56 protein-coding genes and 1 pseudogene (1 of these 57 cut by a window edge) are annotated in these 56374 nt (G+C 62.9%); 16 read left to right on the top strand and 41 right to left on the bottom strand.

Annotated elements, in window-relative coordinates:
• Positions 1 to 159 precede the first annotated feature (159 nt).
• The 4 genes from hemW to rph form a co-directional block, all read right to left on the bottom strand.
• The gene (hemW, locus tag QTL95_RS09495) at positions 160 to 1362 is read right to left on the bottom strand and encodes a radical SAM family heme chaperone HemW (protein ID WP_289719736.1); all 1203 of its coding nucleotides are present in this window, start codon (positions 1360 to 1362) and stop codon (positions 160 to 162) included.
• Between the two features lie 8 nt (positions 1363 to 1370).
• Positions 1371 to 2015 carry an RdgB/HAM1 family non-canonical purine NTP pyrophosphatase gene (gene rdgB, locus QTL95_RS09500; protein ID WP_289719737.1) on the bottom strand — a complete coding sequence of 215 codons (645 nt, stop codon included), beginning with the start codon at positions 2013 to 2015 and terminating at the stop codon, positions 1371 to 1373.
• 10 nt (positions 2016 to 2025) lie between these two features.
• On the bottom strand, positions 2026 to 2430 hold the full coding sequence (locus tag QTL95_RS09505) for a VOC family protein (RefSeq protein ID WP_289719738.1): 405 nt from the start codon (positions 2428 to 2430) through the stop codon (positions 2026 to 2028).
• A gap of 176 nt (positions 2431 to 2606) precedes the next feature.
• Positions 2607 to 3323: a ribonuclease PH gene (rph, locus tag QTL95_RS09510; RefSeq protein WP_289719739.1), complete on the bottom strand. Its 717-nt coding sequence runs from the start codon at positions 3321 to 3323 to the stop codon at positions 2607 to 2609.
• 177 nt (positions 3324 to 3500) lie between these two features.
• Between rph and hrcA the strand changes: the two genes are divergently transcribed.
• Positions 3501 to 4583, top strand: a complete 1083-nt coding sequence (gene hrcA, locus QTL95_RS09515) for a heat-inducible transcriptional repressor HrcA (protein ID WP_289719740.1) — start codon at positions 3501 to 3503, stop codon at positions 4581 to 4583.
• A 91-nt stretch (positions 4584 to 4674) separates the two neighbouring features.
• The gene (grpE, locus tag QTL95_RS09520) at positions 4675 to 5307 is read left to right on the top strand and encodes a nucleotide exchange factor GrpE (protein ID WP_289719741.1); all 633 of its coding nucleotides are present in this window, start codon (positions 4675 to 4677) and stop codon (positions 5305 to 5307) included.
• Between the two features lie 113 nt (positions 5308 to 5420).
• Here grpE and QTL95_RS09525 read toward each other — a convergent pair whose 3' ends face one another.
• The 3 genes from QTL95_RS09525 to QTL95_RS09535 form a co-directional block, all read right to left on the bottom strand.
• Complete coding sequence (locus QTL95_RS09525) at positions 5421 to 6128, bottom strand: hypothetical protein (RefSeq protein ID WP_289719743.1); 708 nt, start codon at positions 6126 to 6128, stop codon at positions 5421 to 5423.
• Positions 6125 to 6361 carry a hypothetical protein gene (locus tag QTL95_RS09530; RefSeq protein WP_289719744.1) on the bottom strand — a complete coding sequence of 79 codons (237 nt, stop codon included), beginning with the start codon at positions 6359 to 6361 and terminating at the stop codon, positions 6125 to 6127. Before QTL95_RS09530 ends, QTL95_RS09525 begins: the two co-directional genes overlap by 4 nt.
• A 74-nt stretch (positions 6362 to 6435) precedes the next feature.
• Positions 6436 to 7380 carry a nucleoside hydrolase gene (locus tag QTL95_RS09535; protein ID WP_289719745.1) on the bottom strand — a complete coding sequence of 315 codons (945 nt, stop codon included), beginning with the start codon at positions 7378 to 7380 and terminating at the stop codon, positions 6436 to 6438.
• A 249-nt stretch (positions 7381 to 7629) separates the two neighbouring features.
• Between QTL95_RS09535 and QTL95_RS09540 the strand changes: the two genes are divergently transcribed.
• Complete coding sequence (locus QTL95_RS09540) at positions 7630 to 8061, top strand: Hsp20 family protein (RefSeq protein ID WP_037187971.1); 432 nt, start codon at positions 7630 to 7632, stop codon at positions 8059 to 8061.
• Between the two features lie 49 nt (positions 8062 to 8110).
• Entirely contained in the window at positions 8111 to 8368 is a 258-nt protein-coding gene (locus tag QTL95_RS09545) for a DUF1150 family protein (RefSeq protein WP_037187970.1), read from the top strand.
• Between the two features lie 95 nt (positions 8369 to 8463).
• Here the strand turns inward: QTL95_RS09545 and QTL95_RS09550 are convergent, their stop codons facing one another.
• The 18 genes from QTL95_RS09550 to QTL95_RS09635 form a co-directional block, all read right to left on the bottom strand.
• Positions 8464 to 8901, bottom strand: a complete 438-nt coding sequence (locus QTL95_RS09550; protein WP_289719746.1) for an NUDIX domain-containing protein — start codon at positions 8899 to 8901, stop codon at positions 8464 to 8466.
• Between the two features lie 21 nt (positions 8902 to 8922).
• The gene (gene trmB / locus QTL95_RS09555; protein WP_289719747.1) at positions 8923 to 9624 is read right to left on the bottom strand and encodes a tRNA (guanine(46)-N(7))-methyltransferase TrmB; all 702 of its coding nucleotides are present in this window, start codon (positions 9622 to 9624) and stop codon (positions 8923 to 8925) included.
• Between the two features lie 9 nt (positions 9625 to 9633).
• On the bottom strand, positions 9634 to 10872 hold the full coding sequence (gene metK / locus QTL95_RS09560) for a methionine adenosyltransferase (RefSeq protein WP_289719748.1): 1239 nt from the start codon (positions 10870 to 10872) through the stop codon (positions 9634 to 9636).
• 188 nt (positions 10873 to 11060) lie between these two features.
• Entirely contained in the window at positions 11061 to 11480 is a 420-nt protein-coding gene (locus QTL95_RS09565) for a helix-turn-helix domain-containing protein (RefSeq protein ID WP_289719749.1), read from the bottom strand.
• Positions 11481 to 11630: 150 nt separating this feature from the next.
• The gene (gene lnt, locus QTL95_RS09570; protein ID WP_289719750.1) at positions 11631 to 13235 is read right to left on the bottom strand and encodes an apolipoprotein N-acyltransferase; all 1605 of its coding nucleotides are present in this window, start codon (positions 13233 to 13235) and stop codon (positions 11631 to 11633) included.
• An 87-nt stretch (positions 13236 to 13322) separates the two neighbouring features.
• On the bottom strand, positions 13323 to 14474 hold the full coding sequence (locus QTL95_RS09575) for a hemolysin family protein (RefSeq protein WP_289719751.1): 1152 nt from the start codon (positions 14472 to 14474) through the stop codon (positions 13323 to 13325).
• The gene (gene ybeY / locus QTL95_RS09580; RefSeq protein ID WP_289719752.1) at positions 14471 to 14986 is read right to left on the bottom strand and encodes an rRNA maturation RNase YbeY; all 516 of its coding nucleotides are present in this window, start codon (positions 14984 to 14986) and stop codon (positions 14471 to 14473) included. Before ybeY ends, QTL95_RS09575 begins: the two co-directional genes overlap by 4 nt.
• Entirely contained in the window at positions 14986 to 16038 is a 1053-nt protein-coding gene (locus QTL95_RS09585; protein ID WP_289719753.1) for a PhoH family protein, read from the bottom strand. The genes ybeY and QTL95_RS09585 overlap by 1 nt, the downstream gene beginning before the upstream one ends.
• 18 nt (positions 16039 to 16056) lie before the next feature.
• Complete coding sequence (gene miaB, locus QTL95_RS09590) at positions 16057 to 17466, bottom strand: tRNA (N6-isopentenyl adenosine(37)-C2)-methylthiotransferase MiaB (RefSeq protein WP_289719754.1); 1410 nt, start codon at positions 17464 to 17466, stop codon at positions 16057 to 16059.
• A 284-nt stretch (positions 17467 to 17750) separates the two neighbouring features.
• Complete coding sequence (locus QTL95_RS09595) at positions 17751 to 18551, bottom strand: lysophospholipid acyltransferase family protein (protein WP_289719755.1); 801 nt, start codon at positions 18549 to 18551, stop codon at positions 17751 to 17753.
• A 30-nt stretch (positions 18552 to 18581) separates the two neighbouring features.
• Positions 18582 to 19010, bottom strand: a complete 429-nt coding sequence (locus QTL95_RS09600) for a Fur family transcriptional regulator (protein WP_289719756.1) — start codon at positions 19008 to 19010, stop codon at positions 18582 to 18584.
• A gap of 36 nt (positions 19011 to 19046) precedes the next feature.
• Entirely contained in the window at positions 19047 to 19547 is a 501-nt protein-coding gene (locus tag QTL95_RS09605; protein ID WP_442981278.1) for a GNAT family N-acetyltransferase, read from the bottom strand.
• Positions 19544 to 20203, bottom strand: a complete 660-nt coding sequence (gene tsaB / locus QTL95_RS09610) for a tRNA (adenosine(37)-N6)-threonylcarbamoyltransferase complex dimerization subunit type 1 TsaB (RefSeq protein ID WP_289719758.1) — start codon at positions 20201 to 20203, stop codon at positions 19544 to 19546. Before tsaB ends, QTL95_RS09605 begins: the two co-directional genes overlap by 4 nt.
• Positions 20204 to 20311: 108 nt before the next feature.
• On the bottom strand, positions 20312 to 20878 hold the full coding sequence (locus tag QTL95_RS09615; protein WP_289719759.1) for a NifU family protein: 567 nt from the start codon (positions 20876 to 20878) through the stop codon (positions 20312 to 20314).
• A gap of 111 nt (positions 20879 to 20989) precedes the next feature.
• On the bottom strand, positions 20990 to 21481 hold the full coding sequence (locus QTL95_RS09620) for a universal stress protein (protein ID WP_037187931.1): 492 nt from the start codon (positions 21479 to 21481) through the stop codon (positions 20990 to 20992).
• 80 nt (positions 21482 to 21561) lie between these two features.
• A complete protein-coding gene (locus tag QTL95_RS09625) occupies positions 21562 to 21987 on the bottom strand; it encodes a cupin domain-containing protein (protein WP_289719760.1) in 426 nt (141 codons plus the stop codon).
• Positions 21988 to 22081: 94 nt separating this feature from the next.
• On the bottom strand, positions 22082 to 23146 hold the full coding sequence (trpS, locus tag QTL95_RS09630; protein ID WP_289719761.1) for a tryptophan--tRNA ligase: 1065 nt from the start codon (positions 23144 to 23146) through the stop codon (positions 22082 to 22084).
• A 190-nt stretch (positions 23147 to 23336) separates the two neighbouring features.
• Positions 23337 to 23741 (bottom strand): VOC family protein, encoded by a 405-nt coding sequence (locus QTL95_RS09635; RefSeq protein WP_289719762.1) that lies wholly within the window; start codon positions 23739 to 23741, stop codon positions 23337 to 23339.
• Positions 23742 to 24654: 913 nt separating this feature from the next.
• Between QTL95_RS09635 and QTL95_RS09640 the strand changes: the two genes are divergently transcribed.
• Positions 24655 to 25080, top strand: a complete 426-nt coding sequence (locus tag QTL95_RS09640) for a YcbK family protein (RefSeq protein WP_289719763.1) — start codon at positions 24655 to 24657, stop codon at positions 25078 to 25080.
• Between the two features lie 15 nt (positions 25081 to 25095).
• Here QTL95_RS09640 and murJ read toward each other — a convergent pair whose 3' ends face one another.
• From murJ to mutS, 4 genes are all read right to left on the bottom strand, one after another.
• Positions 25096 to 26700 carry a murein biosynthesis integral membrane protein MurJ gene (gene murJ / locus QTL95_RS09645; protein WP_289719764.1) on the bottom strand — a complete coding sequence of 535 codons (1605 nt, stop codon included), beginning with the start codon at positions 26698 to 26700 and terminating at the stop codon, positions 25096 to 25098.
• 33 nt (positions 26701 to 26733) lie between these two features.
• Positions 26734 to 29631: a [protein-PII] uridylyltransferase gene (locus QTL95_RS09650; RefSeq protein ID WP_289719765.1), complete on the bottom strand. Its 2898-nt coding sequence runs from the start codon at positions 29629 to 29631 to the stop codon at positions 26734 to 26736.
• A gap of 108 nt (positions 29632 to 29739) precedes the next feature.
• Positions 29740 to 30015: a hypothetical protein gene (locus QTL95_RS09655; RefSeq protein WP_289719766.1), complete on the bottom strand. Its 276-nt coding sequence runs from the start codon at positions 30013 to 30015 to the stop codon at positions 29740 to 29742.
• Between the two features lie 9 nt (positions 30016 to 30024).
• A complete protein-coding gene (gene mutS, locus QTL95_RS09660; RefSeq protein ID WP_442981289.1) occupies positions 30025 to 32739 on the bottom strand; it encodes a DNA mismatch repair protein MutS in 2715 nt (904 codons plus the stop codon).
• A 303-nt stretch (positions 32740 to 33042) separates the two neighbouring features.
• Here mutS and QTL95_RS09665 point away from each other — a divergent pair, with 303 nt between their 5' ends.
• On the top strand, positions 33043 to 35328 hold the full coding sequence (locus tag QTL95_RS09665; protein WP_289719768.1) for an NADP-dependent malic enzyme: 2286 nt from the start codon (positions 33043 to 33045) through the stop codon (positions 35326 to 35328).
• A 103-nt stretch (positions 35329 to 35431) separates the two neighbouring features.
• Positions 35432 to 35561: pseudogene (locus QTL95_RS28730) on the top strand (endonuclease domain-containing protein); the annotation flags it as partial.
• A 38-nt stretch (positions 35562 to 35599) separates the two neighbouring features.
• Here QTL95_RS28730 and QTL95_RS09670 read toward each other — a convergent pair.
• From QTL95_RS09670 to QTL95_RS09690, 5 genes are all read right to left on the bottom strand, one after another.
• Positions 35600 to 36475, bottom strand: coding sequence for a GNAT family N-acetyltransferase (locus QTL95_RS09670; RefSeq protein WP_289719769.1), 876 nt, complete (start codon positions 36473 to 36475; stop codon positions 35600 to 35602).
• Positions 36476 to 36585: 110 nt separating this feature from the next.
• Entirely contained in the window at positions 36586 to 38835 is a 2250-nt protein-coding gene (locus tag QTL95_RS09675; protein WP_289719770.1) for a hybrid sensor histidine kinase/response regulator, read from the bottom strand.
• 55 nt (positions 38836 to 38890) lie between these two features.
• Entirely contained in the window at positions 38891 to 39394 is a 504-nt protein-coding gene (gene lspA / locus QTL95_RS09680) for a signal peptidase II (RefSeq protein WP_289719771.1), read from the bottom strand.
• Positions 39391 to 40251, bottom strand: coding sequence for a TrmH family RNA methyltransferase (locus tag QTL95_RS09685; protein WP_289719772.1), 861 nt, complete (start codon positions 40249 to 40251; stop codon positions 39391 to 39393). Before QTL95_RS09685 ends, lspA begins: the two co-directional genes overlap by 4 nt.
• The gene (locus QTL95_RS09690) at positions 40248 to 41354 is read right to left on the bottom strand and encodes a class I SAM-dependent methyltransferase (RefSeq protein WP_289719773.1); all 1107 of its coding nucleotides are present in this window, start codon (positions 41352 to 41354) and stop codon (positions 40248 to 40250) included. The genes QTL95_RS09685 and QTL95_RS09690 overlap by 4 nt, the downstream gene beginning before the upstream one ends.
• A 116-nt stretch (positions 41355 to 41470) precedes the next feature.
• Between QTL95_RS09690 and QTL95_RS09695 the strand changes: the two genes are divergently transcribed.
• Together QTL95_RS09695 and QTL95_RS09700 are read left to right on the top strand one after the other, a co-directional pair.
• Positions 41471 to 41923 carry an SRPBCC family protein gene (locus QTL95_RS09695; protein ID WP_289719774.1) on the top strand — a complete coding sequence of 151 codons (453 nt, stop codon included), beginning with the start codon at positions 41471 to 41473 and terminating at the stop codon, positions 41921 to 41923.
• A gap of 41 nt (positions 41924 to 41964) precedes the next feature.
• Positions 41965 to 42408: a GNAT family N-acetyltransferase gene (locus tag QTL95_RS09700; protein WP_289720344.1), complete on the top strand. Its 444-nt coding sequence runs from the start codon at positions 41965 to 41967 to the stop codon at positions 42406 to 42408.
• Positions 42409 to 42440: 32 nt separating this feature from the next.
• Here QTL95_RS09700 and QTL95_RS09705 read toward each other — a convergent pair whose 3' ends face one another.
• The 4 genes from QTL95_RS09705 to sppA form a co-directional block, all read right to left on the bottom strand.
• Entirely contained in the window at positions 42441 to 43652 is a 1212-nt protein-coding gene (locus QTL95_RS09705) for an MFS transporter (protein WP_289719775.1), read from the bottom strand.
• 187 nt (positions 43653 to 43839) lie between these two features.
• Positions 43840 to 44172 (bottom strand): LapA family protein, encoded by a 333-nt coding sequence (locus QTL95_RS09710; RefSeq protein ID WP_289719776.1) that lies wholly within the window; start codon positions 44170 to 44172, stop codon positions 43840 to 43842.
• 110 nt (positions 44173 to 44282) lie between these two features.
• The gene (locus QTL95_RS09715) at positions 44283 to 44582 is read right to left on the bottom strand and encodes an integration host factor subunit beta (protein WP_018898213.1); all 300 of its coding nucleotides are present in this window, start codon (positions 44580 to 44582) and stop codon (positions 44283 to 44285) included.
• A 29-nt stretch (positions 44583 to 44611) separates the two neighbouring features.
• The gene (gene sppA, locus QTL95_RS09720) at positions 44612 to 45562 is read right to left on the bottom strand and encodes a signal peptide peptidase SppA (RefSeq protein WP_289719777.1); all 951 of its coding nucleotides are present in this window, start codon (positions 45560 to 45562) and stop codon (positions 44612 to 44614) included.
• A gap of 210 nt (positions 45563 to 45772) precedes the next feature.
• Here sppA and lptC point away from each other — a divergent pair, with 210 nt between their 5' ends.
• The 6 genes from lptC to ptsN all read left to right on the top strand — a co-directional run bounded on the left by lptC (position 45773) and on the right by ptsN (position 50972).
• Positions 45773 to 46438 (top strand): LPS export ABC transporter periplasmic protein LptC, encoded by a 666-nt coding sequence (lptC, locus tag QTL95_RS09725; protein WP_289719778.1) that lies wholly within the window; start codon positions 45773 to 45775, stop codon positions 46436 to 46438.
• A gap of 13 nt (positions 46439 to 46451) precedes the next feature.
• Positions 46452 to 47072 (top strand): LptA/OstA family protein, encoded by a 621-nt coding sequence (locus QTL95_RS09730; RefSeq protein WP_289719779.1) that lies wholly within the window; start codon positions 46452 to 46454, stop codon positions 47070 to 47072.
• 15 nt (positions 47073 to 47087) lie between these two features.
• Positions 47088 to 47897 (top strand): LPS export ABC transporter ATP-binding protein, encoded by an 810-nt coding sequence (lptB, locus tag QTL95_RS09735; RefSeq protein WP_442981279.1) that lies wholly within the window; start codon positions 47088 to 47090, stop codon positions 47895 to 47897.
• A gap of 156 nt (positions 47898 to 48053) precedes the next feature.
• Entirely contained in the window at positions 48054 to 49616 is a 1563-nt protein-coding gene (gene rpoN / locus QTL95_RS09740) for an RNA polymerase factor sigma-54 (protein WP_289719780.1), read from the top strand.
• A gap of 253 nt (positions 49617 to 49869) precedes the next feature.
• Complete coding sequence (gene hpf / locus QTL95_RS09745) at positions 49870 to 50445, top strand: ribosome hibernation-promoting factor, HPF/YfiA family (protein WP_037187855.1); 576 nt, start codon at positions 49870 to 49872, stop codon at positions 50443 to 50445.
• A gap of 62 nt (positions 50446 to 50507) precedes the next feature.
• Positions 50508 to 50972, top strand: a complete 465-nt coding sequence (gene ptsN / locus QTL95_RS09750; RefSeq protein WP_289719781.1) for a PTS IIA-like nitrogen regulatory protein PtsN — start codon at positions 50508 to 50510, stop codon at positions 50970 to 50972.
• 72 nt (positions 50973 to 51044) lie between these two features.
• Here the strand turns inward: ptsN and QTL95_RS09755 are convergent, their stop codons facing one another.
• The 3 genes from QTL95_RS09755 to QTL95_RS09765 form a co-directional block, all read right to left on the bottom strand.
• On the bottom strand, positions 51045 to 53390 hold the full coding sequence (locus QTL95_RS09755; protein ID WP_289719782.1) for a methyl-accepting chemotaxis protein: 2346 nt from the start codon (positions 53388 to 53390) through the stop codon (positions 51045 to 51047).
• 215 nt (positions 53391 to 53605) lie between these two features.
• Positions 53606 to 54505, bottom strand: coding sequence for a ribokinase (locus QTL95_RS09760; protein ID WP_289719783.1), 900 nt, complete (start codon positions 54503 to 54505; stop codon positions 53606 to 53608).
• Positions 54506 to 54556: 51 nt separating this feature from the next.
• A complete protein-coding gene (locus tag QTL95_RS09765) occupies positions 54557 to 55753 on the bottom strand; it encodes a DNA recombination protein RmuC (protein ID WP_289719784.1) in 1197 nt (398 codons plus the stop codon).
• A 184-nt stretch (positions 55754 to 55937) separates the two neighbouring features.
• Between QTL95_RS09765 and QTL95_RS09770 the strand changes: the two genes are divergently transcribed.
• A protein-coding gene (locus QTL95_RS09770) for a globin-coupled sensor protein (RefSeq protein WP_289719785.1) crosses the window boundary here: on the top strand, positions 55938 to 56374 show its beginning. Its footprint extends 1060 nt past the window's final position; the window shows 437 of its 1497 coding nt (coding positions 1-437); it begins with the start codon at positions 55938 to 55940; its stop codon lies off the right edge, out of view.

Raw genomic sequence — 56374 nt, forward strand, 5'->3', positions numbered from 1 at the left:
AAACGGCTAAGAAGGTGACGATCCGACAACCAGCTGCCGGGCGGGCGGCTACCCGCCCGGCAGAAACAATTATCTCATATTTTGATCATCCAAGAAGGTGCCGGCAGGCGGATGAGGGGGCCACTTGCGTAAGCCTCTCCAGAAGCCCCACACCCCAATTCAACAAGCCAAATCAGCCACCACCGAATCCAAGATCAGCATCCCCGACGGCGTGCAGCGCAGGCGCGAGTTGCCGATGCGTTCGATAAACCCGTGTTCCAGTAAAAATTCTTCGCGCTTCGGGTCCGGATCGCGGCCGGAGAGTTGCTGCCAGCGGGCGAGGTCGACGCCCTCGGTGAGGCGCAGCCCCATCAAGAGCAGTTCGTCGGCCTGTTCGTCATAACCGAGCTGTTCCTGTTCGAGCACGCCGTGGCCGTCGCGCTCCACCAGCTCGAGCCAGGCTTCCGGCTTGCGCTCGGTGGCGGTGGCGAGCTTGGTCGGGCCGCGGGTCAGCCGGCCGTGCGCGCCGGGGCCGATGCCGGCATAGTCGCCGTAGCGCCAGTAGGTGAGGTTGTGGCGGCTTTCCGCGCCCGGGCGGGCGTGGTTGGAGACCTCGTAGGCGGGCATGCCCTCGGCCGCGGTGATCTCCTGCGTCGCCTCGTAGAGCGCCGCCGACTGGTCGTCGTCGGGCACGACGAGCTTGCCCATCTTGTGCAGCCCGAAGAAGGGCGTGCCCTCCTCGATCGTCAGCTGGTAGAGCGACAGGTGGTCGACGGCGTAGGAGATCGCCTCCTTGAGCTCGCGCTCCCATTCTTCCACCGTCTGCTTGGGACGGGCGTAGATCAGGTCGAACGACATGCGCGGAAAGATGTCGCGCGCCAGCTTGATCGCCTTCAGCGCATCCTCGACGTCATGCAGTCGCCCGAGGAACTTGAGGTCACGATCGTTCAGCGCCTGCACGCCAAGCGACACGCGGTTGACACCGGCGGCGCGGTAGCCGCGAAAACGCTCGGCCTCGACGCTGGAGGGGTTGGCCTCCATGGTGATCTCGATGCCATCGGGCATGTGCCACTCTTTGGCGATGCCGTCGAGAATGGCCGAGACCGTCGATGGGTTCATCAGCGACGGCGTGCCGCCGCCGAGAAATACGCTGGTCACCGTCTTCGGGCCGCTCAGCCGCCGCATCGCCGCCATCTCCTTCAGGAAGGCGGCGGTGAAGCGCTCCTGGTCCACAGGCTGATGGCGCACATGGCTGTTGAAGTCGCAATAGGGGCACTTGGCGGCACAGAACGGCCAATGCACGTAGACGCCGAAACCGGGCTCGCCGGTATCGGGCAAAAGAGATGCATAGCGCGTCAGGTTGGGCTGTTCCAAAGTGTCCACGATCGCTCTTAGGCGTCCAGGCAGGTTTCGACGAAGATCTTGAAGGCGCGGGCGCGGTGCGAAAGGGCTTGCGCGTCGCCGGGCTTCCAGCCGTGCTTTTCCTCCGCGCTCATCTCGCCGAATGTAGTCTCATAGCCCTCGGGCTGGAAGACCGGATCATAGCCGAATCCGGCAGTGCCGCGCGGCGGCCAGGCGACAGTGCCCTCGACCTCTCCCCGGAAGAGCTCCGTATGTCCATCCGGCCATGCCAGGCACAGAACGCTGACGAAGCGCGCCGTGCGCTGTTCCGGCTTTACCGCCCCAACCTTCTCCAACGCCGTCTCGACCTTCTGCATCGCCATCGCGAAGTCGCGCGTGCCGTCGGCCGTTTCTGCCCAGTTGGCCGTGTACACACCCGGATCGCCACCAAGCGCATCGATCACGAGGCCGCTGTCGTCGGAGAGCGACGGCAGGCCGGAAGCTTCCGCCGAGGCCAGCGCCTTGATCGTCGCGTTTTCCTCGAAGGTTGTGCCGGTCTCATCAGGCTCGGCGAAATTCAGCTCGGCGGCCGATTTCGCCGAAAAGCCAAATGGACCGATGAGGTCGGCGATCTCGCGGATCTTGCCGGCATTGTGGCTGGCGACGACGATGGTCTTGGTATCGAGCTTGCGCATGGTCTGTCTTTCAAAGATTCCAGAGTTTGGCTTCGGCGCATTCGAGGCTGTTGCCATCAGGATCGCGGAAATAGATCGATCGCGCCCCGTTCGGCCAGCAAAAATCGCTTTCGATGGAAACACCCGCCTTGTTGAGCTTTTCCGCGATCAAGTCAATCGCTTCCGCACTCACGCGGAAACAGGCGTGCCCCGCGCCGCTCGTACCATGCGGCGGAACCGGCAGGGCGTCGGAGGCGGGCGGCTTGATGGTTTCGCGGCGGTTGAAGATCAGAAGGATGCCGGGGCCGCAGCGAAAGAAGACGTGTCGGTTGTCATGGCGCAAGACCTTCTCGAGGCCGAGAATATCGCCATAGAAGCGTTCGGCGGCATCGAGATCGTCGACATAAAGCGCGGTTTCAAGAATGCCGTCGATCATGGTGTCATTCTCCGGGGGGCTTTGCGTACTTGGCCAAGACCCTCTCTGGCCTGCCGGCCATCTCCCCCACAAGGGGGGAGAACCGCTGGGCGCGCCCGCTTGCCTCAATTGGGCGTCGAGGGCTAGGCCGGGTTAAGCCCTCCCCTCTGTGGGGAGGGGTCGTTATTCAGATCCCCTCAGGCAATCGCCGCCTTCTGCATCTCCACCAACTCGGCAATGCCGTTCTTCGCAAGCGCCATCAGCGCGCCGAACTCTTCTTCGCTGAACGGCGCACCTTCCGCCGTACCCTGCACTTCGACGATCCCGCCGGAGCCGGTCATGACGAAGTTCGCATCCGTCTCGGCGGAGCTATCCTCGAGATAGTCGAGATCGATGACCGGCTGGCTGGCGAAGACCCCGCAGGAGATCGCAGCAACATGGTCCTTGAGCACACGCTCGACCTTGATCATGTTGCGGCTTTCCATCCACTTCAGGCAGTCGTAAAGGGCGATCCATGCGCCGGTGATGGATGCCGTGCGGGTGCCGCCGTCGGCCTGGATCACGTCGCAGTCGAGCGTGATCTGACGTTCGCCGAGTTCCTTGAGGTCGACCACGGCGCGCAGCGACCGGCCGATCAGGCGCTGGATTTCCTGGGTGCGGCCACCCTGCTTGCCGGCAGCGGCTTCGCGCTTCATGCGGTCGCCGGTAGCGCGCGGCAGCATGCCGTATTCCGCGGTGACCCAGCCCTTGCCGGTGTTGCGCAGCCACGGCGGCGTCTTCTCTTCCAGGCTCGCGGTGCAAAGCACATGCGTGTCGCCGAACTTGACGAGACAGGAGCCCTCGGCGTGCTTGGAGAAGTTGCGCTCGAAGGTGACCTTGCGCATCTGGTCGGTTTTTCTGCCTGAGGGCCGCATGCTATTCTCCTGAACCAAAGCCCGAAAAGGCGCATGCGCCTCCGGGGGACTGTCAACCGTGCTTATCTTGTTGACCGCTTCTACGATTGGCGGCCGCCATTTGCAATTTCCCTTTTGTCACGGCAGGGAGATTGACTATATTTTATGGTGTTGTCCTCAGTAGGGTTTGCAGGTTTCATGGAGTTCAGATCGACGTCGGTTTCGGATGCCGTGGCTGTGCTGGACGAGCGTTCCAAGGAAATCTTTCGCCGCATCGTCGAAGGCTATCTGGAAACCGGCGAGCCACTCGGCTCGCGTAATCTGTCGCGCATCCTTCCCATGTCGCTGTCGCCCGCCTCCGTGCGCAACGTCATGAGCGATCTGGAGGAGCTCGGCCTCATCTATTCCCCGCATGTCAGCGCCGGCCGCCTGCCCACGCAGTTCGGTCTTCGCTTCTTCGTCGATGCCTTCATGCAGGTCGGCGATCTCTCGGCGGAAGATCGCGCCAGCATCGATCGCCAGGTGCGCGCCGAAACCCATGGGCACCCCATGGAAACGATGATGAACGAGGCGAGCCGCATGCTGTCGGGCATGTCGCGCGGCGCCGGCCTCGTCATCACCTCGAAAAGCGATCCTGTTCTCAAGCACGTCGAGTTCATCCGCCTGGAGCCGACCAAGGCGCTGGCGGTTCTGGTCGGCGATCACGACCAGGTGGAAAACCGCATCATCGAGCTACCGGCCGGCGTCACCTCCTCGCAGCTCACCGAGGCCGCCAATTTCCTCAATGCCTACATGACCGGCCAGACCCTGCCGGAACTGCGCAATCAGCTCGGCAAGCTCAAGGACGATGTCCGCCACGAACTCGACGAGCTCTCCCGCGATCTGGTCGAACGCGGCATCGCGGTCTGGTCCGGCAGCGCCGACGAGGGCAAGCCGACGCAGCTCATCATCCGCGGCCGCTCCAATCTTCTCGAAGGCCTTGCCGGCGCCGACGATATCGATCGCCTGCGCATGCTGTTCGACGATCTGGAGAAGAAGGACAGCCTGATCGAGCTGCTGAACCTCGCCGAAACCGGGCCGGGCGTGCGCATCTTCATCGGCTCGGAAAACAAGCTCTTCTCGCTCTCCGGCTCCTCGCTCATCGTGGCACCCTATCGCGATGGCGACGACCGCATCGTCGGCGCCGTCGGCGTCATCGGGCCGACCCGGCTCAATTACTCGCGCATCGTCCCGATGGTTGATTACACCGCGCAGCTGATCTCGCGCCTCTCCAAGCGCTGAGACGCCCTTCTTCGTCACGCAGACTTGATTTTTGGCGCCCGAAGCTCGATATCGGGCACATCCTAAGAGACACCAATGACCGGAGAACGTCATGACCGACGAAACGACGAAGAACGGACCTGATGCAGCTGCTGCCGAAGCCGCTGCGGATGCTGCCGCCGGCGTCGACACTGAAGCAACGGCCGAGGCTGTATCCGAGCCCGATCCGTTGGAGCTTTTGAAGGCGGAGAATGCCGAGCTGCGCGACCGCTACCTGCGGCTTGCCGCCGACATGGACAATCTTCGCCGCCGCACCGAGCGCGAAGTCAAGGACGCCAAGTCCTATGCCGTGGCAGGCTTCGCCCGTGACATGCTGGCCGTATCCGACAACCTGCGCCGCGCGCTCGATGCCGTTCCCGAGGAAGTCCGCGCGACCGCCGATGCCGGCCTTTCCACGCTGGTCGAAGGCGTAGAGATGACCGAGCGCTCCATGCTGTCGACGCTGGAGCGTCACGGCGTGCGCAAGCTCGAGCCGGTCGGCCAGAAGTTCGATCCGAACTTCCATCAGGCGATGTTCGAAGTGCCGAACCCCGACGTGCCCAACAACACGGTCGTGCAGGTCGTGCAGGCCGGCTACTCCATCGGCGAACGCGTCCTGCGCCCGGCCATGGTCGGCGTCGCCAAGGGCGGCCCGAAGATCGTCGAAGCCGAAACCAACTCGATCTTCGACCAGAAGGACGCCTGATCCCAAGCGTCGTCTGTCGATCGCCTGATTAATCCGGCAACCGGGCGTCAATGTCCGGTTGCTTTTGTATTGAAGGCACCTGTCACGGGACAATTGCGCCGTGTCTCAGCGTGTCAGCGGCGTGATTTGGGATCGATTTCGGTATCGTTCGCCGGATCGCTGCCGTCGCGTTGGAGATCGCGGTCGCGAATATCCTGCATTTGCTGCCTGTAATCGGACTGTTCGCCAACCTCCCGGAATGGTCGGTCGATCAGACTTTTCGCCAGCTGTGGGCGTCCGCTCTGCCGAATGCTCTCACGAAGATCTTCGGCACTCGCAATCATTCCCAGTCCCTCCAGCGCGACAAAAAAGGCGCGGGTGCTGAGAACGTGGGTGTTTGGCGGAATCTTGGCATGCGGCGGACGACCGTTTAGGTAATCCTTGTCGTCCGAGATGATCAGGCCGATGTGCCGCCCCGGTTCCAGGAGCATGTCGCGGAAAAGCGCATCGATGTTGTCCATCGTCCAGCTTGTCGCCCATTCTCCGAAGTTCTTCGTTGCGCCCTCTATGCCTTGAGCCTCAAGCGCCAGCGCTTCGAGGTAAGCAGCGCCAAACGGGGTCTTGACTATCCGGTGCTGATTGCCTCCCGCAACATCGAACCACGCTCGAAGACGGTCGGCGCCGGGCCGAGACGTGAGGCGCGTGCACTCATACATCACGGCGTCAGTCACGAAGACAGGCGCGCCGAAACTCTGCAGAAGGTCCAGCCTGTCGACCACGGCGAGGCTGATGAGAGGTCCCGTGTCAGCGATGACCAGAGTGACCGGGGAAAGTTTCGTCATGCAGCGTCGGTGATTGCGGTGATGAACGCCTCCGCCATCTCGATGTCATGTCGCGAAGGCGTTCCGGGGTAGGGGACGTCGTTGTCGTTAGCTGTTTCGTACAGCTCCATTTCATCATCCAGATGAAGCGAGGTGATTGCACGCTTCGTGGACATGTAGCCGCGGCTCCATGCCCACAGGATATCGTGAACGGTCACGGGATTCTCATGGTCGAAGATAACGTCTTGTCTCATGTGCGTCCTCGTCAGTCCCGAACATCCTACAGTATGGGCGACCATCCTGCCAGTTGCTGGAACGCCGTTCCTGATCAGATGCGGGCGAAGCGCTCGATCAGGAGATCGAAGAAGCCGTCCGCATCGACGTCACGCATGACCTTGGCGTTGTGCTTGCGGTCGGTGACCTGCCACCAGTCGACCACGGTCATGCCGACGGTGAGCTCCGACTTGACCTCGATCTCGACATTGCAGTCGCGGCCCTTGAAAAGCTCCGGCTTCAGGAGATAGGCGACGACCGTCGGGTCATGCAGCGGGCCGCCGTCCGAACCGTATTTCTCGATATCGAATCGCTCGAAGAATTCCAGCATCTCCACCATCGCGATCGCCGGGCGGGTGCCGATCTCGGCCATGCGCTTGACGCGGTCCTTGCGGGTCAAGAGCTTATGGGTGACGTCGAGCGGCATCATCACGATCGGGACACCGGAGCGGAACACGATATCGGCTGCTTCAGGGTCGACATAGATGTTGAATTCGGCCGCCGGCGTGATGTTGCCGCCCTCGAAGAAGCCGCCGCCCATCATGACGAGTTCGCGCACGCGGGGGATGATGTCGGGAGCCTTCTGGAAAGCCATGCCGATATTGGTGAGCGGACCGAGCGTACAGAGCGTTACGGTGCCCTCCGGCTCGCCGCGCAGCGTCTCGATGATGAAGTCCACGGCGTGGCCGGGTGCAAGCGCCATCGTCGGTTCGTCGAGCTCGGGGCCGTCGAGGCCCGTCTTGCCGTGAACATGCTCGGCCGTCACCAGCTTGCGCACCATCGGCTTCTCGGCGCCCGCGAAGACCTTGATATCCGTGCGGCCGCAGAGCTCGCAAATGATGCGGGCGTTGCGGCTGGTATAGGAGAGCGGCACGTTGCCGGCGACCGTCGTGATCCCGAGCACGGAGATCTCTTCCGGGCTGCCGAAGGCGAGCATGATCGCCGCCGCGTCGTCCTGCCCCGGATCGGTGTCGATGATGATCTTTCTCGGCTCTGCCATTCCGTTTGTCCCATCCTCCTGGCGCACATAGCGATGCATGCACCATCTGTTTATTTTTCCGTCGCAAATCGGCACGGCCGGCGCGGGTGCATTTTGATGCGAGGCGCCGCCCTCTTTGTCAAGCGATGAGCGTGTGCCTGCCGTGCGCGTTTCGCCTTGCAGCCGGCGCCCGTCGTTCCCATATTAGAAGTTGCCGGGTGCTGCAGGGCAGGTCCGGCAAGGTCGCTTGCCTCAAGGACTTGGAACGTAATGACCCGTATGACGCCTTTCGCCAGCCCGCTTCTTCTGGGCTTCGACGCCATGGAAAAGACGCTGGAGCGCCTCTCCAAGGCTAGCGACGGATATCCGCCCTACAATATCGAACGCCTCGCCGCCGATCGCCTGACGGCAGATCCCGAGCGCCTTCGCATCACCCTTGCCGTTGCCGGTTTCACGGAAGAGGAACTGGACGTATCGGTCGAGGAAAACCAGCTCCTGATCCGAGGCCGCCAGGTCGATCAGGGCAATCGCGAATATCTCTATCGAGGCATCGCGGCACGTCAATTCCAGCGCACGTTCGTGCTCGCAGACGGCATGCAGGTGCTCGGCGCGGCGCTGAAGAACGGCCTTCTCTCCGTCGATCTCATTCGGCCGGAGCCGTCGCGCATGGTGAAGAAAATTAACATTTCGGTCTCACAGTAGGACAACGGCTAGTGTTGAGTCGTTGGTCCCTTCTCTTGGAGGTACAGGAATGTTGATGAAAGAAGCCAATTCTCACCTGACCAAAACCGAACTTGCCGGCATCGGCAACGGCGAGGTCGCCTATATCAGGAAAATCCGTTCGGAAGAGGTTTCCCGGTGTTTCCCGGAAGCGCCGGATATCGATCCGAATGTCGATCTCTGGGCCCTGTTCGGCGCCGACGGCACTCCGATCCTGCTGACCGACAACCGCTCGAGCACCTTCTTCAAGGCTGCCGAAGACGAGCTGAAGACAGTTAGCCTGCACTAACGCATCGGTCGTTCACCCATCGCTCCCGCGCGGGGCGATGGCGGGGTAGGACGCACGCCAATCGACCAGTATCGATGGCGATGCTTCTTTCATTCTCAGGAAAACAAGGCTGAAACGGGATAGGGCAGTGCCAGTGATGGCATCTCGTCCTTCGCGAAGTGTCGGATAGATTTTGTCTCGCTATCCGTCCAGCCGCCACCATTGTCATGTACTTCGCATTTGAACAGCGTCACGATGTATTCGACCTGGTGGCCATTCGGATAGGTATATCTGAACTTTCTTCCCCCGAAGACGCCGAGAATGCTGGTCGACGTGACCACAAGGCCGGTCTCGTCCATCACCTCCCGGATGATGGCGTCCTGCGGCGTCTCGCCAGGCTCAATGGCGCCGGCGGGGAGGCTCCAGCCTTCCCCGGATGATTTCTCCTGCAGCAGCAGACGCCCTGCCTCGTCATGGATGACGGCGGCGACGGACGGAAGCAGTAGCAAACGGTTGCCGACAAGGCTGCGAAGCTCGGCCAGATATGATCTCATCTCCAGCCTCGCCTGATCGCCTCACACCCGCTTGAACGTCAGATACGCAGAAGACCGCCCTTCGCGCCGGGCCTTGGCCTCGTAGCGCGTGCTCGGCCAGCCCTCGTAGGGCGTCAGCCAGTTGGCAGCGTTGCTGGCCTGCCAGTCGAAGCCGCCGTGGTCGCGGCACTTGAGCAGCGTCCAGTTTACATAGGTGTCGATGTCGGAAGCGAAGCAGAACAGTCCGCCGGGCTTCAGCACGCGATGGAAACGGTCGAGATTGGTCTTGGAGACGAAGCGGCGCTTCCAGTGCCTCCGCTTCGGCCAGGGGTCGGGATAGAGCAGGTCGATCTGGTCGATCGATCCATCCGGCAACCAGTCGAGCAGCTGCGTCGCGTCGTCATTGAAGACGCGCACATTGCGAGCGCCTGCATTGTCGACGCTTGATAGCAGCTTCTGCATAGAATTGATGAAGGGCTCGACGCCGATGAACCCGGTCGAAGGCGTCTCGGTAGCGCGGTGGATCAGGTGCTCGCCGCCGCCGAAGCCGATTTCCAGCCTCAGCCGGTTGGTCTCGACGGGAAAGAGCGTGCTCAGCGGCTCCGGTGGAGCCGCTGAGAGGTCAATGATGAACGCCGGCAGGAGGGTGCTGAGCTTCTCCGCCTGTTGTCCGCGAAGTGCCTTACCCTTGCGACGACCGAAGAAAGCCTCGGTCGCGCGGCCGCGACGTTCCATATCGGTCATTGCTTTGCCTTAAGCCTTGATTGCTTCCTTGAGGGGCTTCACGAGGTCCGTGCGCTCCCACGAGAACGAGCCGTCGCGGCCGGCCTTGCGGCCGAAATGGCCGTAGGCGGAGGTCTTGGCGTAGATCGGCTTGTTGAGGTCGAGATGACGGCGGATGCCCGTCGGCGACAGGTCCATCGTCTTGCGGATCGCGGCTTCGACCTGGTCTTCCGTCACCTTGCCGGTGCCGTGCAGGTCGACATAGATCGACAGCGGCTGCGCGACGCCGATGGCGTAGGAAATCTGGATCGTGCAGCGCTCGGCAAGGCCGGCGGCCACGACGTTCTTGGCGAGGTAGCGGGCGGCGTAGGCGGCCGAACGGTCGACCTTGGTCGTGTCCTTGCCGGAGAATGCGCCGCCGCCATGCGGAGCCGCACCGCCGTAAGTGTCGACGATGATCTTGCGGCCGGTGAGGCCGGCGTCGCCGTCAGGACCGCCGATGACGAATTTGCCGGTCGGGTTGATGTACCACTTGCAATCGTCGGCGATCGGCAGCTCGCCCAGGGCTTCGCGGATGTAGGGTTCGACGACGGCACGGACCTTCTTCGAGTCCCAGCTGTCATCGAGATGCTGCGTGGAAAGAACGATCGACGTCACCTCGGCCGGCTTGCCGTTGACGTAGCGGACGGTCACCTGGCTCTTGGCGTCGGGGCCGAGCTTGGCGACGTCGCCGTCGCCCTTCTTGCGGGCGGCTGCGAGCAGCTGCAGGATCTTGTGCGAGTAGTAGATCGGCGCCGGCATCAGGTCAGGCGTTTCCTTGCAGGCGTAGCCGAACATGATGCCCTGGTCGCCGGCGCCCTCGTCGCCCTGCTGGTCGGCGGCGTTGTCGACGCCCTGGGCGATGTCGGCCGACTGCGAGTGCAGCAGCACGTCGATCTTCGCCTTCTTCCAGTGGAAGCCGTCCTGCTCGTAGCCGATGTCCTTGATGGCGCGGCGGGCGGCTGCCTTGAACTTCGACGGGTTGATGACGTCGTTGCCGTCCTTGTCCTTCTTCATCAAGCTCGGCGGCAGACGAACTTCGCCGGCGATGACCACGCGGTTGGTGGTCGCCAGCGTTTCGCAGGCGATACGGACGCCCCAGGGATTGATGCCGGTCTTAGCGGCTTCGCGATAGACCAGGTCCACGATCTCGTCCGAGATCCGGTCACACACCTTGTCCGGGTGACCTTCGGCGACGGATTCACTGGTGAAGAGGTAGTTGGCGCGCATTTCGGGATTTCCCTCAAAGAACAAGAATTGCTGCGTAGGTTGGTACCCATTTAGAGCACGAAAAACAAGCGCAGAAGGACATAAATATATCTTTATATCTGCGACAACTTGGCAAATTATGCCCGAAAAACGCAGAAAAGCGGCCGTTACGGCCGCTTTTCCAATTTTGTTGAATTCTGAGTGGCGATTTATTCGGCGTCGGCTTCCGCCGCCAGCGCCTTCACGAGCTCGACCACTTTGCGGCGAACCTTGGGGTCGGTGATCTTCACGAAGGCGCGGTTGAGTTGCAAACCTTCGGAAGAGGAGAGGAAGTCGACCACATAGTTCGAGCTCGACGCTTCGGCCATGCCGGTGGCCGTGCTCTGATGCTCGCCCGGCGCATCTTCGAAGAAGAAGGAAACCGGAACGTTCAATATACTGGAAATATTCTGAAGGCGGCTCGCGCCGACGCGGTTCGTGCCTTTTTCGTATTTCTGGATCTGCTGGAAGGTAATACCAAGGCTTTCCCCCAGTTTTTCCTGGCTCATTCCCAGCATTGTTCTGCGAAGACGGATGCGACTGCCCACATGGATGTCGATCGGGTTCGGTTTCTTCTTATTTTCAATCATGGTCGTGCCCTAACAAATAATTTCAACTTTGCTCAAACCGGCATGCCCAAACCCATTCCCCAAACGCCACGTTGAAAGTGTTGATAAACACTTCCAAACATACGTTAAGAACGCCGATCGCAACCACTATGCAATTTTAGGGGTTTTTGGTCAATTCCGCCGCGAAACAAAACCGGAACGCGAAACCATCGCAATTACAAGTAAAAGTATCTCGATCAACCAGAAGTTAGTCTGCCGCAGGTGCGCAGGAAAGGCTAATTGAGCATATCCATCGGTAGTTGCATCAATAAAACCTGTTTCGTTGAGCTTTAGACCTGCGATAATCTCCCCACGCGAGTTCACGAGTGCTGAAATACCACTATTTCCATCGCGAATCAGCGGCAAACCTGTTTCCACCGCCCTCACTCTGGCCTGCTGGAAGTGCTGGTAGGGGCCGGGCGTGTTGCCGAACCAGGCATCGTTGGTGACGTTCAGGATGGCATCGGCCGAGGCGATGTCGCCGGTCATTTCATCCGGGAAAATGGCCTCGTAGCAGACCAGCGGATAGAGCTTGAGCCCATTTGGCAGCGTCAGCATCTGCCGCGTGGCGGCCGCCGAAAATCCACCCGGCATCTCGACCACGTTCTGGATGCCGAACTCGGTGAGAATATTCTCGAACGGCACATATTCGCCGAAGGGAACCAGATGCACCTTGTCGGCGGCGCCGATGATCTGTCCGCGGCCGTCGATCACATAGATTGAATTGTAGTAACGCGGCGCAATGCCCGGTCCCATGTCCTCGACGCGCACGGCGCCGGCGATCAGGATCTGGTTGTCGTCGAGCGTGTCGGCGATCCGCGTCAGGGCATCCTGATTGTCGGTCAGGATGAAGGGAACGGAGGTCTCGGGCCAGACGATGATGTCGGGCTTCCTGCCGCCGTCCTTGGGCGGCTCGGCGGAAAGCCTGAGGTGCTTCTCGAAGATTTCAGCCCGGTCGCCGTCGGTATCCATCTTCGCCGTCTGGTCGATCATCGGCTGGACCAGCCGAATGACCGGGCTCTTGTCGTCGGAAGGCTTCTCCGGGCGCGGCATCCCGTAAAGCACATAACCGCCATAGCCGACATGGGCGACGAGCAGGATCGCGGCGAGCGCGACACCCGGTCTGGCGCCGAGCCGCGTGCCGAGGAGGGCAGGGGCCGCGAAGATGAAGACGGAAAGCGCGGTGATGCCTGTTATGCCGATGATATGGGCCGATTGCATCATGATCGGCGCCGGCGTCATCGCATAGCCGATGGCGTTCCAGGGGAAGCCGGTAAAGAGCACGCCCCGCAGCCACTCCATCAGCCCGAAGCTCGCCGCCAGCGCCGCGATCCGGCCCATGCCATCGGACCAGAAGATCCGCGCCAGGGCGGTGGCAAGGCCGTAGTAGATCGCCAGCACCGCAGGCAGGCCGAAGACCGCCAGCGGCAGCGCCCAAGCGAACTCTTCCGCGTCGATCATCAGCGCATGGCCAAGCCACCAGAGCCCGGCGACGAAATAGCCGAAGCCGAACAGCCAGCCGATCGCAAACGACGGCCAGAGCCGGCGGATGAAGCCGCTGTTGGGGGCGGCGGCGGCACCATCGATCAGCCAGACAAGCAGCGTGAAGGAGACGAACATGGCGGCGAAGAAGCCGATGGGCGGAAGCGCCAGAACGCCGATCGCGCCCGCCAGAACGGCCAGTGCCGCCCTCTTCCAACCCCAGGCCAGGATCACCCTGTCCGCCAGCCGCTCCATGCGCACTCCTGTCAGCCGCGAATCACCTCGCAGCGCAGTCTTTCAAAAAAGCGATGATTTGTCGTGCCTTGCGGCGCGGGCGGTGGTTCAGTTGGCCGTCGGTGCTTCTGCCGGCCGTTCGTCCCCGTGCTCCGGTCCCATCGTGCCGTCGCCATCCGCCTTGGCGCGCCGGCGGATCGCCTGCCGCTTGCGGGTAATCCGCACACGCTTGATGCGCCGGGGATCGGCGTCGAGAATGTGGAACTCGAAGCCGGGCAGCGCCTGGACGACCTCGCCACGAACCGGGATACGTCCGAGCTCGGAGAAGATCAGGCCACCGAGGGTGTCTACCTCGTCCACCTGTTCGGCGATGTCGAAATCCGGGCCGATCGCCTCGGCGATCTCCTCGAGCTCGACGCGCGCATCGGCCACGAAGACGTCCTCGGACACCCGCTTGAACATCACTTCTTCGTCATCGTGCTCGTCGTCGATATCGCCGACGACCATCTCGACGATGTCCTCGTGCGAGGCCAGTCCGTCGGTGCCGCCATATTCGTCGATCACCAGCGCCATCTGCGTGCGATTCACCTGCATGCGACGCAGGAGGTCGGATGCCAGCATAGACGGCGGCACGAACAGGATCTTGCGGATGATACCCGCTTCGGAGAGTGTCTTCTGCAGGTCCACGCGGGCAAGGTCGAAATTCGGCTTGGCGACGCGCGGCTGCTTCTGCAGGTTTTCCGGCGCGACCTCGACCATCGGCTCTGCCGGCTTCACCGCCTTGGTCGAGCCGCGGCGCTTGTTGCGCGCCTGTTTGGCGACGTAGGAGAGCAGGTCGCGGATGTGCACCATGCCGCGCGGATCATCAAGCGTTTCGGCGTAGACAGGCATGCGCGAGCGCCCGGATTCCTCGAACAGGATCATCAGCTCGCCGATGGTGATACTCTGGTCCACCGCCTCGATATCGGCACGCGGCACCATCACGTCGGCAACGCGCACTTCGCGGAAGCGCAGGATGTTGTGCAGCATCGCCCGTTCGTCAGGCGAAAAGCCGTCGTCCTCGCTGGCGTCTGTCATCAGCGCGTCGGTCAGGTCCTCGCGCAGCCGCGAGCTTTGCTGCGGCCTCAATATGCGCGCCGCGCGCGACCAGAATGATTGGGATCGTCCGGACTGCCTGCTACTACTGCCACCGTCGTCGGTGGAGGAGGATTGATCGGCGTCTTTGGCCTCGGAGGCCGGTCTCGTCGTAAAGTCGCTCATGGTTCCATTTTAAGGTCTTGACCCTCGTATGGGTCAGATAGGCCGAGCTTCGCCAGAATGCGAGTCTCCAGCCGCTCCATTATCTCGGCTTCGGCATCATTATTATGATCGTAGCCGAAGAGATGCAAGAAGCCATGCACCATTAGGTGGGTGAGGTGATCGTCGAAACTCTTCTCCAGGTCGATCGCCTCGCGGGCCACGGTCTCTTGGGCGATGATGATATCGCCGAGCATCGGGCCGGGAACCTTGCCCGGCGTCACCGGAAAAGCCGGGAAGGAGAGCACGTTGGTCGGCTTGTCCTTGCCGCGCCATTCCGCGTTGATGTCCTGTATCGAGGCATCGTCGGTGAAGACCAGCGACACCTCCGGTATCATCTTCGGGAAGGGTTGCTTCTCGTTTTCGCGCAGATAGGTGGCAGCCGTTTCGAGAACGCGCTCCGCCATTGCATGCAAGTCATCCTCGGAGGGCCATTGGCCCTCCTCGATGCTGATCTGTATGTCGAGTTCGGCCATCAGTCCTGCTGGGTGACCTCTGGGGTCTCTGTTGCATAGGTGGCGTCGTAGGCCCGCACGATGCGGCCGACCAGCGGATGGCGGACGACATCGGTGTCCTTGAAGCGAACGATCGAGATGCCCTCAACCCCGTTCAGGAGCTGCAGCGCCTCGACAAGTCCCGACTTGACGCCGCGCGGCAGGTCGATCTGGCTCGGGTCGCCGGTCACGATCATCCTGGAGTTCTCGCCGAGACGAGTCAGGAACATCTTCATCTGCATCGACGTGGTGTTCTGCGCCTCGTCGAGGATGACAGCGGCATTCGACAGCGTGCGACCGCGCATGAAGGCGAGCGGTGCGATTTCGATGACACCCGCCGTGATCGCACGATCGACCTTGTCGGCCGGCATCATGTCGTAGAGCGCGTCATAGAGCGGGCGGAGATAGGGGTCGACCTTCTCCTTCATGTCGCCGGGCAGGAAGCCGAGGCGCTCGCCGGCTTCGACGGCCGGGCGCGAGAGGATGATCTTCTCGACCGCGCCGCGCTCGAGCAGCTGCGCCGCATAGGCGACGGCGAGATAGGTCTTGCCGGTACCGGCGGGGCCACAGCCGAAGACGAGTTCGGAGCGCTCCAGCGCCCTCAGATACGCGTCCTGCGTCGGCGTGCGGGCAATGATGGTCTTCTTGCGCGTCGAGACCTGCGCCATCGTCAGCTTGGCCTTGCGCTCCATCGTCGGCAGGCTCAGCTGGTCGTCGGCTGCGACAGCCATGCGGATCGCGCCCTCGACGTCGGATCGCTCGACGCTGCCGCCCTTCTGGAGCTTGTCGTAGAGATAGTCGAGCGTGCGCCGCGCCTGATTGGTGGCGACGATGTCTCCGGAGATGACCACCGAATTGCCACGCGCTCGGGCGTCGATATTGAGGCGTTCCTCGAGTAGCTTGAGGTTCTGGTCGAATTGGCCAAACAGTTCGCTGGCGAACCGGTTGTTTTCGAACGTCAGAATAAAGTGATTGGCGTCGCTCGCGATACGTGGGTGGCGCGGTGAAGAAGAAACCAATTCTTGTCCGTTCAAGCGGTCGAGCTCCTTGAGTTAGGCACCAGCCTCTACCATCTCGGAAAACAGGCTGTTCGGTCCGGTACCTGTGATTCGCACTTTAATAATGTCACCGATTTGCGATGTCTTTGCATCAACATTCACCGACTGAAGCCAGGGTGAACGGCCGATAAGTTGTTGAGACATACGGCCGGGCTTTTCGAGCAACAGTTCGATGGTCTTCCCGACGCAGGATTCGGCAAATTCCTGCTGCTGCTTCAGGAGAAGCGCCTGCAGGCGTTCGAGCCGTTCTGCCTTGATCTCTTCCGGCACCTGGTCCTTCAGATCAGCGCCGGGCGTACCCGGCCGCGTCGAGTATTTGAAGGAGAAGGCCTGCGCATAGCGGACTTTCTCCACTAGCCTCAGTGTATCCTCAAAATCCTGGTCTGTCTCCCCCGGAAAGCCGACGATGAAATCACCCGAAAGGGCGATGTCCGGCCGCGCCGCGCGGATACGGTCGATGAGCGTCAGGTATTCGGCAGCCGTATGGCGGCGGTTCATCGCCTTCAGGATCCGGTCGGATCCCGCCTGAACCGGAAGATGCAGGTAGGGCATCAGCGCCCTTAAGTCGCGATGCGCCTCGATCAGCCGGTCGTCCATGTCGCGTGGGTGGCTGGTAGTGTAGCGCAACCGGGCAAGCCCGGGGATTTCGGCCAGCCTGTAGAGCAGATCGCCCAGCGTCCATTCCTGGCCGTTAGGGCCGGCGCCATGCCAGGCATTGACGTTCTGGCCGAGCAGCGTGATCTCGCGCACGCCGCCCTCGACCATCTTCTGCGCTTCCTCGACGATCTGGGAGGCCGGGCGCGACACTTCCGAGCCGCGCGTATAGGGGACCACGCAGAAGGTGCAGAACTTGTCGCAGCCTTCCTGCACCGTGAGAAACGCGGTCACGCCGCGCGCCCGGATTTTCTTCGCTTCGGCGATCGGCAGATGCTCGAACTTGTCTTCCAGCGCATATTCCGTATCGACGATCCGCTGGCCTTCCTTGGCCTTGCGCAACGCTTCCGGCAGCCGGTGATAGGTCTGCGGCCCGATGACGACGTCGACGGCCGGCGCCCGGCGAAGAATTTCTTCGCCTTCCGCCTGCGCCACGCAACCGGCCACACCGATCATGAACTCGCGGCCTTCCTTGTTGCGCTCCTTCTTCATGTCGCGCAGCCGCCCGAGCGCCGAGTAAACCTTCTCGGCCGCCTTCTCGCGGATATGACAGGTGTTGAGCAGTACCAGGTCGGCCTCTTCCATGACCTCCGTCGGCTCGTAGCCGTCACGGGCAAGCGCATCGCTCATCCGCGTGCTGTCGTAGACGTTCATCTGACAGCCGTAGGTCTTGATGAAAACCTTGCGGCTGTTGCTGCCATCGCGGAGTGTGGTCTCCGGGGCCGGGAGGAGGGCGCTGTCCTGGGTCATGCCGCGCTATTTAGTGGTTTTTGACGCGCGAGAAAAGGGCTTGTTATCCCGTCTTCCGGTGGCGTTGAACTTGGGGAGCTCGATCACGGCATCGGCCCCAATCGGCTGCCTTGCTGGCAGGGTTCTCGGCATCCTCTTTCGCCATGCGCTCGATCTCGCCATTGGAGAGCGCCCGGATGTGTGCCCAATCTGTGTTTGCTTCTGCTTTTCGCTTTGCCATGCCAGGCGGTTCTCCAGCGTCAGCGTTGAAGTCTGCAAGATTATGCAGTTGTCGGCAACGGCTTTTACGGCTGGACATCCCGTCCGCGCAGCGCCGCACCCAGCATCGCCCGAATACGGCTGGCGATAGTGGCGCTGACCTGTTTGCGGTTGGTCTCGGCGCTGTAGGAGACCGCTTCCCCGAAACAGACGTCGACGTCGAAGGCGCCGCAGCGCAGCATGTCCTTCAGGTGCGGCAACATCTCGACATCGCCCGGCCAGGAGGCGAGCGGGCGGTGGTAGCGGCCCATGGGAAGCCCGTGCACGCCGGTATAGGCGACCGCGACCGGTTGCACGATGACAGTGCCGGTGGGAGAGGCGGGTACGGCCATGGCGGCGGCGCCGAACAGCGAGGATTTCACCTCCAGCAGCCGGTTGCCATCCGATGTCGTGCCTTCGGGAAACAGAACGACAATCTCGCCGTCGGCCATGCGGGCGGCAATCTCGCTCACCTGGTTGCCGGTGTTGCGTTTTTCCTCGCGCACCACGAACACGCTCTTCTGCAGTTTGGCGAGCGTGCCGAAGATAGGCCAGTCGCGCACCTCGTTCTTGGCGATGAAAGCGACGTCGGCAACCGACGACAGCACCATTATATCCATCCACGAGGAATGGTTGGCGCAGAGCATCAGCGGCCGGTGTGTTTCCATCTTGCCGTGAACGTGTACGCGTATGCCGAGAGCAAAGCAGATGATGCGATGCCAGACGCGCGGCAGCCGGCGCCGCAGCTTCCAGTCGAAGCGCAAGGCGAGCAATTGCCAGGGAATGAGCAGGACGCTGGCGATCAGGATGACGATACCGGCGAGAGCGACGCGCAGCCAGGCAATCAAGTCATGCACTCCGCGGCTGCGTTCATGAGATCAGAGCTCGTCCTTCTTGAGCGGTATGCCGTAGAGCTCGAGCCGGTGATCGACGAGCTTGAAGCCGTGCTCGCGGGCGATCCGCTCCTGCAGCGCCTCGATCTCAGGCGAACGGAACTCGATGACGATACCGGTCTTCAGGTCGATCAGGTGGTCGTGGTGCTCTTCCGGAACGGTCTCGTAGCGCGAGCGGCCGTCGCGGAAATCGTGGCGGGCGATGATGCCGGCATCCTCGAACAGCTTGACGGTGCGGTAGACGGTGGAGATCGAGATCTTCGCGTCGACCTTCACCGACCGGCGATAGAGCTCTTCCACATCGGGATGGTCCTCGGACTCTTCCAGAATGCGCGCGATGACGCGGCGCTGCTCGGTCATCCGCATGCCGCGCTCGGTGCACAGATCCTCAAGGGTTTTGGCCGCTTCCGTCATGGGGGCGCCTTCCGATAGTCAACGTTTCAAACGGAACTAGCGAAGAACGCGCTTCATGACAAGCGCCGTGGAAACGGAGCCATGCGCATCCTTGTAGTATCCACGACGTTCGCCGACCTTCTCGAAGCCGAGCTTGCGGTAGAGGCCGAGCGCCGGCGCATTGCCGTCGTCGACCTCGAGGAAGATGCTCTCGCCGCCGCGAAGCTTGGCCTCGCGCATGGCGGCCTGCATCAGCCGCCAGCCGAGACCGGTGCGCCCCACCTTGGCCTGAACGGCGATCGTCAGGATTTCCGCCTCGCCGGCAATCTGGCGGGCGAGTACGAAGCCGGGCAGCGGCTTTTTCAGGAAGGCGTTGGTCTGGCGCGCCACGAAGCCGAAGACATTGTCTTGGGAAAGCAGGCTGTAGAATTCCCCGTCACCCCAGGGGCGGGCGAAGCTCTCGCCGTGCAGGATCGAGACCGCGTGGCAATCGTCGGCGTCCATCGGGATGATTTCGTATTCGGCCTTCAGTGTCAGATAGGATTCCAACATGGTCATACTCGCGCAATAGCAAACCCGGCTTGCGGCTTCGCATCCGGTCCACGCAGATAAAGAGGCTTCGGCTTTCCGACAGAAGGGTCGGCGGCGGCACCGAGGCGCGCCGCGATCGAGATGGGAAAATGGTTGGCATGTTCGCCTGTTGCGTCCGGCCGCAACAGCGGCGTCGCCGAACCGGTGATGGCACCGTCAAACGATGCCGCGAAGGCCTGCGCCTCCTCGACGGTCGCGGCCCTGGCGTCGTCGAGCGGCGCGCCGTCGGCATCGAAGGCCTGCAGATAGATCTCGTTGCGCTTGGCATCCATGGCCGCCAGCACCGCCTTGCCCGGCGATCTCTGCCGCTCGGCTTCGGCCATGATCGCCAGCGTGGTGACGCCGACGGCGGGAACGCCGAGCGAAAGGGCAAAGCCGCGCGCGGCGGCGACGCCGACCCGAATACCGGTGAAAGACCCCGGACCGATGGTCACGGCAATGCGCTCGATGTCGGAAAGCGCGACGCCCGCCTGGTCCAGCGCGCGGTCGACAATGCCAATCAGATGCTCTGCATGCCCCTTGCCGATCATGTCCGATGCCTCCCCCAGCACCGTATTCCTGCTGCTGTCATAGACAGAAGCAGCGCAATCCACACCTGCGGTGTCGAGCGCCAGTATGATCATGGCATCTATTTCCGAATAAACCGTTCCTGCCCATCTTTACACCGCTCCATACATCGCAAAACGCCGCGTTTGCAAACGCCGCGTCATCGCGAATGTTGGTTCAGGTCGTCAGACGGCTTCGACTTCCTGCACCTCGGGCACGAAATGGCGCAGCAGATTCTGGACACCGTGCTTCAGCGTTGCCGTCGAGGACGGGCAACCCGCGCACGAGCCCTTCATGTTGAGATAGACGGTACCGTCCTTGAAGCCACGGAAGGTGATGTCGCCGCCATCCTGGGCAACGGCAGGACGAACGCGGGTCTCCAGCAGTTCCTTGATGGTCAGAACGATCGTCTCGTCGCCCTCGTCGAAGAACTCGCCATCCGCGTCAGCGGCTTCACCGAGAACGGAAGCGGCGCCCATGACCGGCTTGCCGGACATGAAGTGCTCCATGATCGAACCGAGGATGGCGGGCTTCAGATGCTGCCACTCCTGGTCTTCCTTGGAGACGCTGATGAAGTCGTAGCCGAAATAGACGCCGGTCACGCCGGGGATTTCGAACAGGCGCGCGGCGAGCGGCGAGGCGCTGGCTTCCTCGCGGTTGCGAAACTCGGCGGTGCCGTTCTCCATGACGATCTTGCCCGGCAGGAACTTCTGCGTCGCGGGGTTCGGCGTGGCTTCGGTCTGAATGAACATCTTGCTCTCCGTGCGGCGAGCACCGGGCTCCTGCCGTCTTTAGAATTCTTCAAAAGTGAAAATAAGCCCTTTGGCTGCGCTATTCAAGAGACTTGTAGTCAAGAAATAACGTCACGCCAGGGCGTCGAGTTCCTCGTCGGTCAGGGAATCGGGAAGCACGGTGACCGGGATGGGGAAGGCGGCACCGCGTCCGGCAACGGAAGACACCAGCGGTCCCGGTCCTTCCTTCGCCGCGCTTGCGGCCAGCACCAGAATGGCGATGTCGCGGTCTTCCTCGATGACAGCGTTGATCTGCTCGGCCGCATTGCCCTCGCGGATGACGATCTCCGGGTCGATGCCGATGTTTTCGCGAACCACCTGCGCCGACTTGGCGACCACGGCTTCCGCCTCCTCGCGCGCTTCGGCCCGCATGATCTCCTCCACGCCCAGCCACTGCTGGAAGTCGCCTTCCGGGATCACGTAGATCAAGACGAGGCCGCCATTGGAGTTCTTGGCGCGCCGGCCGGCATAATGAACGGCGCGCTGGCATTCGGGGGTGTCATCGATGACAGCCATGAATTTGCGGCGGTGGCCTTCGAGCCGGGAGAGTCGCTTTGATACCATGGGCGGACTCTGACACCCGATTTCGGGAATTTGCAAGCCCCGTTTTGGGTCAGCGGAATCGCCCGACGCAATGCCTGCTACTAGGCTGGAATGAGGCCGTAGAGCAGCATGACCTCCTTGATATGCTCGATGTCGGGCTTGCCGTGAACGTTGATGACGAGCGCGATCTCCTCGAAATAGCGCCGGCCGATCAGCCCTGGCGTCATGGTGACCAGCGCCCTGGCGGTTTCATTGTGCAGGTTCTCGTGAAGATGCACGTAGCCGTGCGGGATGAACAGGCTGTTGCCGGGTTTCAGCTCGTGCTTCACGCCGTCGAGCGTCGTCGTCATCGTGCCGGAGAGACAGTAGATCACCTCGTCGACGTCGCGGTGGAAATGAGCCGCCGGCACGCGGCCCTTCGGCGGGGCGGTGAACTCGAAGATCACGATGCTGCCGTTGCTCTGATCCTCGTCGATCACGAAGCGGACTTCCATCGTACCGATCTGAATGAGGTTGCGATCGCGCATCGGAGCCTCCTCAAGGACCCGATCAGACTACGCCGCCCCGGCTCTTTCGACAAGGCGTTGAAGTCCGGGCGGCCGAAGCCGCCCGATTTACTCGCTAGTAGAGGAAGCCGACGATGTCGCGGACTTCCTTCATCGTCACTTCGGCCCGGGCGCGAGCCCGCTCGCCGCCGTTGCGCAGGATCGCGTCGATATGGCTGGTGTCGTCCATCAGGCGGCGCATCTCCGCGGTGATCGGCGAAAGCACCTTGACCGAGAGGTCGATCAGCGCCGGCTTGAACACGGAGAACTGCTGCCCGCCGAATTCGGAAAGCACGGCTGCCTTCGACGTGTCGGCGAGTGCGGCGTAGATGCCGACGAGGTTGTCGGCCTCCGGGCGACCCTGCAGGCCGTCGAGCTCGCTCGGCAAGCCATCCGGATCGGTCTTGGCCTTGCGGATCTTCTTCGAGATCGCGTCCTCGTCGTCCATCAGGTTGATGCGCGACAGATCGGACGGGTCCGACTTCGACATCTTCTTGGTGCCATCCCGCAGCGACATGACGCGCGGCGCCGGGCCGTCGATCAGCGGCTCGACCATCGGGAAGTAGGCATGCACCGGCTCCTTGCCGACGGTGATATCCACCCCGTATCCGGCCTTGCGGATATGCTCGGCGTAATCGAGGTTGAACTTCATCGCGATGTCGCGGGCAAGTTCGAGATGCTGCTTCTGGTCGTCGCCAACAGGAACATGCGTTCCGCGATAGACGAGAATGTCGGCCGCCATCAGGCTCGGATAGGCGTAGAGGCCAAGCGAGGCCTGCTCGCGGTCCTTGCCTGCCTTGTCCTTGAACTGCGTCATGCGGTTCATCCAGCCGATGCGCGCCACGCAGTTGAAGATCCAGGCGAGTTCCGCATGCTGCGGCACGGCCGACTGGTTGAAGACGATATGCTTCTCAGGGTCGATGCCGGCGGCGATGAAGGCGGCGGCGATCGAGCGGATCTGGTTCGGCATGTCCTCATGCACCAGCTGCGCGGTGAGCGCATGCATGTCGACCACGCAGTAGATGCAGTCGTTGCCGTCCTGCAGCGCCACGAACTTGCGGATCGCGCCGAGATAGTTGCCGAGATGCAGATTGCCGGTCGGCTGAACGCCGGAGAAGACCAGTTTCTTGAATTCGCTCATCATGTCCTCGATTAGGCTTGTGGAGGGCCTTTGCTGCGCCACGCGTCTTTGACGTGTGAAGGACGCAGCAACATTTTCAGATCTGCGCGCAATCCTGACCGCAACGGTGCTCTTGCGGTCAGGATTGCGCGCGGGGGCCAACGGCCCATGTTGCTAACGTCGCGGCTTATGCACGGCGAACGCCTTGCAATCAAGGGGCTGTAGCGGTGGCGTGCTGGATGAGATCGAAGGTGTTGCCGTAAGGATCCGAAAACACCGCGACGGTGCCGTAGACCTCGTGCCGGGGAGCCTCCAGGAAGTGCGCGCCGGCCCTGGTCATCGCGGCGTGGTCGCGGGCGAAGTCGTCGGTCGAAAGAAAGAACCCGACCCGGCCGCCGGTCTGGTTTCCGACCGCCGCCTTCTGCCGCTCGTCGACCGCCTGCGCCAGCAGAAACCCGGCCCCGCTCCCGCCCTTAGGCTTCACCACCACCCACCGCTTTCCCTCCGGCTGCTCCTCGTCCTGCAGGCACTCGAAGCCCAGCGCATCGCAGTAGAACGCCTTGGCGCGATCGTAGTCGTCGATGACAAGGGTGATGAGGAAGAGCGATTGGGACATGGATGACTCCTGTTGGTGGTGTTGCGTTTGTTGCCGGGGATTGGTGGGTGGTCAAGCGGGAGTGGGGTGCAATAAAGACCGCTCCCAACGCACCCGGGGCGAGCCGCGTGTCTCGCCCCGTCCTCGCGGACCCCCACAAGGGGGAGGGCTTAACCTGTGGCGCTGCCGAGCGAGGACTGAGATGCCGCCACGAGTCTTCTCCCCCACCTGTGGGGGGAGATGCCCGGCAGGGCAGAGGGGGGTGTTCCACGGCAAAACCTCTCGATAGTCTCCACCTCATCCCCACAAACACACCAAAACCCCACGCCGCCCGAGGACCCGTGGTTCCGCCATGCACTGCACTTCACTCGGACGGGGTGCGGGAAATCACCTCGATTGAGTTAGTAGATTATGGTGCCTTCCAACACCCCGTTCGGCGGTTTATGCCCGAACTCCGGTCCCTCTGCGACCGTCTTTCAAACTTCGCGACGGCGTTGTGTGCCTCACAGGCACGTCCAGGGCACTCCGACGGACAGCGCGCGTAAGCGCGATATTCCGCCAGCCCCGGAGGGAGACCATTTTCTCGGACCCGGAGCGTGAGGTTTCGCGTCCTACCCTCACGCACCGCGCCGGTCCCGCCTCGCCGGCACGCCTGCCGGTGTATCCGATGACGGAACGCGATCAGTGTAGGCACGGGTTTCGGGTGCGGGGATAATGCGAGGCTGATTTTTTATGTGAATATTTCTCACAATTTCCCGTGATTGAGAAAATAATACTACTTTTGATGTAGTTCTAACTTATCAATTGGCCGTAAAATGCGGCATGTGGATATTTATAAAGGTAAACAATTTCACAAAAAGACCATTTTTAGGGAGAGCTTTCCCTTCGCCAAGTTTGCGCCGGATGTTCCGGCGTGTCTCGAGGGGAGGGAACCATGCAGACTGCATTGTCCATCGCACTCGCCGGCCTGTTTTGTTTCTCGTGTTTCGACAGTGCCGACGCCCAGAATGTCAGGCGGCTCGCGATACCGCAGCTCAAGCAGAAGGAAACGCTCGCCTATTCCCTGCAGACCGTCAGCGTCAAGGCGAACTGCTTCCCGCCGCAACTGCGCGGCGTGCTTGCCTATATCGCCGCCAGAACCGGCCGCCGGCCGATGGTGACGTCGGGGTTTCGCGCCCACGGCCGCTCCCACTCGCAGCATCGCCACTGCGCCGCCGCGGATATCAGGATTCCCGGCGTGTCGGAACGGACGATCATCGCGATCGCGGCATCGGCGCCGGGGATCGGCGGGATCGGACGCTACTGCAACGGCATCGTCCACGTGGATATCGGCCCGAAGCGGCGCTGGACATATTGCTAGGCCCGTCCGGCCGGATCAGCCGTTGGTTTTAACATCGGACGAGACTTCAGTCTTGGCGACCGGCTTCCGGTTCAGGTTGCGGCGGATCATGCCGAGATCGGCGCCGCCGATCAGGAAGGCCGTGGCGAAATAGACGATCATCGAGATGCCGATCAGAAGGCCGAGCGTGCCGACCTTGGTGGTCAGGTGCGCGCTGGATGCCAGCCATGGCTCCCATCGCTGCTGGAGGTACATGATAACCCCGCCCATGACGGCGGCGGAGACGACGAGCAGGGCGGTGCGCCGCGCCAGCGCCCATTCCCAGGCGAGATGGCCACGGCGCAGCAGCGTCGTGAACAGAAGAACCGTGCTGATCCATCCGGCCGTGGCTTCCGCGACGGCGATGCCGGGTGCCCCGAGATAGGGAAAGAGCGTCAGCGCCGTGGCACAGTTGACGCCAACGGCGACCGCCGAAAACCGCATCGGCGTCCTGGTGTCCTCGCGGGCGTAGAAACCCGGCTGCAGCGCCTTGATCAGCACGAAGGCCGGCAGCCCGATGCCGTAGATCGCGAGGATAGAGCCGACGAGCAGCGTGTTTTCCTGGTGGAAGGCGCCGCGCTCGTAGAGCACGCGGATGATCTCGTCGGAGAGGATCCAGAGCGCGAAGGCGGCCGGGATCGTCAGGAACAGCACGAACTCGATCGAGCGGTTCTGCAGGTTGCCCGCTTCCTTGAGATTGCCGCCCTTAAGCGCGCGGGCAAGCTCGGGCAGAAGCACCACGCCCACCGCAACGCCGACCACGCCAAGCGGCAGCTGGTAGATGCGGTCGGCATACTGCAGGGCGGCGATCGCGCCTTCCTTGCTGGAGGCGATCGCCTGGCCGATCATCTGGTTGATCTGCGTGATGCCGCCGGTCACGGCGGCCGGGATCGCAAGGATCAGCAGGCGCTTGACGTTGGGCGTGATCCTCGGGAAGCGAAAGCCGATGCTCATGCCGGCATGCAGCACGCCGAGATAGACCACGACCAGCTGCAGGATGCCCGCGACGAGCACGCCCCAGGAGAGATACCACGCCGTCTGCAGCGGTTCCGCACCGGTATAGAGCGCGTAGAACAGCGCCCCGATCATGACGACGTTGAGGAAGACGGGGGCGATGGCCGCGGCGAAGAAATGATGCAGCGAGTTCAGCATCCCGCTCATCATCGCTGTCAGCGACATGCACATGAGATAGGGGAACATCACCGCCGCCATGCGCACGGTAATGTCAAACTTGTCCGGATCGTCGGTAAAGCCCGGCGCGATGATGAAGCGCACCAGAAGCGGCATCGACAGTTCCATCACGATGGTGATGAGCAGGAGCACCGAGAACAGGACGCCGAACACTTCCTCGGAGAAGCGCTTGGCTCCATCGGTTCCGTTCGCCTCGATCTCCTTGGCGAAGAGCGGCACGAAGGCGGCGTTGAAGGCGCCTTCGGCAAACAGCCGGCGGAACAGGTTCGGAAAGCGAAAGGCCGCGTAGAACACGTCAGCCATCGGCCCGGTGCCGAGCGCGGCCGCCATCAGCGTCTCGCGGGCAAAGCCGAAGATGCGGCTGCCGAGCGTGGCGCCGCCCACGGTGGCGAATTTTCTGACGAGGCTCATGCGTTCAGGCTCATATGTTCACGATCAGGCGGGCTAGTCCGCCTTCTTTCGGGTGGGTTCGCTGCGTGCGGTCGATGCCGGCGCGATGATGCCCGAGGGCATGCGCTCGCGCAGCTCGTCCTGCTCCTCGTCCATGACGGCCTTCATTCGCGCCATGATGTTGGAGCGCTTGCTGTCGCCGGAAATCTTCTGGCCGACGAGGTCGGTGACGTAGAAGGTGTCGATCACCTTCTCGCCGAAGGTAGTGATGCGGGCCGACTGGATGTCGAGCGAGAGATCGGAGAGCACCGCGGTGATCTCCGACAGCAGTCCCGGCCGGTCGAGGCATTCGACCTCGATGACGCTGAACTTGTTCGACAGGCTGTTGGAGATGTTGACCGACGGCGGAATGACGAAGGCCTTGCTCTTCTTGCGGTTCTTGGTGCGCGTCGCGATCACCTCCGGCAGCCGCTTGCGGCCGGAAAGCACGTCCTCGATCATCCGTCCGATGGTGCCGGCGCGGCGCAGCTCGTCGGCGTCGTCCTTGAACTCGCGGCTGACATGGATCGTGTCGAGCGCCCGGCCGTCGGACGTCGTGAAGATCTGCGCGTCGACGATATTGGCGCCGGCCGCGGCACAGGCGCCGGCGATGACGGCGAGCAGGCGCGGATGGTCCGGCGAGAGCACGGTGATCTCGGTGATCGCATGGAAGCTGTCGGTGCGCACCATGGTCGCCAGCGCCTGCCCGGCCTTGTCGGCCTGGCGGATGAACTCGGCGTGGCGCACCTGGTCTTCCAGCGGTACGGAGAGAAGATAGGGCTGGTAGTGCAGCTTGCTGTAGATCTTGCGATCCCTGGGGCTCCAGTCGGCCAGCGCGTTGTAAAGCGCCTCGGCGGCGAAATTGGCGCGCTCCTTGCGCGACACTTCCGAGAAGCCACCGGCCAAAAGCAGCTCGGTCTCGTAATAGAGCGTGCGCAGCAGCTGGCCTTTCCAGCCGTTCCAGACGCCGGGGCCGACCGCGCGGATATCGCAGATGGTCAGGATCAGGAGCATCTTCAGCCGTTCCAGCGACTGTACCACGTCGGCGAAATCGGTGATCGTCTTGCGGTCGGTGAGGTCGCGGGTCTGGGCGACCATCGACATGACCAGGTGCTCCTGGATCAGCCAGACGACCGTCTCCGTCTGCTTCTGCGACAGGCCGAAGCGGATGCAGAGCTTGCGGGCGACACGCGCGCCGGCGATCGAGTGGTCCTCCTGCCGGCCCTTGGCGACGTCGTGCAGCAGTACCGCCACGTAAAGAGCCTCGCGGTCCTCGATATGGGGCATCAGCTTGTTGGCGAGCGGGTGCAGTTCGTCGGCCTTGCCCTTGTCGATCTCGGCGAGCACGCCGACGCTGCGCAGCAGGTGCTCGTCGACGGTGTAGTGGTGATACATGTTGAACTGCATCATCGCGACGATCTTGCCGAATTCCGGAATGAAGCGGCCGAGCACGCCGGCCTCGTTCATGCGCCTGAGAATCAGCGCCGGATCGCGCTTCGAGGTCAGGATCGACAGGAAGAGCCGGTTCGCCTCCTCGTTTTCGCGCAGATCGCCGTCGATCAGGCTGAGCGAGCGGGTGACGCGCTTCAACGCGTCGGGGTGGAACTCCAGGCCGTTGATATCGGCGACATGGAAGAGCCTGATGATATTGACCGGGTCGCGCTTGAAGACGTCGGGGCTGGCGAGCGCGATGCGGCCGCGATCTTCCATGAAGTCGGTGCTGCCGGCGATCTTGCGGCTGCGATGGGCAAAGCGGCTGATGACGCCGGATAGTCCCGGCGTCGATTTGGCCTGCTGCTCCTCGAGCGCCGAGCAGAGAATGCGGGTGAGGTCGCCGACATCCTTGGCGACCAGGAAGTAGTGCTTCATGAAGCGCTCGACGGCCGAAAGGCCGGGGCGCGAATGATAGCCCAGCGCCTCGGCGATATCGCGCTGGATGTCGAAGGACAGGCGCTCCTCGGCCTTGCCGGTCAGGAAGTGCATATGGCAGCGCACTGCCCACAGGAAGTCGTCGGCCTTCTCGAACAGCCGGTATTCGTGCCTGGAGAGAACGCCGAGCGGCACCAGTTCCTGCGCGTCGCGGACGTGATAGTAGTATTTCGAGATCCAGAACAGCGTGTGCAGGTCGCGAAGCCCGCCCTTGCCTTCCTTGACGTTGGGCACGACCAGATAGCGCGTGTCGCCGTCCTTGCGGTGACGCTCGTCGCGCTCGGCGAGCTTGGCGGCGATGAATTCCGGGCCTGTGCCGGTGACGATCTCCTTGTCGAAGCGCGCCTCGAGCTCCGTCTCCAGCGTCCTCAGCCCGCAGATGTAACGCATCTCGAGGATCGCCGTGCGGATCGTCATGTCGGAGCGCGAGAGAGCGATGCACTCTTCGACGGTGCGGGTGGCGTGGCCCACCTTGAAGCCCATGTCCCACAGCACGTAGAGCATGAACTCCACCGCCTTGTGCGTCTCTTCCGCCGTCTTCGGCTGGAACAGGAACAGGAGGTCGATATCCGAGCCCGGCGCCAGCGTGTCGCGGCCATAGCCGCCGACGGCGGTGACCGCGAACTTGTCGCGCTGCTTCGGAAACACGTGCACCGTGACGAACTCGTAGAGCACGGTGATGATCTGGTCCTGCAACCAGGAAATCCGCCGCGCGCACCTGATACCGCTGCCGTCGGCGGAGAGAAGCTCGCGCGCCTTGTTGCGGCCGTCGCTGCTCGCCTTCTTCAGGATTGCCAGAAGGTCGGCGCGCATGACGTCGGGCCGGTTGCGGTTGGCCTCGGCGACGGCGTCGCACAGCGTCTGCAGATAGGGAGTGTCGAGGATGTCGGAGAAGTCGATGTCGTTGCTCGCAGCCATGCGCGGGGCGGGGTCCTGTTGCCGCGGCACCACGTCCAGATGGTGCGCCTCTCGTTTCGTCTGCATGCGCTATAGCCTCTTTGCCCGCGAATTGACACGGGGCTACATACTGCAAGAACCCTTAATTTTGGCGAAAAGGTGGTTTGCCCGGCGAAGCGTCAGGCAAGCAGGCCGTCAGGCGCTGATCTGCGCGTGCACGGAATAGAGAACCTTGCGGTTTTCGCTGGCGATCTCCTCCAGCGTCTCGCGATCACATTCGCGATACCCGGCCCTGGCGATGGCGCTGACGAGATCGGAAATGACGCCGCAGCAGCGGATGATCTGCAACAGCCCGAAGGGCGAGGCCCAGCCGCGCGGGTTGCCGCGCTCGTCGGCGAGCCTGAGCGCTTCCATGGCCGTGAAGATGTTGGCGAGCCTCTGCGTTTCGCGAAGCAGGCGATCCATGAACATGGCTGTCTCCTATTTCAGCTTCGTCTTGAGGTCGTAAAGTGCTGCCAGTGCCTCGCGCGGCGTCAGATCGTCGAGGCTGAGGCTCTTCAGCGCCTCCTCGACCTTGGACGGTCCGCGATTGGCGTCGTCACGTCGCACCGCCACCTGGAAGAGCGGCAGGTCGTCGATCAGCTGGCTCGCCGGGTTCTTACGGTCGGCATCCTCCAGTCGCGTCAGCACGTCGCGGGCACGCGCCACGACCGACGCCGGCAGGCCGGCAAGCCGGGCCACCTGGATGCCGTAGGAGCGGTCGGCGGCACCGGGACCGACCTCGTGCAGGAAGATCACCTCGCCGTCCCATTCCTTCACCTTCATCGTGGCGTTGGAAAGCCGCCCGAGCTTTTCGGAAAGAACGGTCAGTTCGTGGAAGTGGGTGGCGAACAGGCCGCGGCAGCGATTGGCCTCGTGCAGGTGTTCGACCGCCGCCCAGGCGATCGACAGACCGTCGAAGGTCGCCGTGCCGCGCCCGATTTCATCGAGGATAACAAGCGAGCGGTCGGTCGCCTGGTTGAGGATCGCCGCCGTCTCGACCATCTCGACCATGAAGGTCGATCGCCCGCGGGCCAGGTCGTCGGAGGCGCCGACGCGGGAAAACAGCCGGTCGACGATGCCGATATGGGCCGAGGTGGCGGGCACGAAGGAGCCCATCTGCGCCAGGATCGCGATCAGCGCGTTCTGCCTGAGGAAGGTCGATTTACCGCCCATGTTCGGGCCGGTCAGAAGCCAGATCGCGCCGTCCTTGCCGTCGCCGTCTGGCGACAGGTCGCAATTGTTGGCGACGAACGGCCCTGACGATTGGCGGCGCAGCGCCTGCTCGACCACGGGATGGCGCCCGCCTTCGAGCGCAAACATCTTCGATGCGTCGACCACCGGTCGGCAATAGGCCTGCTCGTCGGCAAGCAGCGCCAGTCCGGCCGCGACATCAAGGACCGCGAGCGCCCTGGCGCCCGCCTTGATCGCCTCTGCCTCGTTGACGACAGCAGCCGTCATCCGGTCGAAGGCTTCCAGCTCGATCGACAATGCCTGGTCGGCGGCGTTGGCGATCCGGCTTTCGAGATCGGCGAGCTCGGTGGTGGTGAAGCGCATGGCGTTCGCCATCGTCTGGCGATGGATGAAGCGCGCCTTGGCTTCCGGCGTATCGGTCATCGGCCCGGCATTGCCGGCGGTGACCTCGATGAAGTAGCCGAGCACGTTGTTGTGCTTGATCTTCAGCGACTTGATGCCGGTCTCCTCGGCATATTGCAGCTGCAGCCCGGCGATCACCCGGCGCGACTGGTCGCGCAGCGCACGCACCTCGTCGAGCTCCACGCTGGCGCCGTCGCGCATGAAGCCGCCGTCGCGCTTAAGCAGCGGCAGCTCGTCGCCCAGCGTCTCGGCAAGCAGCGTCGAAAGCGCCGATGGAAGAGAGGTGAGTTCGCCAAGCGCCCGGTCGAGTTCGACGGGAAGCAGCGCGCCGTCGAGCAGCCGCACCAGCTCTGATGCGGCGTTCAGCCCCTGGCGGATCGCGGCAAGATCGCGCGGACCGCCACGGTCGAGCGCCAGGCGCGAAAGCGCGCGCGGCATGTCGGGCACATGCTTCAGGTGATGGCGCAGGTCGCCGCAGAGCGACGGTTCCTCCATCAGGAAGCCGATCGAATCCAGACGCTCGTTGATCGGTGCCGGGTCGGTGAGCGGCGACATCAGTCGTTCGGCGAGAAGCCGCGCGCCGCCACCGGTCACGGTGCGGTCGATGGCTTTCAGCAGCGAACCGTTGCGATCGCCCGAAAGCGTGCGCGACAATTCGAGATTGGCCCGCGTCGCCGGGTCGATGAACAGCGTCGATGCCGCTCTCTCGCGCTCCGGCTTTCCAAGCGGCGGTCGTTCGGCGATCTGCGTCTTCTCGACATAGGCGACGGCCGCAGCGGCTGCCGCAAGCTCGGCGCGTGAAAACGTGCCGAAGCCGTCGAGCGTCGATACCCCGAAATAGCGCGCAATGCGCCCTTCCGCCGTGGCGCTGTCGAACAGCACGGATGGCTGCGGGACGGCGGTGCGGCCGAGCACGTCGAAGGCAGGCCTCAGCTCCGGGTCGTGGAACATGGTGTCGGGCAGGATCAGCTCGCGCGGATCGATCCGGAGAATATCGGCGAGCAGCCGCGACGCCTCGGTCTCCGCCAGCCGGAAGACGCCGGTCGAAATGTCGATCCAGGCAAGCGCCATCTGCGGCTCGGCGCCGCCGCGAATCCGGGTAAGGGCCATCAGGTAATTCGATTCCGACGGCGAGAGCAGCTTCTCCTCGGTGATCGTCCCCGGCGTCACCAGCCGCACGACGTCGCGCTTGACGACCGATTTGGAGCCGCGCTTCTTCGCCTCGGCGGGGTCCTCCACCTGTTCACAGACGGCGACACGGAAGCCGAGCCCTATCAGCTTCTGCAGGTAGTCGTCGGAAGCATGCACCGGCACGCCGCACATCGGAATGTCCTGCCCCATGTGCTGGCCGCGCTTGGTGAGCGTGATGCCGAGAGCCCGCGATGCCTCCAGAGCGTCCTCGAAGAACAGCTCGTAAAAATCGCCCATGCGGTAGAACAGCAGCGAATCCGGATTGTTCGCCTTGATCTCGATGAACTGCTCCATCATCGGCGTCGCCGAGGCGCGGCTTTCCTCGGTCGCGAGTTCGGCAGCCGAAAAGGCTTCGTGTCGGGGATCCATTCTGTCGTTCACGTCGGTAGGCTTTTCCCTAAAAAACAGGTGCCACCCTATCGAAGCGCGGCTATAGAAGACAACAGCTATCGGGAAATGGGAGCCGTTAGCCCACAGGAGGATTGGGGAGGCCGTCGACAAGCCGCAAGGTCAGGAACGCCTTGAGAGGGCGCCTGTCAGTTTCACCGGATATTTTAATCGATTGTAGCCGTACGGCTTTTTCGCAAGGCGTCGTGTCAGCCCCAAATAGCGTGTCTATAGAGGTTTTGACGATGCGATCGAAAGCCGATCGCCACGAGATTTGGAGGAGATATGCCCGACATGAACAGCAAGCAGCGCCCCGCCAACGGCATCACCGACAAGGAAGCGCTTGACTTCCATTCGCAGGGCAAGCCCGGCAAGCTCGAGATCAACCCGACCAAGCCGATGGCGACGCAGCGGGATCTCTCGCTTGCCTATTCGCCGGGCGTCGCCGTTCCCGTCAAGGCCATCGCCGCCGATCCGGCCACCGCCTATGATTACACGTCGCGCGGCAACATGGTGGCGGTCATCTCCAACGGCACGGCGATCCTCGGTCTGGGCAATCTCGGCGCGCTGGCCTCCAAGCCTGTCATGGAAGGCAAGTCGGTCCTCTTCAAGCGCTTTGCCGACGTCGACAGCATCGACCTCGAGGTCGATACCGAGAATGTCGACGAGTTCATCAACTGCGTTCGCTTTCTCGGCCCCTCCTTCGGCGGCATCAATCTCGAAGACATCAAGGCGCCGGACTGTTTCATCATCGAGAGCCGCCTGCGCGAGCTCATGGATATCCCGGTTTTCCATGACGACCAGCACGGCACCGCGATCATCGCCGCCGCCGGTCTCATCAACGCGCTGGCGCTGACCGGCCGCGACCTGAAGACGGCGAAGCTCGTCTGCAACGGCGCCGGTGCAGCTGCAATCGCCTGCGTCGAGCTCATCAAGGCCATGGGCTTCGCGCCCGAGAACATCACGCTCTGCGATACCAAGGGCGTCATCTACCAGGGCCGCACCGAAGGCATGAACCAGTGGAAGTCCGCGCATGCGGTCAAGACCAAGGCGCGCACGCTGGCAGAAGCCATGAAGGGCGCCGACGTCGTCTTCGGCCTGTCGCAGAAGGGTGCCTTCTCCGAAGACATGATCCGCTCGATGGCCGATCGCCCGATCATCTTCGCCATGGCCAATCCCGATCCCGAAATCACGCCCGAAGAGGTCGCCCGCATTCGCGACGACGCCATCATGGCGACCGGCCGCTCGGACTATCCGAACCAGGTCAACAACGTGCTGGGCTTCCCCTATATCTTCCGCGGCGCGCTCGATGTCCGCGCCACGACGATCAACGACGACATGAAGATCGCCGCCGTCCGGGCGCTCGCCAATCTGGCGCGTGAGGACGTGCCCGATGACGTGGCCGCCGCCTACCAGGGCAACCGCCCGCGCTTCGGCGCCCAGTACATCATTCCCGTGCCCTTCGATCCGCGCCTGATCTCGGCGATCCCCGTGGCCGTCGCTGAGGCCGCCATGGAAAGCGGCGTCGCCCGCAAGCCGATATCAGACATGGCCGCCTATGCCCGCGAGCTGTCGGCGCGGCGCGATCCGATCGCCTCGACGCTGGCAAGCCTCTACGAGCGTGTGCGCCGCCATCCAAAGCGCGTGGTCTTCGCCGAGGCGGAGGAGGAGCAGGTCATGCGCGCGGCACTCTCCTATGCCAACCAGCAGCTCGGCACCGCCATCCTGCTCGGCCGCGAGGACCTGATCCAGGCGACCGCCGAGCGCGCCGGCATCGACCTCAACCGCCCGGGCCTGGAGATCGTCAACGCCCGCATCTCGACCCGCGTCGAAGCCTATATCGATTATCTCTATGCGCGCCTGCAGCGGAAGGGATATCTCCACCGCGATGCGCAACGCCTGATCCACAACGACCGCAACCATTTCGCCGCCTGCATGGTGGCGCTCGGCGATGCCGATGGCATGGTCACGGGCATCACCCGCAACTATTCTACCGCGCTGGAGGATGTCCGCCGCTGCATCGACGACAAGCCCGGCCATCGCGTCATCGGCGTTTCGATCGCCCTTTGCCGTGGCCGCACGGTCTTCGTCGCCGACACCGCCGTCCACGACATGCCGACCGCCGAGGAGCTGGCCGACATTGCCGTAGAGGCGGCGGGTCTCGCCCGTCGCATGGGCTACCAGCCGCGGGTGGCGATGCTCGCCTATTCCACCTTCGGTCATCCCTCGGGCGAGCGTTCCGAGCGGGTGCGCGAGGCGGTCAAGATACTCGACAAGCGCCGGCTCGATTTCGAGTATGACGGCGAGATGGCGGCGGATGTCGCGCTGAACCGCAAGGTGATGGAGCAATACCCGTTCTGCCGCCTGTCCGGCCCGGCCAACGTGCTGGTCATGCCGGCCTTCCACTCGGCCTCGATCTCGACGAAGATGCTGCAGGAACTCGGCGGCTCCACCGTCATCGGCCCGATCCTCGTCGGCCTCGACAAGGCGGTGCAGATCACCTCGATGGGCGCCAAGGACAGCGACATCGTCAACATGGCCGCGATTGCGGCTTATTCCGCGGGGTCTTGAGGTGGGGAGCGTCGCTTCCCCTCTTCCCTCGGAGAGAGGATAGGGTGGGTTGCACGCCGCGGTGTCGGAAATTTATCTTTTAAAAATAGATGGATAGGAAGGCATCCGGAGCCCCTCATCTGCCTGTCGGCATCTTCTCCCCGTTGGGGAGAAGGGACTTGTGGCAGGCCGCTCGCCCAATTTTCCCTTCTCCCCAACGGGGAGAAGGTGCCCGAAGGGCGGATGAGGGGGCCACACGGTAACGCGCTGAAGACAGTCAGGCGAAGCCCAATCAGCTGGAAAACCGTCCGGCGTCGGCGCCGTAATAGTTCAGGTAGCGGTCCGAGATGCTTGAAATCGGCAGGACGATCAGGACATCGGTGGTGTTGAACGCCTTGTCGACGACAGCCGAGGTCCCGACCATGGCGCCGAGGCGAAGGTAGCCCTTGATCAGCGGCGGCAGCGTCATCAGCGCCCGCTTCGGGTTGATCGCCTCGACCGGCATCATGTCCATGTCATGCGCGAGGTGCGGCAGCGCGTCCACGGCCCAGTCGTCCTTGGCGGCGACATTGTGGTGCAGGAACGACAGCGCCAGCGCGTGGCTTTCCGGATGAATGCCGGGGAAGGAGGCGCAGCCGAACATGGCGCTCATGCCGTGCTTCAGCGCATAGGCCCAGTTGCCCTGCCACAAGAGCTCGACGATGCGCTTGGTGCGGTAATCGGGAAGCACGCAGGAGCGGCCGAGTTCCATGAAGCGCTTGTCGGGATGGCGCGCGATCAGCGCGCCGATGTCGAATTCGGAAGCCGAGTAAAAGCCGCCATTGGCCATCGCGACATCCTGTCGCAACAGCCGGTAGGTGCCGACGATCTGGTCTTCGCTGTCGCCTTCGATCGAGCGGTCGAGCACCAGGAGATGGTCGCAGAACGAATCATAGGCGTCGACGTCGCGCTTGCGGCGCATTGCCTCGGCGGGCAGTTCTGCCTGCATCTCCTCGACGAAGACCCGGTAACGGATGGCCTGCGCGGCATCGATCTCGCGGGCATTGCGGGCGAGGCGCGTTTCGAGCGTGCCGATGCGGCCAAGGATGTCGCCCGTCTCGGGGATGACCGTGCCGGAAGGCCTGATATCCTTGGCGACGGCGTCACAATTGAGGATGTCTACAGACATGGCGATTCTCTCGTTGCCCGGCTTTTGACACGCCTTAGAACACTAATATGCGACAGGAAAGTGACATTCCCAACACCGAAAACTCGGGGTGTCCGCCAAGCTTTTAACGGCTATCGCGCCTCTGCGCGGCGGGCGGAAAGCGCCACCACGGCCTGGACTTCCGTCAGCAATCTGATCGGATCGACCGGCTTTATCATGACCCTGTTTGCGCCATTGAGCAAGACTTGCCTGCGCGCTTCGTCGCGCTTGTCGGCGGTCAGCACGATGATCGGCACTCCGGGAATGTCGAGCCGCCGCTCGTGCCCGCGTAGCCGGCCAAGCATCTCGATGCCGTCGCCGCCGGGCATGGAAAGGTCGCTGATCACGATGTCGGGTCGCACGCTTCCCTCGGCCAGCGCATTGTCCAGCAACGCCTCGAAATGATCGACATGCTGCACCGCGTGGCCGGCCTTTTCGAGCATGGCGCGGATCAGCATGGCGTTGATCGGGTCGTCCTCGGCCAGCAGGATCCTGAGGCCGTGCTCGATGCCGGACTCCGGGATCGCGGCGCTGAAGCCGGGCTGGTTGTCGTTGAGCGCGTCGCGCTTTTCCATGCCGCGCATGCGCCCGCGCAGCACGTCGATCAGCGACTGCTCGCGCAGCGGCCGGATCAGCCAGGCGTCGAACAGGTCGAGCGAATGGGCGTTGCGCTCCTCGGGGTTGACGAGGAAGATCTTGCGCAGGCCGAGCGCCGCGATCTCGACGCGGTCGGCCAGATGCGCGGAAAACTCCGCCGACATGCGGTGATCGACGATGATGTCGGTCGCCGGCCGTCCCTCGGCCTTCATGGCGAGCAGCATCTCGCGCGCCGCTTCGCCGTCGGCGACGAGGCGGCAGTCTCCGCCGAGCGTGGCGATGGTTTCCGACAGCGCCATGCGCGCGGCACCGGCCGGCGCCAGCACAAGCACGAGGCTGCCGCGCAGAACCGCGTCGCGGCGGCTGGCTTCGGAGATGTCGACGCCGAAGCGGATGCCGAACTCGCTCCCGGTGCCGCGCTCGCTGGAAACGGTGAGCGAGCCGCCGAACTCGCGCATGATGCGCGCCGAGATCGCCAGGCCGAGCCCGGTCCCGTTGCTGCGGTCGGTCATCGTGCCGGCCTGCTCGAATTCGCCGAAGATGCGGGCCTGCTCGTCCTCGGTCATGCCGGGGCCGGTATCGGTGACGGTGATCAGGAGATCGCCGTCCTGCAGCGTCGCGCGGATGAAGACGCCGCCGACCTGGGTGAACTTGACGGCATTGCCGATGACGTTGAACAGCACCTGGCGAAGCCGGGCCGGATCGAAGTTCATGACATCGGGCACGTCGCAGGAAACCGTAGCGCCGATCTCGATGCCCTTTTCATGCGCCCGGTGCGCCAGCATCTCGACGACGCTTTCGATCAGCTTGCGCAACGATTCCGAGCGGGGGCGGAGCTGGAAGCGGCCGACCTCGATGGTGGAGAAGTCGAGCAGGTCCTCGACCAGCTGGGTCAGCGCATGGCCCGACTGGCGAATACCGGTGAGGTAATTCTGCTGCTCCTGCGTCAGCCGCGTCTCGGTGATGAGGTGCGTCATGCCGAGAATGCCCGACAGCGGCGTGCGGATCTCGTGGCTGACGGTGGCAAGCAGCCGGGATTTGGCGGCGCTGTGATACTCCGCCTTCTGCCGCGCTTCTTCGCGCGCCTGGGCGGCCATCCGCTCCTCGGTCACGTCGCGGGCAATGCTCTGCATCAGCAGCCGGCCGTCGGCGGGATCGCGGGTGATCACGTCGCGCCAGGAATAGATGCGCTGCCCCTCCGGCGTCGAGATCTCGACCTCGTAGCGATGCGGAGCGGCGCCCGGGCGGAACGCGATGCCCATCTCCTCGCAGGTCAGCCCCTCGGGATGAAGCCGCCCGGTGAGACGGCGGAACGTGTTGTTGGCACCGACGATGCGGCGGTCCATGTTGCGCGTGACGGTGATGTCCGCCAGCGCGTCGTGGATATCGGCGAAAAGCTGGCTTCCGCTGTCCTTCGGTATCGCGCTGGGCGTGCCGCCGATCCGCATCCGCCGCCGCGTGGAGAGAACCGCGAATGCCGCCAGAAACACGAGCGCGAGCACGCCGAGGCCGATTGCGAACATCAGCAGGCCGCCGGCGTAGGCGAGCGCCACGAGGGCGATGGCGGCGAGCACGCCTGATCCGCCGAGCCAGTAGGACAGGAGCTTTCGGGTCGTGCTTGCGCCGCGATATCGTGGACAAGATTGCTGATCGACGTCAGGCGCAGCCGGCTCACGATCACCGTGAGCAGCACTCCCGCCGAAAGCGGCGGCCAGTCTCTCCTGAAGTTCGCCCAGACTATACATGCCATTCGAGTAGCATGCAGGCCCTTCTAAATGCCTTCAGCAAATGGTTAAAACTTTAGCGATCCGCGTTTTTAGGTTGTATCAGCTCGTCCAATATCACGCATCCCGCGCCGATGGTGATGAAGCTGTCGGCCAGGTTGAAGACCGCGAAGGACCATGTCTCGGTGTAGAACAGGATGTAGTCGATGACGTGCCCGTAGAGAAAGCGGTCGATCAGGTTGCCGAGCGCGCCCGATATGATCAGCGCGTAGCCGAGATGCGCGAAGGTGCGCTGCTTGCCGGTCCTGCGCCACAGCCAGATGACGAAGGCGACGATGATCAACCGCATGCCGACGATGAACCAGCCATCCATGCCTTCCAGCATCGAGAAGGCGACGCCGAGGTTGTAGGTGCGGTAGAGCGCCAGCATCGGGATCACATGCACCGCCTGCTGCAGCGGCAACGTGTGATCGACGACGATCTTGACGATCTGGTCGATGACGACGGCAAGGACGATGAAGATCAGGATCGGCAGCGGTCTTGAAAACAGCGCCGTGCGGTCTGACGTCTGCTCGGTCATTTGGCCTCGGTGAGTGAGAGGAGATGGCGCCGCGCCTCGAACAGCATCACGGCGCTGGCGACGGCGAGATTGAGCGAATCGGCGCGGCCCTGCTGCGGAATGCGGGCAAGGGCATCGGCCTGGCTGGCGAGATGCTCCGGCAGGCCGGATTGCTCGTTGCCCATCAGAATGACGACGGGCTTCTTCTTGTAGTCGATCGTGCGGTAGTCGACCGAGCCTGCCAGATGCGTGGCAACGACCGATACGCCGGCCTGCTTCTTCCAGGCGATGAACTCGTCGGGCGTCGCGCGCGCGACGGGAACGGCGAACACCGATCCCATGGTGGCGCGCACCGTCTCCAGCGAGAACGGGTCGGTCGATTCCCCGACGAGGATGACGCCGGAGGCGCCGGCGGCGTCGGCGGTGCGGATGATGGTGCCGAGATTGCCGGGGTCGCGCACCCGGTCGAGCGCGATCCACGTCTCGCCCTCACGCGGATGGATCTCGCGCAGCGGCTTCCAGCGGGTCTCGAAGATGCCGACGACCATCTGCGGATTGTCGCGCCGGGTAACCGAGGACAGCACCTTTTCGCTCACCTCGAGCACCAGCCCGCCGCCGGCGACCGTCTTCGCGGCCATCTGCTCAACGAGCGGCTTGCCCTTGGCGGCCTTGGCGTAGACGAGCGTGCGGATCGTCCAGCCGAGTTCGATCGCGTCGATGACGAGCTTCAGACCCTCGGCCATGAAGGTGCCGCTCTGCTCGCGGGTCTTCTTGTCGCTGAGCGCCTTGATGTCCTTGATGATCGGATTGGCAAGCGAGGTGACTTCCTTCACCTGCCCCACCCGGCGGGGACCGTGGTCGCGATGTTCGTGGCTCATTTCGGCACCCAGCGGGAAAAGAGGGATGTGGAGAGCGCGCGGCCGGGCGTATCGCCGTCGAGCCCGGCTTCGCGGATGACGAGCTCGCCCGATTCCACCACGCCGCCGGCGCCGCGCATGGTCTCGCGCATCAGCTCGTGGATCGAATAGAAGCTGGCGCGGATCGAATAGGCGGTCAGAACGAGGCCGACGGCCTTCGGCGACAGGATCTCGCGGCAGACATCCAGCATCAGCGGCAGGTGGTCGAACAGGTGCCAGACCTCGCCGTTCGGCCCGCGTCCGAATTTCGGCGGGTCGGTGAGGATGATGTCGTAGCTGTTGCCGCGCCGTTCCTCGCGCAGGATGAACTTCATCGCGTCCTCGCAGATCCAGCGGATCGGCGCCTTGTCGAGCCGGCTCAGCGCCTGGTTCTCGCGCGCCCAGCCGATAGCCTTCTTCGAGGCGTCGACATGGGTGACCTCTGCGCCGGCGGCGGCCGCCACCAGCGACGCGACGCCGGTATAGCCGAACAGGTTCAGCACCTTGAGCGGCCGCCCGGCCGCCTCTACTTGCTGCTTCATCCATGTCCAGTGGACGATCTGCTCGGGAAACACGCCGACATGTCGGAACGAGGTGAACCGGCCGAGGAAATCCACGCCGAGAAGGTTGAGCGGCCACGTCTCGCCGAGCGCTTCCTTCGGAAACCGCCAGCGCCCGGTGCCTTCCTCGTCGGTGTCGCCGGTAAAGGCCGCGTCGATCTTGTCCCACACCTGCTGCGGCAAGGAGGGCCGCCAGAGCGCCTGCGCTTCCGGACGGATGATGCGGTAGGGGCCGTATTGCTCCAGCTTCTCGCCGTTGCCGCTGTCGATCAGGTGAAAATCGCCGGCGCCCAGTGATTCAAGGATCACGGGAACGCGTTCGGGCGGGCGCTCGCCGCCGCGCGCCATCAGCGGGCGCTCGGGTGCTGCCGGCGCTGCCACGGGCTCGCGCGCGGCCTGCTGGCGCGGCGGTGCCGGCTTGTTCACGGGCTTTTGCGGGCGGCTGCTGCCGCGCTCGTCGCCCCGGCGTCCGCCGGATGGACCGGCGGCGGACTTCTGGCCCGGCCGGCGTTCTTTTTGTCTCAACGTGGTCTTCCGCGTGCTGAATTCGATAGAGCCCGTGCAAATAGCATTCCGTTTCACCTTGGCAAAGCGCTTTCCGGCTGGGATAGTTTGCCGAAGTCGAAATGGGAGGATTTCAGATGGACTTGATCGGCGAAGAGCGCATCACCGCCCCACGCGATATCGTCTGGGCGGCGCTGAACGATCCCGAGGTGTTGAAGCAGTGCATACCGGGCTGTCAGACGCTCGAATTGAAGTCGCCGACGGAGTTGACGGCGGCCGTCAAGCTCAAGGTCGGTCCCGTCTCAGCCACCTTCAACGGTGAGGTGACGCTGTCGAATATCAACGCGCCGGAGAGCTACACCATATTCGGCGAAGGCAAGGGCGGCATCGCGGGCTTTGCCAAGGGTGGCGCCGATGTCGTGCTGAAGGAGGACGGAGCAGAGACGATCCTGCAATACGCCGCTCGCGCGCAGGTCGGCGGCAAGATCGCCCAGCTCGGCGCCCGACTGGTGGATTCCACATCGCAAAAGCTGGCACGGCAGTTCTTTTCGGATTTCAACGCGGCGGTAAGCGCGAGGGCGGCGCAATAGGAGCTTGTGAATTGACTGAGATCGCCGCCTCGTCGCCGTCCATGAACTGGATCATCCGCTCCGCGCGACGAGAGGATCTGGAAACGCTTGCCGATATCTACCTCTCGGTACGCCGATCCACCTTCACCTGGGTCGATCCGCTGCGCTTTCGCCACGAGGATTTCTTCTCGCACACGCAGGGCGAAATGCTCTGGCTGGCAGAGACGCCGGATGGCGAGATATCGGGTTTCATGACGCTCTGGGCCGCCGACGATTTCATCCACATGCTCTACATCAGCCCGTATTGGCAGGCCAAAGGCGCGGGCAAGGCGCTGCTCCACAGCCTGCCGGACTGGCCGCACCACACCTACCGCCTGAAATGCCTGGTCAACAACACCGCCGCCAAGGCCTTTTACGTCGCCAACGGTTTCACCGTGACGGGAGAGGGCCGATCCGCCGAGGGCGATTATGAGGAACTGACTTTTGTCGCGGGTGGGCGAACCTGATACCCGCCCACGCGTATTTTTCAATGCCGATCTCAACCAGGCTGTGCCACCGCTTCCCGCTCCCGAGGCAGCGGTGGGAAGGCGAGTGCGATGGCTGCGGCTCCGAGGCCGACCAACGCCGAGCCGATGAACAGCCAGGAATAATTGGCGTAGGTGTCGAAGATCCAGCCGCCGATCAGCGGTCCGAAAGCCATGCCGATGCTTGACAGCATGGTGGCGGCGCCGAGCACGGTGCCGACGATCTTCGGTCCGAAATATTCGCGCGCCAGCACCGCGTAGAGCGGCATCACGCCGCCATAGGCGCCGCCGAAGATGATGGCGAGCGCGTAGAATTGGCTGAGTTCGCTGACCAGAAGATAGGTCGCCAGCGCCGCCGCCTGCACCGTGAGGCCTGCGACGAGAACGGGCTTGACGCCGAGCCTGTCGGCCAGCGTGCCATAGAGGATGCGGCCGCCAAGGCCGGCGAGCCCTTCGACGCTGTAGATGCTGACAGCCGCCATCGGCGCGATGCCGCAGATGCTGGCATAGTTGACCATATGGAAGATCGGCCCCGAATGCGCCGCGCAGCAGGCGAAGAAGGTGAAGCCGAGGACGAGGAACTGCGGCGAGCGGAAGACGCTCATGAGCGATGGCCGGCGGCCGTCCTCGGTGAAGGCATTGGCCTCCGGCTCTTCCGTCTCTTCCGCCGGGCGACGCACCAAAAGCGCCGCCGGGATCAGCAGAACCCAGGCGCCGATGCCGATAATCAGCATCGCGGTGCGCCAGTCGGAGGCGGAGATCAGCCAGCGTGCGAAGGGAGAGATCGTCATCGGCGCGACGCCCATGCCGGCCGAGACCAGCGATACGGCAAGCCCCCGGTTTTCCTTGAACCAGCCCATGGTCGCCGCCATCATCGGCGCAAAGAACGTGCTGGCCGCGACGCCGACGAGGATGCCGTAGCTGAGCTGGAACGCGAGCAGTGTCTCGGCCCGGCTGGCGACGACGAGCGCCAGCCCCAGCAGCGCCGATCCCGTCAGCACCACGGCGCGCGGCCCGAAGCGGTCGCTCGCCGCACCCCAGACGAATCCGCCGATCCCCATGACGATGAAGTTGAGCGTCATCGCGGTGGCGATGCCGGCATGCGACCAGCCGGTTTCCTCGGCGATCGGCTCCTGGAAGATGGCAAGCGAAAACATCGCGCCGAGCGCGACGCATGTCATCAGCGCACCGGCGCCGACGATGACCCAACGATAGGAAATGCTCATGACCGCCTAACCTCCACGCCAGCGATAGCAAACCTGGCGCGTCTCCCCGGAGGTTATCCGTCGCGCCATCACGCTTATGAAGACGTTCGAGCCGAGGCGATTGCGACATTGCCTCGAATTTTTTTCAGGCCGGCACCCGGTCGGGGAGGATTTGCGCTGGCCGAGGTCGTATGGTTCGCCGCCCGCCTTATCGCGAGGGCAGCTGCCCCGCGATGTTTTCGGAACGGGCCTTGTGACGGTCGGCTTCGCCCTGCCAGCGAACGGCTTCCTTGGCTTCGAAGCGGGCGCGCCTGCGGTGCTTGCCCTGATTGAACCATGTGGCGGCCGAGCCGATCAGCATGCCGGCGATGACGGCAATAAACAGGAAGACGAACAGCGGCGCGGAGATCGACAGTACCTGGTCTTCGGGCCGGAAGGGATTGAACGCCATCGTCACGCTCTGCCGGTTGGCCACGCAGAAGATGATGAGCACAATGCCGATTGGCAGCAAAATCAAAAGGTTGATGATCTTTTTCGCCATGCTTCGGCCTCCGTATGCATCAGGTCGGCGCCGTTTTTCCCGGCGCTTCGACCATGCAGAATAGGCGCGCCACGGCGGAGTTCAAGTGCCGTCAGGTCGCAGGCGGTGGATCAATCGTCCTGGTCGGCCTGGCCGGGATTCAGCCGCTCGCGCAACTCCTTGCCGGTCTTGAAGAAGGGCACCCACTTCTCCTCGACGAACACGGTGTCGCCGGTGCGCGGATTGCGGCCGGAGCGGGAAGGGCGGTTCTTCACCGAGAAGGCGCCGAAGCCGCGCAGCTCCACGCGGTTGCCCGCGGCCAGCGCATCGGTGATCTCGTCGAGAACGGCGTTGACGATATTCTCGACGTCACGATGATAAAGATGTGGGTTGCGTGCCGCAACGATCTGCACCAGTTCGGACTTGATCACAGTCGCCCCCTTAAATTATTGATTTCTTATCACTCGTGGCCAACCTGCCAAACTGAAACGAGCCCGTCAAGAAGCAACTTCTGCGGCAGGATTCCAGTGAAGTCCTGGCCCTTGACGAGATCGCCGTAGCCGAGCAGCTGCAGGATCTGCGAAGTGGCGCCGGCGAGCAGGAACGGCGTGCTGCTCTTCTTGTCCCACTCGATCTCCGGCAGGTCCTTGCTGACGTTGCGCGTGGCGAGATAGGCGCGGATATCCTGGTCGTCGCCGAGCTGGTCGATCAGCTTCACCTTCAGCGCCTGGCGGCCGGTAAAGATGGTGCCGTCGGCGAGCTTCAGCACCTCCTCGCGCGGCAGCTTGCGGCGTTCGGCGACGAGATCGACGAACCAGCCATAGCTGTCGACGATCATGTTGTTGATCATCGCCTTGGCCTCTTCGCTGGCCGGATGGAAGGGCGAGGGCTCCGCCTTCAGCGGCGAGGACTTGATCTCCTCCATGGAGACGCCGAGCTTGTCGAGAAGCGGCTTGACCTGCGGATACTGGAAGATGACGCCGATCGAGCCGGTGATCGAGCTGTCGCCGGCAATGATCATGTCGCCGGCGGTAGCGATCATGTAGCCGGCGGACGCCGCCAGCGTGCGTACGTCGGAAACGACGGGCTTCTTGGCGGCGATGGCGCGGATCGCCTTGAAGATGCGCTCGCCGCCATAGGTCGTGCCGCCGGGCGACGAGATCGAGACCACCACGGCCTTGACCGCATCGTTCTTCTCGATCTTCGCCAGCCGTTCCAGTAGCTCGTCATTGTCGGTGATCAGGCCGGAAATGGTGACGTGGGCCACATGCGGGCGGCTTGTTCCGCTGTCCTCGAACCAGAAGCCGTAGGCCGCGAGCGCGATGCCCAGCACCAGCAGAACGGCAACGATCCGCCAGAAGCTGAGCTTGCGGCGAAGTCTGCGCCGATCGGCGATTGTCGAGCTATCCATAGTTCCTCCAGTCCGCCGGACCCCGCGGACACCCGATCGATCTAGGGCTCGCAAGGCTTGCGGAAATGTCGCTTAGCCGGATTTTATTTCCGTTGTTGCTTGTTGCAGAAAAAATTCCTTATTGGCAAGGCAGTGTAATAATGCGAAACGAACTGTGATCCGCCGAGAACTTACCTATATAGGTTTCCCGATCACCACACGGACCAGGTTATGCTCAATACTTTGAACACAAGCGGAAAGGCTGAATATGTGAAGCCCGCGAGGAGCGCCTATGGCGACGCGCGGTTCCATTCCGCCCGCGTCCGCCGCCTGAAAGTGCTGCTGCCTGTCGCCGCCGTCATCGTTTCGCTTGCTTTCATCGGCGTCTCGCTGTTTCGCACCTACCTGCCCGAAAACATCAAGATCGAAGGCGCCAAGATCGAAAACGGCAAGGTCGTGATGGAAAAGCCGGCCATATCAGGCCGCAATTCCGACGGTATCAACTATTCGATGCTGGCCGAGCGTGCGCTGCAGGATATCAAGAACCCGAACCTCATCACGCTCGAAACGATCAAGGCGGCGGTTCCCGTCAAGGACGATTTGATCGCCAGGGTTGAGGCAACCGCGGCCGATTACGATCGCGCCACCGACAATCTCGACGTGAAATCGCCCTTCGTCATTCAGCTGAGCAGCGGCATGAAGGCCGATTTCCAGTCCGCCAAGGTTGATATCAAGGGCGGCAAGCTTGCAACGCAGGATCCCGTGACCATCCAAAAAGATGGCGCGTCGATTGTTGCGAACTCACTCAATATGACGGATAAGGGGCGGACGATTACATTCGAGGGGAATGTACGCATGAATGTCGATCCATCCGCCATTCGCAAACAGGGCAGCTAACAGCCGGGTCACCATGACAAACGATTGTCGCATTTCTACCCGCAAGACGGGCGCAGTATTCTTCAATGGCGCGCTCGCGCTCATGCTACTGGCAGGCGGCGCCTTGGCGCAGGCAACGACCAGCCAGATGAACGGTCTGAAGCTGTCGCAGGACGAGCCGATCCAGATCGAAAGCGACAAGCTGGAAATACACGACCAGGAAAAGACCGCCGATTTCACCGGCAACGTCAAGGTCGTGCAGGGTTCGACGACGCTGCAGGCTGGTCACATGACCGTCTTCTACAAGGCCAAGGCAGCCGACGCCGCCAAGGCTGGCGATGCGACCAAGGCCAGCGATGCAAAGGCGGCGACGCCGTCGATCGCCTCGGGCAGCGCCGACATCGACCACATTATCGTCACCGACAAGGTGTTCCTGAGCTCCGGAACGCAGACCGCGACCGCCGACAACGGCTCGTTCGACATGGCCCAGCAGGTCTTCATCCTGAAGGGCGACAAGGTCGTCCTGTCCGATGGCGGCAACGTCTTCACCGGCTGCCAGCTGACGGTACACATGGCGACGGGGCAGGCGCAACTGGACAGCTGCGGGGGGCGCGTCCAGATTCAGCTTGATCCGAAATCACAGAAAAAGAACTGACCCCGGCCAGACCTCGTGAAATTATTCTCGCTATCGACAAAGTCCGACAAGGCTGTCCCGCACGCTGCGGCAGATGCTGGTGCCGGTGACAAGAGCCGCTATCAGGGCACGCTCATCGCGCGCGGTCTGACCAAGACCTACAGCACGCGCCGTGTCGTCAACGGCGTATCGCTGGTCGTCCGTCGCGGCGAGGCCGTTGGCCTTCTCGGCCCGAACGGCGCCGGCAAGACCACCTGTTTCTACATGATCACCGGCCTTGTGCCCGTCGATGAGGGCACGATCGAGATCGACGGCAACGACGTGACGACGATGCCGATGTATCGCCGTTCGCGCCTCGGCGTCGGCTATCTGCCGCAGGAAGCCTCGATCTTTCGCGGCCTGACGGTCGAGGAAAATATCCGCGCCGTGCTCGAAGTGCACGTCAAGGACAAGGCGGAGCGCGAGAAGAAGCTCGACGAACTGCTCGAGGAATTCCATATTCGCAAGCTGCGCACCAGCGCCGCCGTGTCGCTGTCGGGCGGCGAGCGCCGCCGTCTCGAAATCGCCCGCGCGCTGGCGACCGACCCGACCTTCATGCTCCTCGACGAGCCGTTCGCCGGCGTCGATCCTATTTCCGTCGCCGATATCCAGAACCTCGTGCACCATCTGACGGCGCGCGGCATCGGCGTTCTCATCACCGACCACAATGTCCGCGAGACGCTCGGCCTCATCGACCGTGCCTATATCATCCACGCGGGCGAGGTGCTGACCCATGGTCGCGCCAACGATATCGTCAACAATCCGGAAGTGCGCCGGCTCTATCTCGGCGACAATTTCAGCCTTTGATGCGAGCCCCGGTGACGGAAATTCACCTTCCCGTCACACTTCCGCTTGACCAAATCCAATAAAAAAGCAATTTTTGGGCCAACTTGGATTTCCGTGGCCTGGGCGGCCGGCAGGACGCGGTTTCCCGGAGGAGTAAAACGGGAGTTTCGCGTCCGCATGGCACTGTCGGCCAACCTTTTCCTGCGCCAAAGCCAGTCATTGGTGATGACACCGCAACTGATGCAATCCATCCAGTTGCTGCAGATGACGCATTTCGAGCTCACGCAGTTCATCGCGCAGGAAGTCGAGAAAAACCCCCTGCTCGAGTTTCCGTCAAATGATGCCGAAACAGGCAGCGAGCGTGGCGGCGATGACGACGACGCCTTCCAGCGCCAGTCGGAAGACACCGGTTCCGATGACGGATATGACAGCCGCTCGGAGGTTCTCTCCGCTGACTGGTACGAAAGCGACGGCAGCGCCGGAAGCAGCCGCCTGACCGACGAACTCGATGCCAACTATGCCAATGTCTATCCCGACGACGGTGCTCCCGTGCGCGCCGACGCGCCGGAGCTGATGAGCCAGTGGAAGTCGATGCCTGGTGGCGGAGAGGCGGCGGAAGGCTATGATCTCGATGATTTCGTCGCCGGCCAGGTCTCGCTGCGCGATCACCTGACCCAGCAACTACCCTTCGTCCTGCCCGACATGACCGATCGCATGATCGCCCAGCATCTGGTCGACCAGCTCGACGAAGCCGGATATCTGCAGGGTGAGGCGGCCGAGGTCTCCGAGCGGCTTGGCGCGGACCTCGGCGATGTCGAGCGCGTCATTGCCGCCTTGCAGACGCTTGATCCACCGGGCGTTTTCGCCCGCAACCTTTCGGAATGCCTGGCGATCCAGCTGCGTCAGAAAGACCGCTTTGATCCCGCCATGCAAGCCTTCGTCGGCAATCTCGAACTGCTCGCCCGCCGCGATTTCGCGACTTTGAAGCGGCTTTGCGGCGTCGACGAGGAAGATCTGCTCGACATGCTGACCGAGATCCGGCAGCTGAATCCGAAACCCGGTAGCGGCTTCGAGGCGGGCATATCCGAAGGCATCACGCCTGATGTCGTGGTGCGGCCCTCGTCGGACGGAAGCTGGCTGGTCGAGCTCAATCCCGATACGCTGCCGCGCGTGCTGGTCAACCAGGCCTATTTCTCCAAGGTCACGAAGAACGGCCAGGATCACGCCTTCCTGTCGGAATGCCTGCAGACGGCGAACTGGCTGACGCGAAGCCTCGACCAGCGCGCCAAGACCATCATGAAGGTGGCGACGGAGATCGTCCGGCAGCAGGATGCATTCCTGATGCACGGTGTCGACCATCTGCGCCCGCTCAACCTGAAAACCGTGGCCGACGCCATCAAGATGCACGAATCGACCGTCAGTCGCGTGACATCAAACAAGTACATGCTGACCCCCCGCGGCCTGTTCGAGCTCAAATATTTCTTCACGGTTTCGATCAGCGCGGTCGAGGGCGGCGACAGTCATTCGGCTGAAGCGGTGCGTCACAAGATCCGCGCGCTGATCGCGCAGGAGAGCCCGGATGCCGTGCTGTCGGACGACGATATCGTCGAGATCCTGAAGAAGAGCGGCATCGATCTTGCCCGACGTACGGTTGCAAAGTACCGGGAGGCCATGAACATTGCCTCCTCGGTCCAGCGTCGCCGGGAGAAGCGGGCATTGGCCAAGGTCGCGGGTTTCTGAGGAAGACTCGGATCAACCGCTGGGCGTATTTGCAACCCCTGAATTAGTGCGTGTGTTGACTCTTTGGTAACTTCTCGTTAGAAGCCCGCCGCAATCGACGCTGTGGACAGCGTATTGAGTTATCCCCATCATCCTCAGGATGCGCCGAGCCAGCGACTTCAGTCGATCTTGCTTGAGTTCACCTGAAATGCTTGGATGAGGGGGAGCCTTGGCGTAAACTGATACTCGCAACCACTATAAGAAGGGAAACTCCATGAGTGTGCGTGTATCCGGTAAACATATGGAAATTGGTGACTCGTTCCGTCAGCGGATTGAGGACCAAATCGGTGTCGCCGTGACGAAGTACTTTGACGGAGGCTATTCTAGCCAGGTTATCGTGCAGAAAGCCAATGCCCGGTTTTCCGCCGATTGCAAGGTTCACCTGGACAGCGGTGTTGTTCTCCATGCCGCCGGAGAGGCCATGGACCCGCAGCTGGCTTTCGATGCCGCTTCGGAACGTATCGAGAAGCGACTTCGCCGTTACAAGCGCAAGCTCAAGGATCATCACGCAGGCAATCATGTGAACGGCTCGGCGGAAGTCGCCTACACCGTCATGGATGGCATGCCGGACCACGATGATGAGATTCCGGATGATTTTGCGCCGGCGATCGTCGCCGAAAGCACGAAGCAACTGAAGACCATGTCCGTCGCGACCGCCGTGATGGCGCTCGACATGACGGACGAACCGCTGCTGCTCTTCCGCAGCCCCGGTAAAGAACAATTGAACATCGTTTACCGTCGTCATGATGGTAACATTGGCTGGATTGATGCGGCCAACATCAAAGGCTGAGATCAAGGCGAGGGGCGGCAGTAGCGCTGCCGCTCCCCCTCTTGGCGCAGAAGGAAAATAAAATGGCTTTGGCAGATTTGCTGCAGCAAAATGCGATCATCCCCGCCCTCAGGGTAAATTCCAAGAAGCAGCTCCTCCAGGAATTGGCGTCTAAGGCGTCCAAGGTCACCGGGCTGTCCGAGCGGGAGATTTTCGACGTTGTCCTTCAGCGCGAGCGTCTCGGCTCGACCGGCGTGGGCAATGGGATCGCCATTCCGCACGGCAAGCTCGCCAGCGTGACCTCCATCGTCGGCGTTTTCGCGCGTCTCGATCAGCCGGTCGACTTCGAAGCGCTGGACGACCAGCCCGTGGACCTGGTGTTCCTGCTGCTCGCTCCGGAAGGTGCGGGTGCGGATCACCTGAAGGCGCTGTCGCGCATCGCCCGCGTGCTGCGCGACCACGATCTCGTCGCCAAGCTTCGCGCGACCGATTCAGCCTCGGCGATCTATGCCTTCCTCAACGAAGAGCAGACGTCGAACGCGGCCTGAACCATTTCGCTTCACGATGAGAAAAGGCGCCGGATCGCTCCGGCGCCTTTCTTTGTTTGGCTCTGGCCGTCCTCAGAACTCTTCCCAGTTGTCCTGTGCCAATGCTGCCGATCCGTGCGTCTGCGGCACGGCCATGCGGCGCGGTGCCGGTGCCGGCGCTGCCGGGCGGTAGGCGGGTGCTGCCGAAGGTGTGCGCATCTGCTGGGCGGTGGAGCGCAGAGCCGAGGCATGGCCGGCGCCGGTGACGCGGAAGCGGGCGACGAGCTGCTTCAGCGTCTGTGCCTCGTCGTTCAGCGCCACGCTGGCAGCCGTCGTTTCCTCGACCATGGCGGCGTTCTGCTGCGTCACCTGGTCCATCTGGTTCATGGCCTGGCTGACTTCCTTCAGGCCGACGGCCTGTTCGCTGGCGGAAGCCGAGATCTCGCGGATCAGGCCATTGATGCCCATCACCTGCTCGGAAATCTTGTGCAGCGTATCGCCTGCGCGGCCGACCAGTTCGACGCCTTCCTTGACCTGCACGGCCGAGGTGTTGATCAGCGTCTTGATCTCCTTGGCGGCGTTGGCGGAGCGCTGCGCCAGTTCACGAACTTCCTGCGCGACGACCGCGAAGCCCTTGCCGGCTTCCCCGGCGCGGGCCGCCTCGACGCCTGCATTCAGAGCAAGCAGGTTGGTCTGGAAAGCGATCTCGTCGATGACCCCGATGATGCGGGAGACCTCGGTCGAGGACTGCTCGATGCCGTGCATCGAGGCGATCGCCTTGCTGACGACCTCGCCGGAGCGTTCGGCGTTCTCGCAGGCGTGGTTGACGTTTTCAGCCGCCGTACGCGCATTGTCCGCGCTCGAATTGACCTGTGCGGTCAGCTCGTTCAGCGCCGCCGCGGTCTCTTCCAGGCTCGCTGCCTGCTGCTCGGTGCGCTTGGCGAGGTCGGAGGCGCTGCCGCTGATCTCGCTCGTGCCGGAGCCGATGTTGGTGACGCTGAAGTTCATCGTCGTGATCGTTTCTTCCAGCGCGGCGAGTGCCGCGTTGAAGTCCTGCTTCAGCTTGTCGTACTCGCCCGGGAAGTCCTCGTTGATGCGGTGGCCGAGGTTGCCTTGGGACAGCTCGGATAGACCGGCGCCGACGATCGAGACGATCCGGCGCTGCAGGGCGACGGATTGCGTGCGCTCGCTCTCGGAGCGGCCACGTTCGGCCTCGGCGGCGTCGCGCTGGTTGTTCGCCTCGGTTTCGAGGCGCTGCGTATCGGCGAGCGCGAAGCGGAAGCCTTCCAGCGCCTTGGCGACCGAGCCGATCTCGTCGGCGCGATCCTGGCCGGCGACAGCCTGCTCGTAGCGGCCGTCGCTGAGCGCCTTGACGCTCGAAACCAGGCCGGCGAGCGGACGCTGCACGAAGGCGCGAACGGCGAAGTAAAGCGCCAGCATGACGGCGGCAAGCACCAGGATGCCGGCAACGATCATCATGACGGTCTGGTCCTGCACAGGCGCATTGATGGCGCTGTGCGGCACGTCGACCAGGATGACCCAGTTGGTGTTCACGTCGGGCAAGGCGAAGGGATAGACGACGCGGTCGAACTGTTCGCCGCCATCGATGGCGAGATCCTTGACGACGGAAGGGGAAAGCGTGGAAAGGGCGCTCTTGACGGCCTCGGTGCCTTCGCCCTCATAGGGCTTCATCGCCATATCCTTGGACGGCGCGACGATCCACTTGCCGCCCTGCGACAGAAGGGTCACGCGGCCGGTGCCGAAGGGGTGGAGGCTGCCGAGCTTGTCGGCCAACGCCTTGAGCGAGATGTCGACGCCGCTGACGCCGATCATCTTGCCACCAGACATCACCGGATAGCCGATCGAGGTCATGGCGGTGTTCTCGCCGGTGGTGCTCTCGGCATAAGGCGAGGAGATCGCGCCCTTCTTGCTCGCGGCCGCCAGGCTGTACCACTCGGCCTTGTAGTCGGAATTGAAGACGGAGAAGGTGTAGCCGCCGTCCTTGGTCTTGGTCCAGTAGGCGTTCAGCGCGCCGGTCTTGTCGGAGCCGAGATCGGTCCGGCCGGCGAGATTGGGCGACTGCCCGTCGAATGCGTTGGGCTCCTCGCCGAACCAGCTGCCGAAGGCGAACTGGTTGCGCTCGACATTGGCCTTCAGCAGATCGACGACGGCCTTGCGATCGAGATACTTGGCTTCATGACCGCGGCCGATGATGCCGGCGGTGGAGCGCGCCGCGCCTGCGAGCTCGCCGACGGAGGAAGCGACTTCATTGGCGATCGCCCGTGCCTCGAGGTTCGCCTGGTCCATTGTCAGCGTCCGCACGCGGTCGCGCGTTTCGTCGATCAGGAAAAAGTTGGAAACGAGAAGAACCAGCGCGATTGCCACGCCGGTTATGAGGATGAGCTTGGCCGCAAGCGATTTCATGCGAAAGATGAACATGGAGTCCTCAAGGGGGGTATGCGCCGGATGGGGCATTCACCGGCGCAGCGAGCAAGGCGTCGCTCCCTCATGGAGCCGCCGCGTCACGGCCAGCCTTCAGCAAGGTCTGGCAGTCCACGGCAACATCTCCAGAATCTCTTAAATTTGAATGAAATCCAACTGAAATACCCCGGTGCACAAGGGATGTAGGCCCCCATGTCGCCGCCGGGATTGGGCTAGAGTTTGTTTGCGACTTCCGCGCTCTCGGGGATCGACGGCTGGGCACCCTGCTTGAGGCAGGCGAGCGATCCGGCGACGGCGGCGCGGCGCAGCGCAGTCTCGAAATCGAGCCCCTCATCGAGGCTGGCGGCGAAGTAGCCGCAGAACGTGTCGCCGGCGCCGACGGTATCGACGGGCTCGATTTTCAACCCGGTGGCCTGGAAGATTTGCCCGTCGCGGATGGCGATCACGCCGTCGGCGCCGAGCGTCACGATCAGCGTCTGTCCGGTCTCCGCATGCAGCCTCTTCAGCGAAGCCTCGCGTGCGGCGGCATCCATCCCGTCGACGCCGGCCAGGAGCTCGAACTCCGTTTCATTGGCGATGACGATGTCGGCCAGCCGTCCGAGACGCGCCGCGTCCGCAATCAGCGGCGCCAGGTTGAGAACCGTGCGGATACCCTTTGCCCTGGCCGCCGCCAGCGCGCGCTCGACGGCGGGCGCCGACACTTCGAGCTGCAGCATCAGGATGTCTTCCTTGCTCATGCCGGCGATCGCCGCATCCGCATCCGCCGCCGTCACGGTGCCATTGGCGCCGGGAACGACCGCGATCATGTTCTCTCCGTCGCCGCCGACGAGGATCAGCGCCGTGCCGGTCGGTTCGTCGACCTTCTTAACACTACCAAGTTCGGTGCCAGCGTCCTTGAGCAGGGCCAGCGCCGCCTCGGCGAAACCATCCCGGCCGACAGCCCCGGCCATATGCACCGTGCAGCCAGCCCGGCGCGCTGCCAGAGCCTGGTTGGCGCCCTTGCCACCGGCCGCCGTCGAAAAGCCGTTGCCGGCCACGGTTTCGCCGGGCTTGGGCAGGCGCGAAGTGGTGGCGATGAGGTCCATGTTGATGGAGCCGAAGACTGTGATCATGAGGGTGTCCCGTCCGAATGCTTTTGTTTGGGCGCGACACTGCACAAGGGCTTACTCGTCGTCAACCACCCTGAGCTTCAGCAGCCCGGTCCGGCTCTCGACCGACTTCGCCGTCTCGCTGTCGCGTTCCGGTTTCGCGCTCTCGCCGCTTTCGAACTCCAGCGCCTCGATCTTCGAGCCGCGCTTGGTCAGCTTGTCGGCGGAGGTGACGATCATGTCGACATCCTTCTGCGCCATGGCGAAGTGGCCCTGCAGCTTGCGCACGCGCTCGTCCAGCCGGCCGAGATCGTCCATCAGGTGGGCGACCTCGCCCTGGATGACATTGGCCTGCGCCCGCATCCGCTGGTCCTTCAGCACCGCCTGGATCACCTGGATCGACAGCATCAGCAGCGACGGCGAGACGATGACGATCCGCGACCGGTGCGCCTTCTGCACGATCGCCTCGAAATTCTCATGAATCTCCGCGAAGATCGATTCCGAGGGCACGAACATGAAGGCTGTGTCCTGCGTCTCGCCCTGAAGCAGGTATTTCTCGGAGATATCGCGAATGTGGATCTCCATGTCGCGACGGAACTGCTGCGAGGCGACCTTGGCGCCATCAGGCCCGCCGGCATCGCGGATGGCGTTCCAGGCCTCGAGCGGAAACTTGGCGTCGATGACGAGCGGCGGCGCTCCGTTCGGCATGCGGATGATGCAGTCCGGGCGCGAGCCGTTAGAAAGGGTGTGCTGGAAGGCATAGGCGCCCATCGGCAACCCGTCGGCCACGATGGTCTCCATGCGCGACTGGCCGAAGGCGCCGCGCGTCTGTTTGTTGGAGAGGATCGCCTGCAGGCCGACCACGTCCTTCGCCAATGTCTGGATGTTGTTCTGCGCCGCGTCGATCACGGCCAGCCGCTCCTGCAGCCTCTGCAGGTTTTCATGTGTCGATTTCGTCTGTTCGCTGATCGTGGTGCTGACGCGCTGCGTCATGCCGTCCAGCCGCTGGTTGATGGCCTGGTTCAGCTCCGCCTGGCGCGAGCCGAAGACCTCCGCCATCGTCGCCATGCGCCCATGCATCTCCGCCTGGATCCTAAGGAGCTCGGCCATCCTGTCGTCGGCATCGGCCGCCTGTTCGCGCCGCAATTGGCCGCCGCGCAGCAGAAGCACGATCATCAGCAGGATAACGGCCGCGATCGCCCCGCCGGCGAGCGCCAGCGTTCCGGGACCGATCTGCGAAAGGAGGTATTGAAGCGACTCGGATGTGTTCATGCTGGCAGCATAACAAAATGCATGCGGCTGGCTAGATCAAAACGTGAACATATTCAGGGCGCGCTGAACCCGGTCACACGATAGGCACCAATAATCCAATGCTGATTTAACCATTGCTCAACTATATTCTCGGAAAGCTCTGCTTCAACTTCCCGTTTAACGTCAGCCGCAAAGCAGAGACATCATGAGCAGCCAACGACCCGACACCGTGCTCCAGGAACGCCTCGATTTCATCGAACTCGATGACGCCGCGCGGGCCACGCTGCGGGAGATGCGGCCGACGCTGACGGGTCTGCTTTCCGGTGCGCTCGATCGTTTCTACGACAAGCTGGCGAGAACACCTGCCGTCTCCAGGTTCTTCTCCAACAAGGAGCACATGAATTACGCGAAGAAGGGCCAGCAGCAGCACTGGACCAATATCGCCGGCGGCAATTTCGACGAGGCCTATGTCAACGGCGTCAAGACGATCGGCAAGACGCATGCGCGCATCGGCCTCGAGCCGCGCTGGTATATCGGCGGCTATGCATTGATCATCGGCGATCTCATCAACGGCATGATGGAAAAGCAGAGATCGTCGATCTTCGGCCGTCGCGACGACAAGGCAATGGCCGGCAAGCTTAC

Origin of the sequence: Rhizobium sp. S152 (assembly GCF_030380735.1) — a bacterium.
In the GTDB taxonomy this organism is placed as follows: domain Bacteria; phylum Pseudomonadota; class Alphaproteobacteria; order Rhizobiales; family Rhizobiaceae; genus Rhizobium.

Bases quoted from the DNA above. Each gene is read 5' to 3' on its own strand.
- rdgB (WP_289719737.1), bottom strand. From the start codon at position 2,015: ATGCGCAAGCTCGATACCAAGACCATCGTCGTCGCCAGCCACAATGCC.
- QTL95_RS09505 (WP_289719738.1), bottom strand. From the start codon at position 2,430: ATGATCGACGGCATTCTTGAAACCGCGCTTTATGTCGACGATCTCGAT.
- rph (WP_289719739.1), bottom strand. From the start codon at position 3,323: ATGCGGCCCTCAGGCAGAAAAACCGACCAGATGCGCAAGGTCACCTTC.
- hrcA (WP_289719740.1), top strand. From the start codon at position 3,501: ATGGAGTTCAGATCGACGTCGGTTTCGGATGCCGTGGCTGTGCTGGAC.
- grpE (WP_289719741.1), top strand. From the start codon at position 4,675: ATGACCGACGAAACGACGAAGAACGGACCTGATGCAGCTGCTGCCGAA.
- QTL95_RS09525 (WP_289719743.1), bottom strand. From the start codon at position 6,128: ATGACGAAACTTTCCCCGGTCACTCTGGTCATCGCTGACACGGGACCT.
- QTL95_RS09530 (WP_289719744.1), bottom strand. From the start codon at position 6,361: ATGAGACAAGACGTTATCTTCGACCATGAGAATCCCGTGACCGTTCAC.
- QTL95_RS09535 (WP_289719745.1), bottom strand. From the start codon at position 7,380: ATGGCAGAGCCGAGAAAGATCATCATCGACACCGATCCGGGGCAGGAC.
- QTL95_RS09540 (WP_037187971.1), top strand. From the start codon at position 7,630: ATGACCCGTATGACGCCTTTCGCCAGCCCGCTTCTTCTGGGCTTCGAC.
- QTL95_RS09545 (WP_037187970.1), top strand. From the start codon at position 8,111: ATGTTGATGAAAGAAGCCAATTCTCACCTGACCAAAACCGAACTTGCC.
- QTL95_RS09550 (WP_289719746.1), bottom strand. From the start codon at position 8,901: ATGAGATCATATCTGGCCGAGCTTCGCAGCCTTGTCGGCAACCGTTTG.
- trmB (WP_289719747.1), bottom strand. From the start codon at position 9,624: ATGACCGATATGGAACGTCGCGGCCGCGCGACCGAGGCTTTCTTCGGT.
- metK (WP_289719748.1), bottom strand. From the start codon at position 10,872: ATGCGCGCCAACTACCTCTTCACCAGTGAATCCGTCGCCGAAGGTCAC.
- QTL95_RS09565 (WP_289719749.1), bottom strand. From the start codon at position 11,480: ATGATTGAAAATAAGAAGAAACCGAACCCGATCGACATCCATGTGGGC.
- lnt (WP_289719750.1), bottom strand. From the start codon at position 13,235: ATGGAGCGGCTGGCGGACAGGGTGATCCTGGCCTGGGGTTGGAAGAGG.
- QTL95_RS09575 (WP_289719751.1), bottom strand. From the start codon at position 14,474: ATGAGCGACTTTACGACGAGACCGGCCTCCGAGGCCAAAGACGCCGAT.
- ybeY (WP_289719752.1), bottom strand. From the start codon at position 14,986: ATGGCCGAACTCGACATACAGATCAGCATCGAGGAGGGCCAATGGCCC.
- miaB (WP_289719754.1), bottom strand. From the start codon at position 17,466: ATGACCCAGGACAGCGCCCTCCTCCCGGCCCCGGAGACCACACTCCGC.
- QTL95_RS09600 (WP_289719756.1), bottom strand. From the start codon at position 19,010: ATGACGGAAGCGGCCAAAACCCTTGAGGATCTGTGCACCGAGCGCGGC.
- QTL95_RS09605 (WP_442981278.1), bottom strand. From the start codon at position 19,547: ATGACCATGTTGGAATCCTATCTGACACTGAAGGCCGAATACGAAATC.
- tsaB (WP_289719758.1), bottom strand. From the start codon at position 20,203: ATGATCATACTGGCGCTCGACACCGCAGGTGTGGATTGCGCTGCTTCT.
- QTL95_RS09615 (WP_289719759.1), bottom strand. From the start codon at position 20,878: ATGTTCATTCAGACCGAAGCCACGCCGAACCCCGCGACGCAGAAGTTC.
- QTL95_RS09620 (WP_037187931.1), bottom strand. From the start codon at position 21,481: ATGGTATCAAAGCGACTCTCCCGGCTCGAAGGCCACCGCCGCAAATTC.
- QTL95_RS09625 (WP_289719760.1), bottom strand. From the start codon at position 21,987: ATGCGCGATCGCAACCTCATTCAGATCGGTACGATGGAAGTCCGCTTC.
- trpS (WP_289719761.1), bottom strand. From the start codon at position 23,146: ATGAGCGAATTCAAGAAACTGGTCTTCTCCGGCGTTCAGCCGACCGGC.
- QTL95_RS09635 (WP_289719762.1), bottom strand. From the start codon at position 23,741: ATGTCCCAATCGCTCTTCCTCATCACCCTTGTCATCGACGACTACGAT.
- QTL95_RS09640 (WP_289719763.1), top strand. From the start codon at position 24,655: ATGCAGACTGCATTGTCCATCGCACTCGCCGGCCTGTTTTGTTTCTCG.
- murJ (WP_289719764.1), bottom strand. From the start codon at position 26,700: ATGAGCCTCGTCAGAAAATTCGCCACCGTGGGCGGCGCCACGCTCGGC.
- QTL95_RS09650 (WP_289719765.1), bottom strand. From the start codon at position 29,631: ATGCAGACGAAACGAGAGGCGCACCATCTGGACGTGGTGCCGCGGCAA.
- QTL95_RS09655 (WP_289719766.1), bottom strand. From the start codon at position 30,015: ATGTTCATGGATCGCCTGCTTCGCGAAACGCAGAGGCTCGCCAACATC.
- mutS (WP_442981289.1), bottom strand. From the start codon at position 32,739: ATGGATCCCCGACACGAAGCCTTTTCGGCTGCCGAACTCGCGACCGAG.
- QTL95_RS09665 (WP_289719768.1), top strand. From the start codon at position 33,043: ATGCCCGACATGAACAGCAAGCAGCGCCCCGCCAACGGCATCACCGAC.
- QTL95_RS09670 (WP_289719769.1), bottom strand. From the start codon at position 36,475: ATGTCTGTAGACATCCTCAATTGTGACGCCGTCGCCAAGGATATCAGG.
- QTL95_RS09675 (WP_289719770.1), bottom strand. From the start codon at position 38,835: ATGTATAGTCTGGGCGAACTTCAGGAGAGACTGGCCGCCGCTTTCGGC.
- lspA (WP_289719771.1), bottom strand. From the start codon at position 39,394: ATGACCGAGCAGACGTCAGACCGCACGGCGCTGTTTTCAAGACCGCTG.
- QTL95_RS09685 (WP_289719772.1), bottom strand. From the start codon at position 40,251: ATGAGCCACGAACATCGCGACCACGGTCCCCGCCGGGTGGGGCAGGTG.
- QTL95_RS09695 (WP_289719774.1), top strand. From the start codon at position 41,471: ATGGACTTGATCGGCGAAGAGCGCATCACCGCCCCACGCGATATCGTC.
- QTL95_RS09700 (WP_289720344.1), top strand. From the start codon at position 41,965: ATGAACTGGATCATCCGCTCCGCGCGACGAGAGGATCTGGAAACGCTT.
- QTL95_RS09705 (WP_289719775.1), bottom strand. From the start codon at position 43,652: ATGAGCATTTCCTATCGTTGGGTCATCGTCGGCGCCGGTGCGCTGATG.
- QTL95_RS09710 (WP_289719776.1), bottom strand. From the start codon at position 44,172: ATGGCGAAAAAGATCATCAACCTTTTGATTTTGCTGCCAATCGGCATT.
- sppA (WP_289719777.1), bottom strand. From the start codon at position 45,562: ATGGATAGCTCGACAATCGCCGATCGGCGCAGACTTCGCCGCAAGCTC.
- lptC (WP_289719778.1), top strand. From the start codon at position 45,773: ATGCTCAATACTTTGAACACAAGCGGAAAGGCTGAATATGTGAAGCCC.
- QTL95_RS09730 (WP_289719779.1), top strand. From the start codon at position 46,452: ATGACAAACGATTGTCGCATTTCTACCCGCAAGACGGGCGCAGTATTC.
- rpoN (WP_289719780.1), top strand. From the start codon at position 48,054: ATGGCACTGTCGGCCAACCTTTTCCTGCGCCAAAGCCAGTCATTGGTG.
- hpf (WP_037187855.1), top strand. From the start codon at position 49,870: ATGAGTGTGCGTGTATCCGGTAAACATATGGAAATTGGTGACTCGTTC.
- ptsN (WP_289719781.1), top strand. From the start codon at position 50,508: ATGGCTTTGGCAGATTTGCTGCAGCAAAATGCGATCATCCCCGCCCTC.
- QTL95_RS09755 (WP_289719782.1), bottom strand. From the start codon at position 53,390: ATGTTCATCTTTCGCATGAAATCGCTTGCGGCCAAGCTCATCCTCATA.
- QTL95_RS09760 (WP_289719783.1), bottom strand. From the start codon at position 54,505: ATGATCACAGTCTTCGGCTCCATCAACATGGACCTCATCGCCACCACT.
- QTL95_RS09765 (WP_289719784.1), bottom strand. From the start codon at position 55,753: ATGAACACATCCGAGTCGCTTCAATACCTCCTTTCGCAGATCGGTCCC.